52 protein-coding genes and 1 pseudogene (1 of these 53 running past the window's edge) are annotated in these 57,671 nt (G+C 41.7%); 18 read left to right on the forward strand and 35 right to left on the reverse strand.

From position 1 onward, the window contains the following. Nucleotides 1–290 (reverse strand): annotated as a pseudogene (locus ACM0OW_RS14525) (hypothetical protein); the annotation flags it as partial. A 328-nt stretch (nucleotides 291–618) separates the two neighbouring features. Here ACM0OW_RS14525 and ACM0OW_RS14530 point away from each other — a divergent pair. Further along, nucleotides 619–2,568 (forward strand): AAA family ATPase, encoded by a 1,950-nt coding sequence (locus ACM0OW_RS14530; protein ID WP_414550810.1) that lies wholly within the window; start codon nucleotides 619–621, stop codon nucleotides 2,566–2,568. Nucleotides 2,569–2,714: 146 nt separating this feature from the next. Here ACM0OW_RS14530 and ureG read toward each other — a convergent pair whose 3' ends face one another. From ureG to ACM0OW_RS14570, 8 genes are all read right to left on the reverse strand, one after another. Then, nucleotides 2,715–3,308, reverse strand: a complete 594-nt coding sequence (gene ureG / locus ACM0OW_RS14535) for an urease accessory protein UreG (protein WP_414550811.1) — start codon at nucleotides 3,306–3,308, stop codon at nucleotides 2,715–2,717. A 10-nt stretch (nucleotides 3,309–3,318) separates the two neighbouring features. After that, on the reverse strand, nucleotides 3,319–4,008 hold the full coding sequence (locus ACM0OW_RS14540; protein WP_414550812.1) for an urease accessory protein UreF: 690 nt from the start codon (nucleotides 4,006–4,008) through the stop codon (nucleotides 3,319–3,321). Further along, entirely contained in the window at nucleotides 3,986–4,429 is a 444-nt protein-coding gene (gene ureE, locus ACM0OW_RS14545) for an urease accessory protein UreE (protein WP_414550813.1), read from the reverse strand. The genes ACM0OW_RS14540 and ureE overlap by 23 nt, the downstream gene beginning before the upstream one ends. 179 nt (nucleotides 4,430–4,608) lie before the next feature. Continuing rightward, on the reverse strand, nucleotides 4,609–5,133 hold the full coding sequence (locus ACM0OW_RS14550; RefSeq protein ID WP_414550814.1) for a tetratricopeptide repeat protein: 525 nt from the start codon (nucleotides 5,131–5,133) through the stop codon (nucleotides 4,609–4,611). A gap of 106 nt (nucleotides 5,134–5,239) precedes the next feature. After that, the gene (locus ACM0OW_RS14555; protein ID WP_414550815.1) at nucleotides 5,240–6,091 is read right to left on the reverse strand and encodes a transporter substrate-binding domain-containing protein; all 852 of its coding nucleotides are present in this window, start codon (nucleotides 6,089–6,091) and stop codon (nucleotides 5,240–5,242) included. 12 nt (nucleotides 6,092–6,103) lie between these two features. Next, nucleotides 6,104–6,460, reverse strand: coding sequence for a 50S ribosomal protein L20 (rplT, locus tag ACM0OW_RS14560; protein WP_006197431.1), 357 nt, complete (start codon nucleotides 6,458–6,460; stop codon nucleotides 6,104–6,106). Between the two features lie 19 nt (nucleotides 6,461–6,479). After that, nucleotides 6,480–6,677 carry a 50S ribosomal protein L35 gene (gene rpmI, locus ACM0OW_RS14565; RefSeq protein WP_006197432.1) on the reverse strand — a complete coding sequence of 66 codons (198 nt, stop codon included), beginning with the start codon at nucleotides 6,675–6,677 and terminating at the stop codon, nucleotides 6,480–6,482. 70 nt (nucleotides 6,678–6,747) lie between these two features. Next, complete coding sequence (locus ACM0OW_RS14570; protein ID WP_414550816.1) at nucleotides 6,748–9,180, reverse strand: ATP-dependent helicase; 2,433 nt, start codon at nucleotides 9,178–9,180, stop codon at nucleotides 6,748–6,750. 65 nt (nucleotides 9,181–9,245) lie between these two features. On the opposite strand from ACM0OW_RS14570, the gene ACM0OW_RS14575 reads away from it, so the two are divergent. After that, the gene (locus ACM0OW_RS14575; RefSeq protein WP_414550817.1) at nucleotides 9,246–10,925 is read left to right on the forward strand and encodes a hypothetical protein; all 1,680 of its coding nucleotides are present in this window, start codon (nucleotides 9,246–9,248) and stop codon (nucleotides 10,923–10,925) included. A gap of 63 nt (nucleotides 10,926–10,988) precedes the next feature. On the opposite strand, the gene ACM0OW_RS14580 is transcribed toward ACM0OW_RS14575, so the two are convergent. Continuing rightward, nucleotides 10,989–12,077, reverse strand: a complete 1,089-nt coding sequence (locus tag ACM0OW_RS14580) for a RuBisCO accumulation factor 1 (protein ID WP_414550818.1) — start codon at nucleotides 12,075–12,077, stop codon at nucleotides 10,989–10,991. A 416-nt stretch (nucleotides 12,078–12,493) separates the two neighbouring features. On the opposite strand from ACM0OW_RS14580, the gene ACM0OW_RS14585 reads away from it, so the two are divergent. Then, complete coding sequence (locus ACM0OW_RS14585) at nucleotides 12,494–13,450, forward strand: response regulator (RefSeq protein WP_414550926.1); 957 nt, start codon at nucleotides 12,494–12,496, stop codon at nucleotides 13,448–13,450. A 109-nt stretch (nucleotides 13,451–13,559) separates the two neighbouring features. Here ACM0OW_RS14585 and ACM0OW_RS14590 read toward each other — a convergent pair whose 3' ends face one another. Continuing rightward, nucleotides 13,560–15,482, reverse strand: a complete 1,923-nt coding sequence (locus ACM0OW_RS14590) for a PAS domain S-box protein (protein WP_414550819.1) — start codon at nucleotides 15,480–15,482, stop codon at nucleotides 13,560–13,562. Between the two features lie 189 nt (nucleotides 15,483–15,671). Here ACM0OW_RS14590 and ubiE point away from each other — a divergent pair, with 189 nt between their 5' ends. Next, entirely contained in the window at nucleotides 15,672–16,361 is a 690-nt protein-coding gene (ubiE, locus tag ACM0OW_RS14595; protein WP_414550820.1) for a bifunctional demethylmenaquinone methyltransferase/2-methoxy-6-polyprenyl-1,4-benzoquinol methylase UbiE, read from the forward strand. Between the two features lie 72 nt (nucleotides 16,362–16,433). After that, the gene (locus ACM0OW_RS14600; protein ID WP_414550821.1) at nucleotides 16,434–17,669 is read left to right on the forward strand and encodes a DUF445 domain-containing protein; all 1,236 of its coding nucleotides are present in this window, start codon (nucleotides 16,434–16,436) and stop codon (nucleotides 17,667–17,669) included. 263 nt (nucleotides 17,670–17,932) lie between these two features. Here ACM0OW_RS14600 and ACM0OW_RS14605 read toward each other — a convergent pair whose 3' ends face one another. Both ACM0OW_RS14605 and ACM0OW_RS14610 read right to left on the reverse strand, forming a co-directional pair. Then, a complete protein-coding gene (locus tag ACM0OW_RS14605; protein ID WP_414550822.1) occupies nucleotides 17,933–18,508 on the reverse strand; it encodes a Uma2 family endonuclease in 576 nt (191 codons plus the stop codon). A 36-nt stretch (nucleotides 18,509–18,544) separates the two neighbouring features. Continuing rightward, on the reverse strand, nucleotides 18,545–19,498 hold the full coding sequence (locus tag ACM0OW_RS14610) for a Rieske 2Fe-2S domain-containing protein (RefSeq protein ID WP_414550823.1): 954 nt from the start codon (nucleotides 19,496–19,498) through the stop codon (nucleotides 18,545–18,547). 144 nt (nucleotides 19,499–19,642) lie between these two features. On the opposite strand from ACM0OW_RS14610, the gene ACM0OW_RS14615 reads away from it, so the two are divergent. After that, nucleotides 19,643–20,299 carry a TetR family transcriptional regulator gene (locus ACM0OW_RS14615; protein ID WP_414550824.1) on the forward strand — a complete coding sequence of 219 codons (657 nt, stop codon included), beginning with the start codon at nucleotides 19,643–19,645 and terminating at the stop codon, nucleotides 20,297–20,299. Between the two features lie 117 nt (nucleotides 20,300–20,416). Here ACM0OW_RS14615 and ACM0OW_RS14620 read toward each other — a convergent pair whose 3' ends face one another. The 7 genes from ACM0OW_RS14620 to topA form a co-directional block, all read right to left on the reverse strand. Beyond that, on the reverse strand, nucleotides 20,417–20,980 hold the full coding sequence (locus ACM0OW_RS14620; RefSeq protein WP_414550825.1) for a DUF4276 family protein: 564 nt from the start codon (nucleotides 20,978–20,980) through the stop codon (nucleotides 20,417–20,419). Beyond that, a complete protein-coding gene (locus tag ACM0OW_RS14625; RefSeq protein ID WP_414550826.1) occupies nucleotides 20,980–22,164 on the reverse strand; it encodes an AAA family ATPase in 1,185 nt (394 codons plus the stop codon). The genes ACM0OW_RS14620 and ACM0OW_RS14625 overlap by 1 nt, the downstream gene beginning before the upstream one ends. A 38-nt stretch (nucleotides 22,165–22,202) precedes the next feature. After that, nucleotides 22,203–24,731 carry an HD family phosphohydrolase gene (locus ACM0OW_RS14630; protein WP_414550827.1) on the reverse strand — a complete coding sequence of 843 codons (2,529 nt, stop codon included), beginning with the start codon at nucleotides 24,729–24,731 and terminating at the stop codon, nucleotides 22,203–22,205. Between the two features lie 297 nt (nucleotides 24,732–25,028). Further along, complete coding sequence (locus tag ACM0OW_RS14635) at nucleotides 25,029–25,985, reverse strand: ADP-ribosylglycohydrolase family protein (RefSeq protein ID WP_414550828.1); 957 nt, start codon at nucleotides 25,983–25,985, stop codon at nucleotides 25,029–25,031. 24 nt (nucleotides 25,986–26,009) lie between these two features. Further along, nucleotides 26,010–26,468, reverse strand: a complete 459-nt coding sequence (gene aroQ, locus ACM0OW_RS14640) for a type II 3-dehydroquinate dehydratase (protein ID WP_414550829.1) — start codon at nucleotides 26,466–26,468, stop codon at nucleotides 26,010–26,012. Between the two features lie 14 nt (nucleotides 26,469–26,482). Further along, the gene (locus ACM0OW_RS14645; protein WP_414550830.1) at nucleotides 26,483–26,620 is read right to left on the reverse strand and encodes a hypothetical protein; all 138 of its coding nucleotides are present in this window, start codon (nucleotides 26,618–26,620) and stop codon (nucleotides 26,483–26,485) included. Between the two features lie 359 nt (nucleotides 26,621–26,979). Further along, nucleotides 26,980–29,631, reverse strand: coding sequence for a type I DNA topoisomerase (gene topA / locus ACM0OW_RS14650; RefSeq protein ID WP_414550831.1), 2,652 nt, complete (start codon nucleotides 29,629–29,631; stop codon nucleotides 26,980–26,982). Nucleotides 29,632–30,228: 597 nt separating this feature from the next. Between topA and ACM0OW_RS14655 the strand changes: the two genes are divergently transcribed. Beyond that, a complete protein-coding gene (locus ACM0OW_RS14655; protein WP_414550832.1) occupies nucleotides 30,229–31,791 on the forward strand; it encodes an NAD(P)H-quinone oxidoreductase subunit N in 1,563 nt (520 codons plus the stop codon). Between the two features lie 302 nt (nucleotides 31,792–32,093). Here the strand turns inward: ACM0OW_RS14655 and ACM0OW_RS14660 are convergent, their stop codons facing one another. Beyond that, complete coding sequence (locus ACM0OW_RS14660; protein WP_414550833.1) at nucleotides 32,094–33,401, reverse strand: response regulator; 1,308 nt, start codon at nucleotides 33,399–33,401, stop codon at nucleotides 32,094–32,096. A 1,622-nt stretch (nucleotides 33,402–35,023) separates the two neighbouring features. Next, a complete protein-coding gene (locus tag ACM0OW_RS14665) occupies nucleotides 35,024–35,626 on the reverse strand; it encodes a response regulator (RefSeq protein WP_414550834.1) in 603 nt (200 codons plus the stop codon). A 409-nt stretch (nucleotides 35,627–36,035) separates the two neighbouring features. Here ACM0OW_RS14665 and lipA point away from each other — a divergent pair, with 409 nt between their 5' ends. Next, a complete protein-coding gene (gene lipA / locus ACM0OW_RS14670) occupies nucleotides 36,036–36,941 on the forward strand; it encodes a lipoyl synthase (RefSeq protein ID WP_414550927.1) in 906 nt (301 codons plus the stop codon). Between the two features lie 230 nt (nucleotides 36,942–37,171). Further along, complete coding sequence (locus ACM0OW_RS14675) at nucleotides 37,172–37,306, forward strand: photosystem I protein PsaX (RefSeq protein ID WP_414550835.1); 135 nt, start codon at nucleotides 37,172–37,174, stop codon at nucleotides 37,304–37,306. A gap of 21 nt (nucleotides 37,307–37,327) precedes the next feature. Here the strand turns inward: ACM0OW_RS14675 and ACM0OW_RS14680 are convergent, their stop codons facing one another. Next, nucleotides 37,328–38,194: a branched-chain amino acid ABC transporter permease gene (locus ACM0OW_RS14680; RefSeq protein WP_414550836.1), complete on the reverse strand. Its 867-nt coding sequence runs from the start codon at nucleotides 38,192–38,194 to the stop codon at nucleotides 37,328–37,330. Between the two features lie 191 nt (nucleotides 38,195–38,385). Here ACM0OW_RS14680 and hrmK point away from each other — a divergent pair, with 191 nt between their 5' ends. Together hrmK and larE are read left to right on the forward strand one after the other, a co-directional pair. Then, nucleotides 38,386–40,221 carry a hybrid histidine kinase/response regulator HrmK gene (gene hrmK / locus ACM0OW_RS14685; RefSeq protein WP_414550837.1) on the forward strand — a complete coding sequence of 612 codons (1,836 nt, stop codon included), beginning with the start codon at nucleotides 38,386–38,388 and terminating at the stop codon, nucleotides 40,219–40,221. A 53-nt stretch (nucleotides 40,222–40,274) separates the two neighbouring features. Then, nucleotides 40,275–41,102: an ATP-dependent sacrificial sulfur transferase LarE gene (gene larE, locus ACM0OW_RS14690; RefSeq protein WP_414550838.1), complete on the forward strand. Its 828-nt coding sequence runs from the start codon at nucleotides 40,275–40,277 to the stop codon at nucleotides 41,100–41,102. Here larE and ACM0OW_RS14695 read toward each other — a convergent pair. Further along, nucleotides 41,099–42,061, reverse strand: a complete 963-nt coding sequence (locus tag ACM0OW_RS14695) for an SGNH/GDSL hydrolase family protein (protein ID WP_414550928.1) — start codon at nucleotides 42,059–42,061, stop codon at nucleotides 41,099–41,101. The genes larE and ACM0OW_RS14695 overlap by 4 nt on opposite strands. Nucleotides 42,062–42,329: 268 nt before the next feature. Between ACM0OW_RS14695 and ACM0OW_RS14700 the strand changes: the two genes are divergently transcribed. Then, on the forward strand, nucleotides 42,330–42,542 hold the full coding sequence (locus ACM0OW_RS14700; protein ID WP_414550839.1) for a hypothetical protein: 213 nt from the start codon (nucleotides 42,330–42,332) through the stop codon (nucleotides 42,540–42,542). 33 nt (nucleotides 42,543–42,575) lie between these two features. Here the strand turns inward: ACM0OW_RS14700 and ACM0OW_RS14705 are convergent, their stop codons facing one another. Continuing rightward, nucleotides 42,576–43,481, reverse strand: a complete 906-nt coding sequence (locus tag ACM0OW_RS14705) for a DNA-methyltransferase (RefSeq protein ID WP_414550840.1) — start codon at nucleotides 43,479–43,481, stop codon at nucleotides 42,576–42,578. A gap of 103 nt (nucleotides 43,482–43,584) precedes the next feature. Continuing rightward, on the reverse strand, nucleotides 43,585–44,025 hold the full coding sequence (gene cynS, locus ACM0OW_RS14710; protein WP_414550841.1) for a cyanase: 441 nt from the start codon (nucleotides 44,023–44,025) through the stop codon (nucleotides 43,585–43,587). A gap of 377 nt (nucleotides 44,026–44,402) precedes the next feature. Here cynS and ACM0OW_RS14715 point away from each other — a divergent pair, with 377 nt between their 5' ends. Together ACM0OW_RS14715 and ACM0OW_RS14720 are read left to right on the forward strand one after the other, a co-directional pair. Next, nucleotides 44,403–44,951 (forward strand): CAP domain-containing protein, encoded by a 549-nt coding sequence (locus tag ACM0OW_RS14715; RefSeq protein WP_414550842.1) that lies wholly within the window; start codon nucleotides 44,403–44,405, stop codon nucleotides 44,949–44,951. An 88-nt stretch (nucleotides 44,952–45,039) separates the two neighbouring features. Then, nucleotides 45,040–45,669, forward strand: coding sequence for a ribonuclease H-like domain-containing protein (locus ACM0OW_RS14720; protein ID WP_414550843.1), 630 nt, complete (start codon nucleotides 45,040–45,042; stop codon nucleotides 45,667–45,669). Between the two features lie 116 nt (nucleotides 45,670–45,785). On the opposite strand, the gene ACM0OW_RS14725 is transcribed toward ACM0OW_RS14720, so the two are convergent. Further along, nucleotides 45,786–46,241 carry a rhodanese-like domain-containing protein gene (locus ACM0OW_RS14725; protein ID WP_414550844.1) on the reverse strand — a complete coding sequence of 152 codons (456 nt, stop codon included), beginning with the start codon at nucleotides 46,239–46,241 and terminating at the stop codon, nucleotides 45,786–45,788. A 642-nt stretch (nucleotides 46,242–46,883) separates the two neighbouring features. Here ACM0OW_RS14725 and ACM0OW_RS14730 point away from each other — a divergent pair. Together ACM0OW_RS14730 and ACM0OW_RS14735 are read left to right on the forward strand one after the other, a co-directional pair. Continuing rightward, nucleotides 46,884–47,603 carry a response regulator transcription factor gene (locus ACM0OW_RS14730; RefSeq protein WP_414550845.1) on the forward strand — a complete coding sequence of 240 codons (720 nt, stop codon included), beginning with the start codon at nucleotides 46,884–46,886 and terminating at the stop codon, nucleotides 47,601–47,603. A 55-nt stretch (nucleotides 47,604–47,658) separates the two neighbouring features. After that, the gene (locus tag ACM0OW_RS14735) at nucleotides 47,659–48,624 is read left to right on the forward strand and encodes a protein rep (RefSeq protein ID WP_414550846.1); all 966 of its coding nucleotides are present in this window, start codon (nucleotides 47,659–47,661) and stop codon (nucleotides 48,622–48,624) included. Here the strand turns inward: ACM0OW_RS14735 and ACM0OW_RS14740 are convergent. From ACM0OW_RS14740 to ACM0OW_RS14770, 7 genes are all read right to left on the reverse strand, one after another. Beyond that, a complete protein-coding gene (locus ACM0OW_RS14740) occupies nucleotides 48,610–49,743 on the reverse strand; it encodes a sensor protein KdpD (protein ID WP_414550847.1) in 1,134 nt (377 codons plus the stop codon). The genes ACM0OW_RS14735 and ACM0OW_RS14740 overlap by 15 nt on opposite strands. A gap of 126 nt (nucleotides 49,744–49,869) precedes the next feature. After that, nucleotides 49,870–50,193 (reverse strand): hypothetical protein, encoded by a 324-nt coding sequence (locus ACM0OW_RS14745; RefSeq protein ID WP_414550848.1) that lies wholly within the window; start codon nucleotides 50,191–50,193, stop codon nucleotides 49,870–49,872. A gap of 23 nt (nucleotides 50,194–50,216) precedes the next feature. Then, complete coding sequence (gene kdpC / locus ACM0OW_RS14750) at nucleotides 50,217–50,798, reverse strand: K(+)-transporting ATPase subunit C (protein WP_414550849.1); 582 nt, start codon at nucleotides 50,796–50,798, stop codon at nucleotides 50,217–50,219. Then, the gene (locus tag ACM0OW_RS14755; RefSeq protein ID WP_414550850.1) at nucleotides 50,798–50,986 is read right to left on the reverse strand and encodes a potassium-transporting ATPase subunit F; all 189 of its coding nucleotides are present in this window, start codon (nucleotides 50,984–50,986) and stop codon (nucleotides 50,798–50,800) included. The genes kdpC and ACM0OW_RS14755 overlap by 1 nt, the downstream gene beginning before the upstream one ends. Nucleotides 50,987–51,040: 54 nt before the next feature. Then, nucleotides 51,041–53,107 carry a potassium-transporting ATPase subunit KdpB gene (gene kdpB / locus ACM0OW_RS14760; protein ID WP_414550851.1) on the reverse strand — a complete coding sequence of 689 codons (2,067 nt, stop codon included), beginning with the start codon at nucleotides 53,105–53,107 and terminating at the stop codon, nucleotides 51,041–51,043. A 66-nt stretch (nucleotides 53,108–53,173) separates the two neighbouring features. Beyond that, nucleotides 53,174–54,859 (reverse strand): potassium-transporting ATPase subunit KdpA, encoded by a 1,686-nt coding sequence (gene kdpA / locus ACM0OW_RS14765; RefSeq protein WP_414550852.1) that lies wholly within the window; start codon nucleotides 54,857–54,859, stop codon nucleotides 53,174–53,176. Between the two features lie 3 nt (nucleotides 54,860–54,862). Continuing rightward, entirely contained in the window at nucleotides 54,863–55,192 is a 330-nt protein-coding gene (locus tag ACM0OW_RS14770; protein ID WP_414550853.1) for a hypothetical protein, read from the reverse strand. Nucleotides 55,193–55,492: 300 nt separating this feature from the next. On the opposite strand from ACM0OW_RS14770, the gene ACM0OW_RS14775 reads away from it, so the two are divergent. Next, nucleotides 55,493–56,617 (forward strand): sensor histidine kinase, encoded by a 1,125-nt coding sequence (locus ACM0OW_RS14775; protein ID WP_414550854.1) that lies wholly within the window; start codon nucleotides 55,493–55,495, stop codon nucleotides 56,615–56,617. Nucleotide 56,618: 1 nt separating this feature from the next. Further along, complete coding sequence (locus tag ACM0OW_RS14780; protein ID WP_414550855.1) at nucleotides 56,619–57,296, forward strand: response regulator transcription factor; 678 nt, start codon at nucleotides 56,619–56,621, stop codon at nucleotides 57,294–57,296. Between the two features lie 55 nt (nucleotides 57,297–57,351). Here the strand turns inward: ACM0OW_RS14780 and ACM0OW_RS14785 are convergent, their stop codons facing one another. Beyond that, nucleotides 57,352–57,671: the 3' portion of a CO2 hydration protein gene (locus ACM0OW_RS14785; RefSeq protein WP_414550856.1), read on the reverse strand. 994 nt of this gene lie beyond the right edge of the window; the window shows 320 of its 1,314 coding nt (coding positions 995–1,314); its start codon lies off the right edge, out of view — the gene reads right to left on this strand; the stop codon is at nucleotides 57,352–57,354.

Genomic DNA, 57,671 nt, shown 5'->3' on the forward strand with positions numbered 1-57,671 from the left:
GGCGACGATAGTCTAGGGGTAGCCCTACGCAAAAATAGCTCGATGCCAGGTTTATTTATTGGAGAAAACCCCTTAGCTCTCATCATTGCTAGGGGGTTTTTGTTTATGTTGTTTCTGACCTTGAGCTTTTTGTTTGTTAATACCAATTCTTTCGCTACTGCCCAGCCGTAAAATCCGCTTGAGTGGAATGCACCAACCAGAATAAATGTAGAGCCAAATGTGAGTGACAATAAGCCTGCCCAGGTTGGAAATCCCATCAGCATACAGCCACGAACAGCAGCAACTGACAAACTGAACAAAACAATCCCAGTATGTATGAATGAGCTGTTAAACCAAAGAGAACATCCCAAGCCGATATACACCAGCGCGATTGCAATGAGGCAAACTGGACTACAGCGAAAATGGCGATGACTCTGTAGAAACTTTCTCGATAATACCCAATACTAGAGATATCACGAGAACAATTACTTCAATAATATTTGCATTCGGATATTACCGAAATAATATTTGCATTCGGATATTACCGAGAGAAAATGTTATAAAATAATTTGTTATACAAAAGATAGACAAGTCAGGATTTAGCTTGTTCTCGGCAATATTTAGAGTGGAACCTTTGAAATGAAGCTTGTTAGTGCATATGTCACAAATTTTAGGTCTATTGAGGATAGTAATAAATTTGAAATCGGGGATCTGACTTGCCTAGTTGGGAAGAACGAAGCAGGTAAAACTGCTATCCTTCAGGCCTTTTACGGCATTAATCCGTTTGCATCTTTTATTTACGATAGAACTCGTGACTATCCCCGTCGTCACCTTAGTCGTTTTGATGATCGACATCCAGATGGGAAATCAAAGGTTATCGAAACTCGTTGGAGTCTATCACCTGTCGATATAAAACTCGTAAGTGACATTTATGGGACGGATGCACTGAAAAACAATGAAATTATTATTTCTAAATATATTGGAGACAATACTCAATACTGGACTGTCTCTTGTGACGAAAGAGTATGTATAGATCACTTAATTAGTGAATTAGATTTGGATGAAGCAGAAAAAAATGCCTTAAAGAATGCCAAAAATGGAAAAGAAGCCCTTTCGATATTGAATGGGCTTTCTCAGCATTCAGATAAGCTCGAAGAGTTACTCGAAACTTTAAGCGAATTAAAGGATGGTAGCTTTCATTCGGACATGATAGAAATTCTTGCTCCGAATATGCCAAAATTCTTTTATACATCGCATTTTGATCGAATGTCTGGAGAGATTTCAATTAATCAGATTGAGACTGATATTCAAGGAAATACGGTCAGTCCATCAGATCAAATATTTCTGGATTTTCTTGAGTACGCTGGCACTTCTATTGATGAGTTAAAGGGAGTGTCAAAGCACGAAGATTTGAAGGCGAAGTGTGAAGGAGCTTCAAACGAAATAACGGATGAGATATTTCAATTCTGGAGCCAGAACGACGCGCTAAAGGTGGTAATTGATATAGCCGAAGGCAAAGCTGGAGACAAGCCTCCATTCAACTCTGGAACTATTGTCAAAATTCGTATTGAAAACAGCAATCATCGCGTGACTGTACCACTTTCTGAGCGAAGTGCTGGCTTTGTATGGTTCTTTTCCTTTCTATCCCAGTTCAAACAACTTAAAAAGAGTACGGGTAATGCCATTATACTACTGGATGAACCAGGATTAACTCTACACGGAAAAGCTCAATCTGATTTGCTACGTTACATTGAGGAAAGGCTTCTTCCTGAGCATCAGGTAATTTTTACAACACATTCCCCGTTTATGGTACCTGCCGAGCGTATGGCAGATGTTCGGATTGTTGAAGATGTAATCAAATATGAAGGCAGAAAGCCGACCGTACTAGGTACCAAAGTTTCTTCCGACGCATTACTTGTTGATAAAGATACGCTATTCCCGCTACAGGCTGCACTTGGATACGAAATCACCCAGTCACTTTTTATCGGTAAAGATACGCTGCTTGTAGAAGGACCTTCAGACATTCTTTATCTTCAAGCATTCTCTACAGCTTTAAAGAATCGCAAACGTGAAGGCTTAGATTCACGCTGGACAATATGCCCTTCTGGTGGGATAGATAAAATATCACCATTCGCCTCTTTATTTGGTGGGAACAAGTTGAATATTGCAGTATTATGTGATCTTGCCTCTGGAGATAAAAGCAAGATAGAGAAACTAAGGAAAAGCCAAGTTCTGAAGGCAAGTCAACTATTTACAGCAGCAGATTTTACGCGTAAATCAGAGAGTGATATTGAAGACCTTCTACATCCAGAACTCTTTGTCAGACTACTAAACAGTGCCTATAGTCTTTCTGAGAAAAACATTCTTAGTGTTGCGAAGTTGGATGAGGCGTTAAATACAGAGCGCATTGTCAAAAAAGCTGAGGCTGTTTTTAGATCGATGACTCAGGATGTGCCAGAGTTTGATCATTTCTATCCCTCCGATTGGTTAATACGCAACCCAGCATTCTTGGTTGATAGCCCTGAACTTGATGAGACACTGAATTCTTTTGAAGAAGCGTTTCAAGTGATCAACAAAGTGTTGCAATAAGAAAGTCATATAAAAGCAAATTAAATTAACTAAGTTTGTCAGTTTTAAAAATGGATCGGCTAGCACAAAGATAAAATAAGATAGGCATAGCATTTCAGTAATACCTGTAGTTAAAAATTGTGCTTAATCACCAAGTATAACTAACTCTATATATGTAAAGCTACAAATTTAATGACATCTGCTAACCCTGTTTGAGTCTTTAAATTGGTGAAAATAAAAGGTTTATCACCGCGCATTTTTTGCGTGTCTCGTTTCATGACCTCTAAATCTGCTCCTACATAGGGTGCAAGGTCAATTTTATTAATCACTAATAAATCAGATTTAGTAATACCGGGGCCACCTTTGCGGGGAATTTTATCACCTGCTGCAACATCGATGACGTAAATTGTTAAATCTACTAATTCGGGACTAAAAGTAGCTGCTAAATTATCACCGCCACTTTCCAAAAATACTAAGTCTAAATCAATAAATTGGGTTTCTAATTGTTCAATAGCAGCCAAATTCATGGAAGCATCTTCGCGAATTGCTGTGTGGGGACAACCACCAGTTTCTACTCCCAAAATTCTATCGCTTGTCAAGGCTTGAGAACGTACCAAAAATTTAGCGTCCTCTTGGGTATAAATATCATTGGTAACAACAGCAATTTGATACTTTTCACGTAAGGCTTTACACAAAGCATCAACTAAAGCCGTCTTTCCCGAACCCACCGGGCCAGCTACCCCAACACGCAATGCACTCATTGTCCTCTATCTAACTCCTAAATAACCTTGTATACTGGGTTTCATGCTGCATACTTGCTAACGACAAACCCCAACTACAACAACTGAGTTCGTCATCCTTCAAAGCTAGTATTTCCGCTACAGCAGTGCTAATTAATGGTTGTAACTCTAGTAATAATTTTTGTCCCGCAGTTTGACCAAGGGGAATGAGTTTCACTCCAGCCGTAATCAAATTACTTGCCCAATTATGCAGATATGCTAGTAAAGCAGCTTTAATATCAATTTGCCAATGAGTAACTGCAATCCCAAAAGCGATCGCATAATTGCAAGGATTACCCACAGCATTCACTAAAGGTATAATATCTGGTTGTAGTTTACCAAGTAATTGGGTAAGCGATCGCCCCATCTGCCAACTAGATGCCCGTAATTCTTGGGTTTCCCTAGCAGCAGATAACCACATATTCCACCGACATAGACCTGAAATATCGCCTATAGTTGCCGATTTTACGGATCTTACCATCACCGCCGCATCTAACCGAACTGCCCCATAATGTAATTCAGCTTCTAGCCAATGTTTGAGGCTGACTTGATCGGAAATAATGCCCTTTTCCACCAACATTTCTAAGCCTTCAGAATAGCTATATGCTCCCACAGGTAAACTAGGACTAGCTAACTGCAATATGTATAAAAAATTGGGATCAGTGAGGGTGATGGTGTCCATAAGCGCCTAATTCTGGCTGAAATGGTAAGGTTTCCTCTGTAATTTCTAGTCCCAGTTGTTCTAGCATTGTGCGTAAAACTGAATCTGGTAATAAGCGTAAATAGCTAGAGGTAATTTCTACCGGTACATGGCGATTTCCCAAATGGTATGCTGCGCGCATTAATAAAAGCGGTGTTTGAGCAAACACCGTTAAAACTATTTCTGGTTTGGCAGTAATTCTAATTAAACTGCTATTGGTTTCGTCTTGTAAAATATCACCATCTCGCAGTAATGTTCCTCTTGGTAAGCGTAAAAATACAACTTTGCCATCTTCGGTTTCAAAGCGATGACGACTGCGGGTGCGTTCTTCTGCTGTGAGTGCGAGGGTAAAATTGACAGTAACATCAGGATTAGGCGGTTGACGTTGGGTTAAAGTCAGCATAAATCAAGTTTAAATGTCATATCAAGTACAGTGAATTAGTTGCTATTACCAAAATCATTTCACCCCACCCCCAGCCCCTCCCCCTTCGGGTTCACCAGTCGCCTACGGTGGGAAACCCGCCTACAGCAATGGTTCACCGCAAGCGAGGAGGGGAGATAACAGATTTACAAGCAAAATTTTTACACAGACACTAAGCGTCGTAATGATTCAGCCCGGCGCTTGGCAATAGTGTTATTGGGGGCAATTTTTAGGGCTTCTTCATACATTTGTAGCGCCTGAGTAGTTAATTTCTTCTTTTCGTAGGCGTGTCCCAGGTTGTTCAGTGCTGTTACGTAGTCTGGTTTACGTTTTAAAGCTTCTTTATACTGGCGAATTGCTAAGTCATATTGCTCTTGGCTAAAGTAAACATACCCTAGTCCGTTGTAAATAGGGGCGCTATCTTCTTCCTCTTCTTCTTCAGCAGCTTTGATGGCTTTTTGAAATAGCACTATCGCTTGGGAAAATACTTGTTTCTCTGAAAAAATACTGGCTAACTCGTAATATTCTTGTGCCGTACCTTTTTCTGTCTCCAATTTCTTGCGTAACCTTGCTAAGGCACTTTCACGCCTGCGAGTTTTGAAAATTTGGCGGAAAACATTCACAACTGCGAATGAAAGCAGACCTACAAAAATTGAAAGATAAATAATGACTAAATTTTTATCCATTGTCTGCAAACACAAATATTAAAAGCTACTTCTGTCTCTATTATCGGACACTTGGGAGATGCTGGAAATCAGGGAGATATTTCTTCACTTTATTATTGAGAATTTTTTAAGGTAAGCCCCAATATTGCACACGTTCTTTTAGCCAACCCTCTGCTGTATATTTAGCGATCGCTTCATTCACTTGTCGTCTCAACTGATCGTACTGCAAACCCTTGGGCATGACTACAGACAAAGGTTCAGTTGATAGCTTGGTGGGTAAAAGTCGGTATTGGGGATATTGTTGCACCCAACCAGTCAAAATACTGGCATCGGCAGCAAATGCTACTACTGTATTATTTTCTGTGAGCGATCGCCCTTCTTGATATGAATCAACTCCAACTAACTCTGCTTTTGGCACATAGTAACGCACTTGGGCAATTGTGCTGGAGTTCCTGATTACGGCAATTTTCTTGTTGGCTAAATCACTCATCTGGCGCACAGAGACATCTTTTGTGACAATGAAAGCACCATCAAAGTAGTAAGGAACACTGAAACTTACTAACCGGGCGCGAGACTCGGTTGCTGTGACTCTGGCGATCGCCAAATCCACTTTATTATTTAAGATTACAGACAAGCGATCGCGGTTAGCTACGGGTTTGAATCTGACAGCATCCGCTTTCCCTAACAAATCCAACGCCAGACGCTTCGCCAAGTCAATTTCTAAGCCTTGTAAATTACCGTCAATATCTCTAAATCCCAAGGGACGTAAGTTATCTTTAACGGCAATAGTTAAATAACCTCTTCGCTGAATTTCGGGCATTTCGGCGGCAGATGCCATAAATACCCACGAAAAGCAGACAATACAAAAGATAGTAGCGGATAATACCAGATGTAACGGATTAATTTTTAGCCCTTCTCTGCGAGACGCTACGCGAACGACTACGCTCAGGGCGAGCCATCTGTTACATCGGTACTTCATCCGTTACCATCCTTATCCTTTAGCTTGCAGCGCTAATTCCGCAACCTTGCCGAAACTAGCGGGATCAAGAACTGCCAATTGTGCCAACATTTTGCGATTTAGTTGGATATCAGCTTTTTTCAGATTGCCGATTAATTGACTGTAGCTCAAACCATGTTGCCTTGCAGCCGCATTGATCCGAGCAATCCACAGACGACGAAAATCGCGCTTTTTCTTTTTGCGATCGCGGTAGGAACTCCGTAGTGCCTTCATCACCTGTTGGTTAGCAGTTCTAAACAAAGTTGAGTGGGAACCGCGAAAACCTTTCGCTAATTTGAGAATTTTATTGCGGCGTTTACGAGCTACATTACCGCGCTTTACTCTGGTCATAGTCTATTTCCTGAAAAACTTACAAATAAGGAAGCATCAAACGCACGTTGTCTTCATCACGTTCATGTACAAGTGTGGACTTGGACAAGCTACGCTTTTTGTTAGAAGACTTGTGTTCTAAAAGGTGATTTTTGAAAGCTTTGCGACGCACAATCTTACCTGTACCAGTGGCACGGAAACGTTTTGCCGCAGCTTTACGAGTCTTGAGTTTAGGCATGGTCTGACTTTAATTCGACACAATCCATAATTATATACTATTTGCTCAAATGTTCATTGAAATTAAAGATTTAAGCCAGCGTAACTACACATTCAGGAAACTGACGTTTTAATGCCGGAAAAACCGGACAAGGCGCTTGTTCTTGTAAATTTTCTGGTTTACTCCAGGTAAAAGGCGCTTGCTGTGATGCAGACATCCACAATAGCCGCTTGGCTCGTGTCATCGCCACGTAGAGTAAACGATATTCCTCAGAGGTTTTTAAATGTTTTGCCTGTTCCCAGGCTTGAGAGACATGAGGTAGATCAGATTCGCCGTGGATTGCAGTCCGTATTTGGGCGCGCGCTACTTCTGATAAAGTAAAGTCGCCTAAGAACTGGCTTTTGGGAGGAACCCAAAATTTACCAGGAATTAAGTTTTCATGTAAAAAGGGCATAAATACATAGTCCCAATCCAACCCCTTAGCTTTGTGCATGGTGATAATTGTCAGTTGACCGCCACGGGTATAACGCGCGTCTGCGTCTAAACCATCTGTTTCCACTGCTTCAAACCGTTCCGAAGTGACGATTTCACTTAAAGCTAAGAGCATTGCTTCCATTGAATTGTTCTCAGTTATTTGCTGGTTTACCCGTTCGGCGAGTTTGTCAGCAGTTGCCAATTCGGCTTGCTCGTACCTTAAAGTTAAAGCCAGAAAGGCAATTAGCTGAGATAGAGGCAGTTCTAACCGAGCGCGGAGTAAACTACGACACAAGTGTGCGGCTTTTTTGACTGTATCTGACTGGAGTTCTGCTAAAGGACTAGGATACAAAAATTCTTCTGGTAGACTAGCAAGGGCGTTGAGGTCTTGGGTAGGAATTAATTGACGCTGTACCAGTATTTCTAAAGCAGCTTTGAGGAAGTCAGGAGAATGGGGGCGATCGCAAAATTGTAATAATCCCAACATTTCTTGGGGGATATGAGAACGGCGATCGCTTTCGCCTACATCATAAAGTGTAATTTTATGCTCCTTACACATAGGAGTTAACATCTCTGTTAGCCAGCGACCTTGACGATTTTCTCGCACCAAAATTGCTGCACTACTTTCTGTGGGGTCTTGAATAAACAACTCAACTATTCTTTGAAACAGCAATTCAACTGTGTGATAAATATCACGGGGTGTATAAAGTTCTAGTCCTCGTCCCACTGGTGCTGGGTTGGCATTTATTTGAGGATCACTGGTATTAACGGGGCGGATGTTTTGAGAACGAAATGGGGGTGGAGAGGATGGTTGATTTTTGAGTTGATAAAAGCTGTTTACCCATTCTAGGGCGAAGTTAGCGGCGGCGATGATAATTCGGGTACTGCGTCCAGCTTGATCCATTGTGGCTAATTTGCCAAGGCGATCGCAGACTCCGCAAAACTCCCGAAAATAAATCGGATCAGCTGGCGTAAAAGTCGAGTTAATCGCTTGATTAGGATCACCAACGCGCACCAATTGGAGTGCTGTTAGCGGTAGCGGGGCGTTTAGCCCGTGCTGAGTGGGTAGGGGCGGGTTAAAGCAGTCAATCTGTGGTTCGTCAATATCCTTAGTAAACCCGCCCATGCAGGAGTTTTGAGTGCTTGCCAAAATCTCTAACAGCTTTGTCTGCAAGGGGCTAGAATCTTGGGCTTCATCTTCAAATACGGCAAAAACTTGATTTTGCTCAATGTGACGGGCGCTGTCATTTTCGAGGACACGCAGGGCGGCTAAAATCATATCGTCGTAGTCGATAAAATCACGCGATCGCATTAAGTTTTGATATTGTTCATACAATCCCGCCGCTACCCGCAAAATTCCATATTCATCGGTAGTTTTTTGACTCCACTCCCGCAGTTTTTCAGGCAATATCCCCGAACTTTTAGCTTCATGAATCACTGTAGTTGCCAAATCTGGTAAAACTTCAGTTCGTAACACTGACTGACGGCGTAATCTTTCTGTCTCTTCACCGTCAAATTGATGCCCTTCTAGCAACCGAGAATAAGGTTCTGGATTGTGATTAATCCATTGTTCTACGGCTGTGCGAATAAAACGATGGCTTTGATTGGGTGTAATTAATGTGACATTTTCTAATTCTAAGCCTGAGAAATTAGGGTGACGACTGGCAATATTCAAGGCTAGACCATGTAGGGTATAGACAGCAAAGCCTGTTGGAGGTAAAGATAATTGTTTTAAATATCCGCGAATTTTTAATTTAATATTGGCAGCTGCCGAACGCGTAAATGTCACAACTACAATGTGACGACGGGAAGATGGGCGTGATTCAGCAGAGATTTGGTATTGACGGGCGATCGCGATCGCTACAGCTGCGGCCATCCCTGTGGATTTACCAGCCCCAGGAACGGCGGAAACAGCCAATGGACCAAATTGCCAATCAGCCATATTTTGTTGTCCTGGGCGTAGTTGATTGCGGATGTCTAAAATCTTCTCTTGTAACTTTAACTGGAGAGATTCTTGAGGCACAGTAGCCGTAAAATAAGTGTCTGACATAAAGTTTTAGATTTTAATTGAAATTATCAAACCGCAGATTCAGCATCTTTGAGTATGAATAAATAATGACTAATCGCAAACCATATCTACATTATCTAGGTTTAGCTGGAGCAATTGCACTTGGTGCTGTCTTGCGCTTTTGGCATTTAGGCTTAAAACCTCTGTGGATGGATGAGGTGATTACTGCTATTTTCAGTTTGGGGAAAAATTACCATGATTTGCCCTTAAATGTCTTATTTCCTCTGCAACGCGTCCAGGAAATTTTTACTTTCCAATCTGGGGTTAGTTGCGATCAAATTGCCGAAAATCTAGCTACTCAATCTACCCATCCGCCGTTGTTTTTTTGTGTCATGTACAAGTGGTTAGGGTGGATGACTCCTTTGGGTTCAGAGTGGGTGGCAAAATTGCGATCGCTATCAGCTTTATTTGGCGTGGGTGCGATCGCGGCAATTTATGCTGTCAACCGCATTGCTTTTTATCCAGCATCCGGAATTATTGCCGCATTAATTATGGCTATTTCTCCCTTTGCTGTTTACCTTTCTCAAGAAGCACGCCACTATACTATGCCCATGTTCCTGATAACTTTAGCCTTATTGGGAGTAATACAAATTCAGCAGGATATTGTTGAGAAGAAAGGTATCAGACTTTGGGTAGTAATTTTATGGGCAATTGTTAATAGTATTGGTCTTTATGTTCACTACTTTTTTATTTTGGCTTTCATTGCCGAAGTTATTACATTATTAATATTAATATATTTAAGTAAAAGCCAAATTCTAAAGAAACACCAAATTTACCTAAGCTTAATTTTATCCATTACTGGAGTTGTAATTAGTTTTATTCCCTGGTTGCGGGTGATGTTAAATCATGCTCAAAGTGCTGAAACCAATTGGTTGCCTGCTACCATGCACATTGCACCAATATATCAAACTTTAATTAGTTGGATATTAATGGTGATTGCTTTACCTGTGGAAAACCAACCTCTGCTAATTACAGTTATCTGTGGCTTTTTTATGGTAAGTTTTGCTATTTGGTTAGGGTGGCAGGTATGCAAAGGCTTAAAACTACTGTTGTTAGATAATACAACTTATTTAGCAACATTAACACTTTTAACTTTTACTATTGTTGTATTAATTCAATTCTTTGCCATAGCCTATTTATTAGGTAAAGATATCACTATAGTTCCCCGCTATAGCTTTGTTTATTATCCCAGTTTTTGCGCTTTATTAGCAGCTAGTATTAGCAAAAGTAATAAGTCAAAACTGATCATTTTGCTGGTTGGTATGCTCAGTTGTGTTTTTGTAGTTTCTAACTTAGTGTTTCAAAAGCCTTTCCAGCCTGAACAAGTTGCTCAAAACATGAATTTAGAACCTTCTGTTCCTCTGATGCTGGTGGTAGGATACAACAATTATCAGGATGTGGCTTTGGGATTAAGCTTTGCTTTGGCGTTAGAAAAAGTTAGAAGTAAAACAGACGCTGCTCTTCGAGTTAGTGTGAATAACTCCGATAGTGTTGCTTTTTTAGACAAATCTCTTCATTCCCCTGCTTTCTGGAACCAGCTGGATGAAATGCCAAAACTAGCAACATCTCAGATGAATTTGTGGATAGTTGGGCCAGGAATGAGAAAAATGGATTATCCCCAAGAGGTGGGGTTGTCTGGGGATAGTATTTGTACCATAGACACGACACAACACTATCGCATAGGCGTTCCCTATCAACTTTATCGATGTAAATCAAATAAAGATTAGCCTTGAGTTTTTTGACTCCCCACGTTATTGTACAGACGCGATTAATCGCGTCTTTGCACTATATTATTCGTCAATTTGCCAGGAATCTTTGCTCAGAACATCATCGAAAATTTTCTTAGGACGCACAATGACAATCAGTCGCCCCAATAGAGGAATTTCTGGCTCAGTTTCAAACCACTGAAAGTCTAATTTACCGTTGTGTTCCACAACAAAGTAGCTGGAGTCATCCCATTGTCGCCCGGCGCGATCTACAGCCACTAACACTGGTTTTGGCAGATTTTTTTCTTGGTTGGGGAGGCGATCGCTACTACAGAAAATCGCTACGGGGTCTTCTGCGCTCAATAATACTTGCCAACCTGGTAAAGGTACCCAAGCCTGTTCGCCAGCAAACTTGACTAAGCCAAATGGCTCAATGGTTTCTACCATAGGCACACTTTGCAAGTCTTGTGGTGTTAATGGGAACTCACCTACTACTGGTACAATGCGAGGTAGTTCTTCTTCCGACTCAAATCGATAAAAAGGCAGAATCGGGGCTGAACGCTGGGAAACTACGGTAAAATCAACCAGCAACTGTTCGATTTGCTTTCTAGCTGTGGGGGTGTGAGCAAAACGTAAACCTTTAGCAATGAAGCGCGATCGCTCTTGCAAATCTGTATATTGTCGTGCTAGTTTCCACGCTTGATAAGCAACTGCATCTCCTGGATGGGCAGTAAAACCTTCTGGTAAACGTGGGAAGCGGGAAAAATCTTTAATTGCTTTTGCTACTTCTCGCGCTTCCTCAAGATCGAGTTTGTGGATAAAGGTAAGTTCAGCCGCCGCAGCTCGTTCTTCGTGGGTCAGCAAGCGTAGTTCATATAAAACATCACTACCCCGTGTCGTATAGTGCGCTTGTGTGGCTTCGGAAGCGCCACCTTGTGCTAAAGAATTATAAACCTGGGAGCCAACAATTACCTGATTTTGTTGAATTTGCTCAAATCCAGTTTCCTCAAAAATCTTTTGCGGATCATAACCAGCTTTTTGCAAGGAGGCGATCGCTACTCCCCACTCTACCCAGTTACCTTGTTTTTGCCTCAGCTTTCGTAGTAATTCTTTTACTACATCGTCATTAATAGCATTTTCAGTATTTTGAGCATTGGAAGGTAGATTAGTCATAATTCTGACGCGGAAGCTTCAACTTGAGAGGGTGATTAATTTTTGTTCAGGAAATCTTATTGTAATCTTTAACAGTTGGAGACGTGATTAATCGCGGTTTCTACAATCTTCCCTTGGGTGGAAAGGATAGGAGGTGAGGTATTTTCCCGGTAGCTCAAAACAAAGTGAGTATAAAAAAGGGCGTATACTATCTAAAGTTCAGTATAAAACAGGCTTGGAACTTTTGACGGCTAATGAGTAACATTTATTTGTACTAACCTAACTTTATCTAATAATAAATTAGACTTACTCACAATAAGTTTGAACCATGCCGAATTACAGTCGCAAATTCACGCAAGGCTTAAACGCTATCTTCAATTAATTTCTGTAGGGAATATAACATAATGACTACTACTAATACTGATAGTAATTCTCTCATGGATCATCCCATTGTTGAAACTTCTACAAGTCGCCGTCAATTATCAACTTTGGAAAGAAACAAAAAACTCAAAATCCTTGTAGTTGATGATGAACCCGATAATCTTGATTTGCTTTATCGCACATTTCGGCGGGATTTTAACGTTCTCAAAGCTGATAGTGGTGTCAATGCCCTCAAAGTATTGGCAACAGAAGGGGAAGTAGCGGTCATTATCTCCGATCAGCGAATGCCAGAAATGAAAGGAACTGAGTTTCTCAGCAAGACTTTGCCTCAGTTTCCAGATACTGTCAGAATTATCCTCACGGGATTTACGGATATCGAAGATTTGGTGGAGGCGATTAACGCTGGGCAAGTCTATAAATATATTACCAAGCCTTGGGACCCAGGAGAACTGAAAGCAGTAGTACAAAGAGCCGCAGAAACTTACGGATTACTCAAGCAACGTACAGAAGAATTACGCCGTGCTAACGCCCAAATGGCATTGCTAACTGTTTTAGTCCAGGTAACTCAAGCAGCCCAAACTTTAGAGGAAACGTTAACACCAATTGCTACGGTGTTTAGTGAAAGTTTCACTGCGGATAGCTGTACTTTGCAACTAATTCAGGACAATCAGCTAGTAGCAACTCAAGGTTTTTATTCTCGTGGGGGTAGTCTAGAAAACTGGCTAGATCAAGATCCACTGACAAGTGAAGCGATCGCTACAGGGGAAATGCAAGTTTCGTTAGATGTACCCAAAGATGCCAAACTAGCTGATGTCAGGCACTACCAAGACACTGGGGTACAAGCACACTTAGTGATTCCGATTACGTACCGCAATCATCAGTTAGGGATTTTGTCACTCCAGTGGCTACAACCCTGCTCTTTGCGCGAAGATGAATTGAGCATTATTCGTTTATCAGCAGAACTAGTAGCGATCGCACTTACTAGTAGTGGCTACAAACTAGCCAAAATTTAGACAAGACTTATGTAACCCTAACGTATTTTCGTCATTGCGACCGTAGGGAAGCAATCTCAAAGCTTTGATTTTCGTAGCAAGTGCGTAAGTCCTATTAGAGTTGGACTTCCTACCCCTGGAGTATCAGTTTTGTAAGATTAGACACAACAGTAATCAGTTCCGATGGTTCAATTGGCTTGGCAATATGTATTTGGTAACCTGACAACAAGGCGCGTTGACGGTCTTCTGGTCTGGCGTATGCGGTCAGCGCTGCTGCTGGGATATTTTTACTCGTTTCTGAGCCAAGCCTCCTGACCTTCTGTATAAACTGATAACCATCTTCCTCTGGCATTCCAATATCACTGATCAGGATATCTATCTGATCATGCTCAAGTACTTCTAGTGCTTGCTGTGAAGATGCAGCCGTAATTACTTCCGCATGGCATTCCTCAAGTACAACCTTGATTAACTCACGGGTATCTGGCTCATCATCCACAACCAGAATTTTGACATTCTCAAATGTTGAATCAACCACTGCGTTCATAAATATATCCGCGTCACAGTCTTCTGGCTTCAGCACCATCAATGGCAGCTCGATAATAAACGTAGCTCCCTGACCATTGCTCGGACTTTTCAATCTTACAGAGCCGCCGTGAAGTTCAGTCAGGTGTTTTACAATAGCCAGTCCTAACCCTAAACCTCCGTGATTTCGGGTTGTGGAGGAATCAGCTTGTCTAAACCTGTCAAATATATAGGGTACAAACTCTGGCGGAATCCCTGGGCCGGTATCACTTACACTAATTTCCACGTGGGATTCTACACGCTGCAAAACTACTTCAACTCTGCCACCCTTCGGGGTAAATTTAATCGCATTAGACAACAGATTCCAAATTATCTGCTGTAAGCGTGCCGAATCACCTGACACATTACTAGCAAAAGGATCAAGAACCGCATCAAGGCTAATTTTCTTAGCTTGTGCCGACAAATAAACAGTCTCAAGAGCAGATTCAATCACCGATATCAGATCAACACACTGTCTATTCAGATTGAGTTTGCCAGAAATCATCCGGCTCATGTCTAAAAGATCATCAATGAGTTGCACCTGAGAGCGGACATTACGCTCAATCACCTTGAGTCCATGTTCTATCTTGTCCTGATCCATCTTGCCTGGACGCAGCAGATGCGACCAACCGAGAATGGCATTGAGTGGTGTTCGCAACTCGTGAGAGAGTGTCAGCAGAAATTCATCTTTAAGATGACTAGCGCGTTCGGCTTCTCTACGCGCCAAGCTTTCACTTTCCAAAACGTGAGAACGCTCTTCCTCAATCTGTTTCCGCTCAGTCATATCGCGGGCTACTTTTGTAAAGCCACGCAGCGCCCCTGTCTTTTCGTATATCGGTGCCAGTACACCATCGGCAAAAAATCTGCTGCCATCTTTACGTAAATGCCAGCGCACATCTTCAGCTCGCCCAGTTTCGGCTGCTTTGCTCATCTCTTTTACCGCAGCGCCAATTGCTCTATCTTCGGGTGTGTAAATAATGCCGAAACTTTGCCCCAAAATCTCATTTTCTGTATAGCCAAATAATCTCTCGGCTCCAGTATTCCAAGTACTAATATATCCATCTGTGTTGAGGGAGAAAATGGCATATTCCTGGACACTCTCCACCATCATCCGTAGACGTTCCTCTGCATCCCGTTGCGTCTCTTCCATGTGCTTGCGCGAAGTCACATCGCGCCCAATCCCATATATTCTAGCTTCTGCCAAAGCCGGATAAATCGTCCAATCTAACCACCGATATGAACCGTCTTGACATTGGAAACGGTTCTCTAACGAGTTTATGGGGATGCCTTTTTTACATTCCTCTACGGCGTTCAGGGTTAATAATCGATCATCGGGGTGCATGAACTCTATAAAGGGTTTTGATAGAATTTCTGCGGCGGAACGCCCAACTAATTTTTCAAAGGCGGGATTAATTAGTTGGAAATAGTTATCGAACCCTAAAATATACAGTGCATCAAGAGAAAGATGGAAAAATTGTGCCTCAGGTATCATACGAAAATGAAGACGGACTTACTGATTTATATAGTCCTGAATATGTGAGGATAAATAATCACCTGTTACGGCGATAGTACCAATTGTGATAGTAGCCGCCATTGTGGCGTTTCCACATATCCCAATAGAATGATATAAAAGCTACATTCAGATGAATTTGGATATATTTTTAGTCGGAAGTTTTAACCAATGAATCCCGAAATTCGCGATATTTTTGACCGTATTGCTCCAGTTTATGACGAGTTAAACAATTGGTTGAGTTTAGGACAACATCGTGTATGGAAGGAAATGACAGTCAAATGGAGTGCAGCTCAACCAGGAGATACTTGCCTCGATTTATGTTGTGGAAGTGGTGATTTAGCCTTTCGTTTGGCTAAATGTGTGGGAACTACTGGAAAGGTGTATGGTGTGGATTTCTCGCCAAACCTCTTAGCAGCTGCGAAAGAACGCTCCCAAAGTCAATACCCCCAACCTACTATTTCTTGGATAGAAGCTGATGCCCTAAATTTACCCTTCGATGATCACCAATTCGATGCCGCAACAATGGGCTATGGTTTAAGAAATGTTACAGATATTCCCCGCAGTCTGCAAGAATTACACCGCGTTCTCAAGCCTGGTGCTAAAGCGGCCATTTTAGACTTTCATCGTCCCCAAAATCAGCAGCTTCGGGCTTTTCAGCAATGGTATTTAAGTCATATAGTTGTCCCAATTGCCCAACAGATGGGTTTAAAAGAAGAATATGCTTATATCAGTCCCAGCTTAGATCGTTTCCCCACTGGACAAGAGCAAATAGAGTTAGCTCGTCAAGTTGGTTTTACATTGGTTACACACTACCCCATCGCTAACGATATGATGGGAGTGCTGGTAGTCGGTAAATGAGTTATGAGTTAGAAGTTTTGAATTCAACTCATCACTGATTGCCCCTCAATTCTAATTTTCTTAATTTTTATTTTGGATTGGTCTCACCTCTGGTTTTATTTATTACCCCCGGTGCTGGGTGGCATTATTGGCTATTTCACCAACGATATAGCCATCAAAATGTTGTTTCGTCCCTACCGAGCAATTTATATAGCTGGGCGAAAAGTACCATTTACTCCTGGATTGATTCCCCGCAACCAGGAACGTCTGGCTAAGAACATTTCTAATACAATTATGGGGTCGTTGCTGACTCCTGGCGAATTGCAAAATCTGGCGCGACGTTTGTTACAGACAGAACGCGTACAGTCGGCAATTTTGTGGTTATTGCAATTAGCAATTGAACAAATTAGGGTTGAAAAAAACGAAAAAAGCGCCAAAATTGTGGCGGGAATTTTGCGTGATTTACTAGGAGAATCGTTACCTCGTTTGCTGAAAGTTTTGGCCAGGCGAGAAGATTTTTTAGAGGCGCAAATCAATCAAATTTTTGACCAGGTATTGCTGGAATTGCAACTGAGTGAAGAACAATCTAAAAGGCTAGCTGATTGGTTATTACAGGTAGTTTTACCTCCAGATGTGTTGCGGCAAGCAATTATTGATTTTTTGACTGATCGCACGATTCAAACAATTGATGAAAGTTTTCGAGAAAAGACTAGTGGTACTTATTGGGTAGTCGCAAATTTATTTGGTTTACGGAATACTCTGACCAGGTTAAGAACTTTTTGCTTAGATGAAAAGGATGCAACTAATGCTCGTTTAGAGGAATTAATTCAAGTTTTGCAGATTAGCGATCGCTTGAAAAGAGTCCTGGTAGATTTATCATTACAAAACTTGCCTATTGGCACAGTACGCCAATTGCGAAAGACTACGCGGGAAAGTGTACGTCATTATATCCAGTCCAGTGGTGGCGATTTACTCCAGGGATTAACTGATTCTGTTAACTGGGAAAATATCGCCACATTACTACTTAATCGTCTGAGCGCTTCACCTGTTCTGAGTTCTTCCTTAGAAGTTGTCAGTCAAGAGTTAGCTAAAATTTTAGAGAGATATTTAGAAAAAGATTTAGAAAAAATTGTCGCCCAGGTAATTCCTATATTATCGATAGATCAAGTGATTGTTGACCGGGTGAAATCAACTTCCCCGGCTGATTTAGAAGCTGCAATTGAAGGAATCGTCAAGAATGAATTGCAGGCAATTGTCACTTTAGGTGGTGTTTTAGGTTTTATTATTGGGTTATTGCAAGTAGGATTTTTAATGTTTACCCAAGCTTAGGTTATCTGATTATTCTACCAGCGATCGCCTATAGCGGTTCTCGGCTGAGTGAGATACAAGAACCCCACCCCCAATCCCCTCCGGTGCAAGCAAGAAGGTAACTATGATGTACTTCATTCAAGTGCGTATCGCTATAGTACAGCACAACGTAAATAAAGAACCCATTCCAAATCAATGAAACGCTGATAGTATCGGAACTACGAACTACGAATTACGAATTACGTTAGCGAAGCTCCTCTGAAAGAGGCATTACGAACTACAGATTAACTTAAAATCTCTGCTAAATCCAGCACAAACCCAGGTAGCACATCCTCTCCAGACAAGCTAGTAGGCGATTTTAGAACCTCAACATCCCTTCCAGTGCGGTAAACTTCGACTCGTTGGTTCTGGGGGTCAATTAACCAACCCAAGCGCACGCCGTTTTCAATATACTCCTGCATTTTTTGTTGCAACGTTTGTAAGCTATCTGAAGCAGAGCGTAATTCCACGGCAAAATCAGGAGCTATTGGTAAAAATTTTGCAGGATCTGGATTTAGGGCTTCTAATCGTGCCAAAGTTACCCAGGATGCATCAGGAGAACGGTTTGCAGCATTGGAAAGCTTGTAACCTGTTGAGGAGTCAAAAGCTAGCCCTGTACCATCAGCATCCGCCCAATTACCTAAACGCTGAGTCAGTCTACTATTACGATTTCCGCTTTTCCATCCCGTGGGGGGCATAATAATTAGTTCTCCCTCTGCTGTGCGCTCAAGTCGCAAATCTCGATTATTCTGACAGAGTTGGAAGAACTGCTCATCTGTTAAATCAATAGCGGGGCTGAGGTTAAGAATTAGGGCATTCATAATTGCCTATTAATCTTGATAATTGTAGCCTAGCATTTACCAATTACGGTAGAGCTTTTCGGCATAAAACATAATCTCTTCATTTGGTAATCTAATTTTGGGTTTTTGTCTTGGGTACAGACTTTCAATAGCACTGGTATCTTGTTCAACAACTGTGGACACTGCTCTTAATAATGAGTTTTTTAGCAGTAACTTTGACCAGGGATTTATCCCCTGAGCATATACCAACACAAATGTTTTGGTGATTGTTTCTGTTTCCGGGTAAAGAATATGTACTTGAGCCATATTACTAATGGGTGTTTTAGCGAAGAAAACCGTAGTCGAAGGAAAAGCATATTCAAGTGTATTATTCAGCGTCTTGGGTAAGATGGACAGAACTGGGTTTTTAATAATTTCTCCAAGGGTATTGTTAGCTCTATTAATTTGTTGTTTTACTTTAGCGTAGTAACCATTTTTCTCGAAAGAAATAACATTGCAGTCTGTAATTCTAAATAATTCTTTATGAGTACCATTTTGATGATTATAGTCATAGTTAACCATCAAGCTACTCAAAAAGTTCCCCTGAATATTTGTTTCTCCAGCCACTCCCATAAATTCGTATGTATCGGCAATTTTTTGATGCAAGTCGGGAATAGGTAATTTTGGCTCAAATCCGCCATAAGTCCAGATACCGTCATTGCTAAGAATTAGTTCTAACGGCTTGGTAATTGGCTGAGGATCTTTTTTGCTTCCTTGATATAGTCTGCCTTTATCATCAAATTCTAAAGCATGAAACGGACAAGTGATAGTATTTCTTTTTTCACAAATCCAGCCATCTGATAAAGGTGCTTGCATATGTGGGCAAATATTTTCTAGGGCATATACTTCACCTTTTCGGTTTTGCCAAAGAACATAATCATTGCTATTTAAAGTAATTTTATGCGGTTGATTTATTCCCAACATTGATTTATGGGCAATCAACCAAGGTGCGCCCGGTAAAATTGGTTTCATTAAACCTCACAAATCATTACCAATATTTTGCAATTGACTAACTAATTTTTTAGTTAGTAATTAATTTAATACATTTCCTGACTTCTGTCAATTATTAACCAAATTTTTAGTTAAGATATCAGTCGTGAGTATGATGGTAAGCACGTGAGTCGTTCAACGCAATCAAAACTTTCGTCTAAAAAACCGCGTCAGGTACGTGATGCAGAGGCGACAAAAAAGCAGATTCTTGATGCAGCAGAAGCAGAGTTCGCCAGAAATGGGCTGAGTGGGGCGCGTACAGAGGCGATCGCAAAAGGTGCAGGAGTCACCACAGCGATGATTTACTACTACTTCCAGAACAAGGAAGGGTTATATAAGGAGGTTTTGCAACGTCCGATGGTGGAAATCTCTGAAGGAGTTCAACAGCTAAATTTGGCTCAGTTTCCAGCAGATACAGCCTTGGAAATGTTAATTAAACAGGTGATTGCTTATGAAGCGGTACATCCACAACGAGGGATGCTGTGGTTTCAAGAAGCGAACCAAAATCAAGGCAAATATTTTAAATTGGGGAATTGGCAAGAAAATTTCGGGTACGTAATCAAAATTTTAGAACGGGGAATGGCTGAGGGTTGTTTCCGTCAGCTTGATACTTTTCTTGTCACTCTCCAAATTGCGGGAATTTGTAATTTTTATTTCAACGCCCACGAAAACCTCAAACACATTAGACCAGATTTGCAACTACTGACTCCAGAAATGATTGCGCGGTACTCTGAAGAAGCGGTTAATTTGATTTTGGCTGGTGTGCGAAAGGGTGGGGAGTAGAAGAAGCAGGGAGCAGGGGAGCAAGGGGGAGTTAAAAATTACTTTAAACTTCCGGTTACTTAACAACCGTTCCTCTTCTCCCCCAGTCCCCAGCTATAACAGTGCCTGCTTTTTACTCTAGTTGATAACTTTCTTGATACCATCGAGAAAAACTTGAAAACTACGAGATTTGTTTTCAGTCAAGGATAAATAGGGCGCGATCATCCTAGAATGAGTGCCGGGATAATATTCTGAAACTAACTTTCTGAGTTCTTCTTTCGCGGAGTTGAGTCTATCGGGGTTACGAAACTTGGTTTGATTTTGTTTTTGACTCAAACTTTCGGGTTTTAGTCCATAGGCTGTTTCGACTGCGACTAAATCACCCAAAAACCAAGATTCTAGTTCATGACATACTATTCGGATCAGTATGTTTTTGTTTCCTGCATTTTGACAAATTTCTAAAAGTTCTGATTTGAGTTTTGTACAGTCATGGGAGTCTTGATCGTGAACAATAACAAATTTTGTGGCAGGGTTAAATTGAAAGGCTCTAATTTTCTTTGGTATAGATTTAGCTAAGTCCTGTTTACCTTGGTGAGGAATCAATCGATCAGAAATTTCATCAGGAATTATTTTGGGTAAGATTTCTTTTAAAACATTTTCTATAGAAGGTTCTTCTAATAAAAAGATAATATCGTAACTCATTAGGGAGCAACTCCTTCAAACCAGCCTTGATTCCAGAGATATCCGGGTAAATCTCCTGCTTTCACTAAGTTTTGCAGGGTTTCATTATCGCTGGCTCGGAAAATTTTTGTAGTCCCTTGTTCTTTTGTCAGCCAGAAAATACTGTCTAGGGGAACAGCATTCAAAAAGTCGGGGGAGTGAGTAGAAACAAAGACTTGTCCGCCTCTATGGGCATAACTGGCAAATTCTTCAGCAAGTTCGTGAAGCAAACTAGGATAAAGTTGGTTTTCGGGTTCTTCGACGCATAGTAAAGGATGGGGTTTAGGATCGAAGAGCAGAATTAAATAGGCAAACATTTTCATTGTGCCATCAGAAACATAGCGATCTATAAAGGGGTCTTTAAAAGCTTGGTCTTGAAACTTGAGGATTAATCTGCCGTCTTCTGTTTCTTTTGCTTCTACTTTGGAAATACCGGGGACTCTTTCCTGCATTTTTGTGAGGATGGTTCGGAATATATCGGGATGGTTTTGATAAATATATTGGGCAACGACTGCCATATTATCGCCTGTGGGGGAGAGATGTTCGGCATAGAGTGCGTCTTTGCTGCCTCTGGCATCGCTGATATGGAAGTCGGAAACGTGCCAATTTTCAATTAGTGAACGGAAGGCGCTGGCGGCTTTGAAACGTTGAAACTGCCCCAGTCCTTTAATTGCTAAAATATCATTGGATTCGAGTTGTTGTTCTTCCCGTTCTAGTTCTTCGTCGGTCTGTTCAAAGTTTTCTTCATTGGTGATGGCATATCCTTTACCGTTCTGGAACTTGAGAAATTGATAGGGAGAACCGTATTCGCCGCGTTTGTACCGGAGAATTTCTCTTTTAACTAAGGGTCGTCTTTCTTCTTGTCCAACATTTAAAATATAGGTAACGAGGCGCTCTGTTTCCAGAATATTCATGCGGAATTTTAGTTCTATTTCAATATCTTCTTGTTCTTTGCCTCTAGTGACGACTTCATTAAATCCACCTCGGATCTGAAGGGCTTGACGAATGTTATTTTTTAGGGCATCGCGGAGAAAACCAAAAATATCGAATAGTGTAGATTTACCTGTACCATTGGCTCCGATGATCACGCAAAAGGTGGGAATTTCTGTGATTTCTACAGATTCAAAGGCTCGATAATTTTTAATTTTTATAGAAACAATTTTCATAACTAAATCTACCTTAAAAAGAACAGTATTGATGATTATTACCCATTTTTACCTGCTTTTAATTTGGGATAAGCAATGCGCTTGTGGTGAAATTGCTGCCAAACATCGACAAAGATTTGACTGATTTCTGACATTTCTTGCCGTGTCAGTCCTGAATCTACCATTTGATTGTCTTGCCATTTGGCACGAAGAATATTATTGAGCATGGCTAAGGCTTGCTCTGGAGTGGCATCTTTGAGCGATCGCAATGCCGCTTCACAGGAGTCTGCTAACATGACTATGCCTGTTTCTCTTGATTGGGGAATTGGTCCGTCATAGCGAAAATCAGCATCATCTAGGACTAAGGTGGGATCTTCCTGGCACATTTGTTGTGCTTGGTGATAGAAATAGGCAATCAACATCGTTCCTTGATGCTCAGGAATAAAAGCTTGGATCGCTGTGGGTAAAAGGTGTTTTTGCGCCATTACTAACCCTTCCGTGACGTGCTTTTTGATAATGGCTGCACTTTTCCAAGGATCTTGAATCTCGGTTTCGTGTTTATTTGGTCCCCCCATTTGATTTTCAATAAAACCCAGAGGGTCGTGCATTTTGCCGATATCATGATACAGAGTTCCCGCCCTGACCAGTTCTACATTACATCCCAGTTTTTTAGCAGCAGCTTCAGCTAAAGTAGCGACTAACAAAGTATGTTGAAAGGTTCCAGGGGTTTCAGTGGCTAGTCGTTTTAATAAGGGGCGATTCGGATTGGCTAGTTCAGCTAATCGAATCGGAGTAACTAAATCAAATACCTTTTCTAAGTAAGGACTTAAGCCCAAGGCGACAATACTCCAGGCTAAACCAGATAAAGCAAATAATCCTGATTTTTGAAGTACGAAATACCAACCGCCGCCAAATGCTGCACCGATGAGGAGCTTCATAATTAGGTATACACCACCCTGAGTCACAGCGATCGCCACACCTAATAATGCTAACTCTTCGCGCGATCGCAATTTTTGCGCCATGCTACTACCCAATATTCCCGCCGCCCCACCAGCCAACAGCGAAATCATGCTGATTTCTAAGGTCATTGGTAAAATTAGCAACAGTAGTCCCACAACAGTCACACCCAAAGCAGGTGCATAGAAGCTACCCAACAATAAACCAACGGCGCTCCAAGTTGTATAAGGTACACCCAAGGCTAGCACGCCTGGGGTACTTAGGGTCAGCAGCAGTACTAATACGTAATCGCGTTGCCGCAATTTGCACTTCATTCGTTTTCCAACTAGAACAAAAATGCCAATTGCTGCGGTGACAGTGGCTGCTAATTTTGTCAGTTCTAGCCAGTTATTCTCCCGGCGAATTAATTGATAATGTTCCAGAACATCAAAGTGCCATTTAGTAATGTCCTCTCCTTTGGTGACAATCAGTTCTCCTTGCTGCACCTCCACCATCACAGGTAATACACCATCTGATGCTTGCTGTATTTGTTGTTTGGTTTGTTCCTCATCATTCTTGAGATTTGGTTGCAGCACAGACAACAACAATTTGCTGACCAAGGGTTCGGAATTTTTGGGTACAAAGTCCTGTACGTTGAGTTTCACCGCATTCTGGAGAATACTTGAGGGTAATCCTGGGGGAATTCCTTGAGCTAGAATCCTATCTGCACTCTGGCGAATTCCTGTTTGTGCTTGAACCCATTCGTTGTCTGATAATTTCAGGAGGGCAGTTTCGCTGTAAATTTTCTGGGAATTAGCTTTTTCTGGTTGTAAAAGTTGGATTTTGGCTTGAGTATATGATTGACGTACTTGGGAGGTTTGGACAATGAGTGAATCTAAATTTCGCTCTGAAGTTGAGGCGCGATAAGCTTTTAGTTCCGCTACCGCTTGAGTAAAGTCAGTGTTTTGGGAAATATTAACGGGTTTTTCTGCTATAGGAGACAGAAACAGAGGTAGACTACCGGAATTGAGGAGACTAGACAGTGATTGGTGTTCTGTAACTGGTGAACCCGTAGATGATGGAAATAAAGGCAGATATTGGGAAGTTGGAAGTTTTTGAGCTATACCACCTGGTTGTCTATTTCCGGAGATACTGCTGTTTTTGCCAACTAACAAGTCTGATTTTTGTTGGCTAGTATTTTTTAAAGTAATCAGTAACGTTTTCCATTCCGAGGCAGAACAAGAGCGAAGATAATGCTGTGTAGGAATAGATAACACTGATGTATCAAAAAAAGGAAAAACTCCGGCAGTAGTCCGAATTTTATTGCCTTCATCCAGAAGTTGCTGTAAATTTTTGTTGATTCTTTCAGTCCTTTGGACATCGACCATCAACACGGGAATGGAACTTCTACTAGCGGCTTGGCGTTGGGCTTCTGTTTCTTCTTTATCCTCAATGCTAGCAGTATAGGGTGCTTTCATCGTTTCGGGTGCAGGAGTACCTACTGCCAACTGGGGTTGATTATATAATTTATTCCCTATAACCCCTGTAAGAGATACTACAGCGATCGCTAAAACAACAGAAGAACGCTTAGAATGCACCCAGCCTAGACATACTGCATCAATTCCCCGTCGAATCCTGAGCGTTTTTGCCATTGTTCTGTGTGCTATTTCTGGTTTTGGGTGTTCGCTGTTGTCAAAAGACTGAAAAAATCGCTGCTTTTTCATATTCTCTGGAGCCGCCTTACTTTGATCTCTCAAAACAAGACAATCCTCAAAAAAGCCCAAGCTGTGGTGGACGCGATGAGAACATCGGTGATGGTATCTGGTTGAAGCCGATTGCACACAATAGCTACCTACAGATAATGGTGATATTTGGTGAGTAGAAAATTACTAAATTTTCTATTCATGATCTGGTATTTTGCGCCTACATCTGGAACGGTGACTATAACATTAACGCGACTGGATAATGCGAGGAGATGCAAAGACGCAAAGTTGAGCTTGTTCTTCATATCTGACACATCCCTCCTCTGGGTAATCTTTTAAATGTAAGGCGGGATCATACACTCCTGACCATACAGCAACAAGCGCATCAGCTAATTCTAGCACCTGGGAAAAATTTGTTAGTTCCCCAGAGGCTAAATTAGTTGGACATAATAAAACCCGCCATTTTACGGGAATACCCGCAGTACTGTTGTAAGCTCCTGATAATGCCCCAGTAATTGTAGTGATGATTTGGGAATCTAAATTTTCAGTTTCTCTTCGCCAGATGTTATCCTGGTGATTAGCCCGCAGAACGGCTACAGGTAAGTCTTCCAAGGTGCTGAGAAAGCAATAAAACGCCATAGCAATTAGATTACTCGGCTCGTCTTGTCTACTGAATTCTGCTTGTGCCGATTCTAACCCAACTCCTTTATCTAAGATATTATTAAGTTTTAGTAACTTTTGTGGTAAAAGTGTGGATGTTTCCCCAATAAAGGCGATGATTTCCGGTATGAGGGTTTGAGGATGAAGTTTTTCTGTAAAACATTGCGCGATCGCATATCCTACTGCTAGTGTGCCATCTCTCACAATTGGATCATTTTTCCATATTTGCAACATATCCAGCAAGTTTTGTCGCAGGTTAGCCGGATTCTCATGAAAAAAAAGTGCCACTGGTAATGTGGCAATAATCGCTTTTGGTAAAACACCATCAATGATATCTAAATGAGGATATTTTGTTTGATGAGCTTCTAGCCAATTATTGATATCTAATTTGCCTAACTCGATGAGGCTTTGGGCGCTCAGAACTGCTATTTTGCTGACATCAGAACCAAAATAATCGTGCTGATTAGCATCCTTCGCTAAAACTGCACCCAGTAATGCCCCTAATAAAGTACCTTTATACCGATTAACCAGTGGGTAGCGCATATTCACAAACAAATAAATCTTAACTTATTTATTTCTGAGATGATGCACTAAAGCCTGTAAGCCCAGCAAATAACTCTGCACCCCAAAACCACTTATTTGTCCTATAGCTACGGGAGCGATGAAAGAATGGTGGCGGAAGTCTTCCCGGCGATAAATATTGCTCAGATGTACTTCTACTGTAGGTAGGTTAACACCAGCGATCGCATCCCGCAAAGCTACACTAGTATGCGTATAAGCCCCGGCATTAATTAAAATTCCCTGATGCTTTCCTAAAGCCCCATGAATAGTATCTACCAAAACCCCTTCATGATTTGACTGCACAGGAATTACTTTCGCCTGAAACTTCAAAGCTTCTTCTTCTAACAAGCGATTAATTTCAGCCAGCCCCAAGGAACCATAAATTCCTGGTTCTCGCTGCCCTAGTAAATTTAAATTTGGCCCGTGCAGCACTAAAATGCTGATAAGTGGCGAAGATGAGTTCAATTTCTTTTGGCTACTTAACGACGACGTGTTCGCTCGTGTACAGGAATCGGAATTAATTCCGGTTCTGGCTCGCATTGTGGCCCCAATAAGCCTTCAATCAGCTTGCGTGCCAACGCCTTCAGCTTTTCTAGCACTTTATCTATATAGTCCATTGAACTGATTGCTCCTGAGATACTACCTCAATATTTTGACTCATAGCTACGCAGAACTCGCGTACTTTATGCACCTGCTATATAAATACTAGACAAAACTAGACTTTATTTCTTACTTCATCGGGAGCATGGGAGCAGCTATCCCTCAGTAAGCTTTCACGCTGTAGCCCAACGCGATTAATTCATTCTGGAAGTGAGCTACTTCTTAAATTTGGAGTTGTTATCCCCCCTACTTTTTAGAGTATCACATTACAAAGCTACATAATGGCATTTCACTAATCATGAGTCTCATGAGCAAAAGCCAAAAGTCCAGAGTTAGCAGGTTTTAACAACTATGGACTTTTGATTCTTGACCTTAACTAACCTTCGGCATCATTTTTTTTAGCGCTGGTCTTAGATGATTTAGCCGTTGACTTGGCTCGTGAAGTTGTGGCTTTACTCGTTTTGCGAGTAGTTTTTTTGGTAGATGCTTTGGTTGCCAATAATTCTAGCGCTGTAGATAGGGTGACATCTTCTACCGATTCACCTTCTGGGATGCTCACATTAACTTTGCCGTGCTTAATATAAGGACCATAGGGGCCATCATAAATATTCACAGGCGTACCTTCATCCGGGTGCATACCCAATTCGCGTAAAGCGGCCTTAGACTTGCTACTGCTAGAGCCACGTCCCTTTTTCGGTTCAGCTAATAACTCTAATGCCCGTTCTAGGGAAACTGTCAGCACATTATCAGCCGCTTTGAGAGAGCGATAGTCTTTACCTTCCTTACCCTGGTCGTGAACGACATAAGGGCCAAAACGCCCCAAACTGGCTTGAACCTTCTTACCTGTGTCAGGATGTACTCCCAAGGTTCGAGGTAGAGCCAAAAGACCCACAGCCATGTCTAAGGTGACATTTTCGGGAGTGACACCTTTAGGTAGAGAAGTTTGTTTGGGTTTGGGATTTTCTTCAGTTTTATCACCTAACTGTACATAGGGGCCGTAAGTACCAATTTTCAGATAAATTGGTTCACCCGTTTCAGGATGCCGACCTACTTGGTCAGGCCCCACGGTTTTTTGCCGCAGCAGCACTTCTACCTGTTTCGGGTCGAGGTCAGATGGTGTCAGGTCTTTGGGAATTGAGGCAGTAATTACAGTGCCATCATTGTCAACTTCGATGTAAGGGCCATATTTGCCAATGCGGACTTTGGCATCTAAATTTTCCAGTAATACCGTTCTGGCTTGACTGGCATCGATTTGACTTTCCTGTTCTCTAACTAAAGTTTCTAAACCTTTGTCTCCCAGATAAAACTCCCGCAAATAAGGCAACCACTTAGCTTCGCCTGTGGCAATATCATCCAGGGTTTGTTCCATCTTGGAGGTGAAACTGGGGTCTACAACATCCGGGAAATGTTTTTCTAGAAGGTTGGTGACGGCAAAAGCAGTGAAAGTCGGAATCAGGGCATTACTGATCAATTGGGCGTAACCCTTATCGATGATTGTGCCGATGATACTGGCGTAGGTACTAGGGCGACCAATGCCTTCACTTTCTAAGGTTTTTACTAGAGTAGCTTCGGTATATCTGGCTGGTGGTTGGGTTTCGTGACCTACGGCTTCTAAATCAGTACATTTTGGATGATCACCCACTTTCAAACTAGGCAAAATCACTTCCTGATCTTCTAAAGCCGCATCTGGATCATCTGACCCCTCCACATAAGCCCGCAAGAATCCTGGAAAATCAATGCGCTTACCAGAAGAACGAAAGCCAGCATCTTCAACTTGCAACTGGACGCTAATTTGGGTTTGCCGACAGTCAGCCATTTGACTGGCAACAGTGCGCTTCCAAATCAAGTCATAAACCGCAAGTTCCCGACCACCTAAACCAGTTTCTTGGGGAGTACGGAAAGTACTACCCGCCGGACGAATGGCTTCGTGGGCTTCTTGTGCGCCTTTCGATTTGGTGGTGTATTGCCGAGGTTCGGGACTGAGGTAGTTTTTACCATAAAGTTGTTCTACACAGCTACGAGCAGCCGTCAGCGCCTGATCAGATAAATGCACGGAATCTGTACGCATATAGGTGATATAACCTTGCTCATACAAATTCTGGGCAGTTCGCATTGTGTCTCTGGCGGAAAGACGCAGTTTGCGGTTGGATTCTTGTTGCAGTGTGGAAGTAGTAAACGGTGGCGCAGGTTTACGCGTTACGGGGCGTTCGTCGATGCTGTTAACATTCCAGGTTTTCCCGGTCAAGCGTTCCTGGAGAGCTAAAGCTTCCTCTTCGTTGAGCAACAAGACATTGCGACCAGCAGTGATTTGTCCAGTGGCTGCGTCAAAATCACTACCAGTAGCGACTTTGGTTCCTCCCAGTGTGGTTAATTGGGCAGCAAAGGCAGTTTTTTCCTGCACCAAGCTAGCTTTTAAATCCCAATATGTCCCTTCATGGAAGGCGCGGCGTTGGCGTTCCTTTTTGACTAAAAGTCGTACAGCTACAGATTGGACTCGCCCAGCAGATAATCCCCAGGCAATTTTTTTCCACAGCAAGGGAGACAGGGTATAGCCAACCAATCGATCCAAAATGCGCCGTGTTTCTTGGGCGCGAACTAACTGCTCATCAATATCACGGCAGTTATTCAAAGCTTTTTTAATAGCTTCTTGGGTAATTTCGTGAAACACCATTCGCTTAGTCGGAACTTTGGGCTTCAGCAATTGGTATAAATGCCAACTGATGCTTTCACCTTCCCGGTCTTCGTCAGTTGCCAGAATCAGTTCATCCACACCTTTGAGGGCATCTTTGAGCTGGGTAACAACTTTCTTTTTGTCTTTGGGGACAACATACACCGGTTCAAAGTCTGCGTCTACATTTACCCCCAGCTGCGCCCACCGTTCCGCTTTCACGGCGGCGGGAATTTCACTAGCCGATTGGGGTAGGTCACGGACGTGACCCATAGACGCTTCCACCCGATAGTCTTTTGGCAGGTAGTTGCGAATGGTACGAGCTTTGGTCGGAGATTCGACGATGACGAGAGTTGACATGGAAATTTCAAGAAAAATAATAGCTGTCTAGCTAAACAGTCAAATTGATGTAATTTCGGTGAAATTTCAAGATAAAACGTCACGCTTAGGTCTGTGATTTTATCCTTACACAAGCTGCCCGCTAGGGCGAAAATATGCTAAATAAACGGCACAGTTTTTCCTGGAGGATAGGTTAGAGGAATGCTGGATGTGAATTGCCAGCTATTTCAATCTTTAACTTATCTAGGGCATAATTGGCGAATATAGTTTTCAAAATACCCCTGTAGTTTAATCACGCTAATACCTTACATTAACTCCTTTAATTCAAATGGAGTCAGTGGAGGCAGGATAGAGATGGGAGAAAATTCATCCATTAAAATTTAGATAATCAGCGATAAAAATATTAAATACATAAAAATTTGCATAATAATACCATAGTCATTGGTCACTGGGAAGTTACCGTCTTCTCCTCCTTGCACCCTGCACCCTGCACCCTGCCCTCTTCTCCCCTGCGTCTTCCCCCAGTTCCTAAAAATATAAATGCAACTTTGGTGAATAACAATAGATAGAATAAACTCAGCTAGCCTTAATGTCTAATCGTCAAAACCTATATATCTCATGGATTTTGCTAATCTTACATCCCAGTTGAATGCTGGAACGATTTTGCCAGAGGGGATTGTAATTGTCACCCTCTTAGGGGTTTTGATTGTTGATTTGATTTTGGGACGGACATCTTCACGCTGGATTGGATATCTGGCGATCGCCGGTTTAGTCGCTGCGGTGGGCGCACTCTATCTTCAATGGGATGCAACTAATCCCATCTCCTTTACCGGTAGCTTTATTGGTGATGACCTCAGTATCGTCTTTCGCGGTATTATCGCGTTGTCTGCTGCTGTCACTATATTGATGTCAATTCGCTACATTGAGCAGAGTGGTACTGCTTTAGCCGAATTCATCGCCATTTTGCTGACGGCAACTTTGGGAGGAATGTTTTTATCCGGTGCTAGTGAGTTGGTGATGATTTTTATCTCACTAGAAACTCTCAGTATCTCCTCTTACTTGCTCACAGGTTATACCAAGCGTGACCCCCGCTCTAACGAAGCTGCGCTAAAATACCTGTTGATTGGAGCTTCCAGTACGGCAATATTTTTATACGGCGTTTCGCTGCTGTACGGTCTATCCGGTGGACAAACCGAATTGAATGCGATCGCTAACGGTATAGCCGCCGCTAATGTTGGTCAATCTTTAGGTTTGGTAATTGCGCTCATTTTCGTGATTGCAGGTATCGGCTTTAAAATTTCGGCTGCACCCTTTCACCAGTGGACACCAGACGTTTACGAAGGCGCTCCCACCCCAGTGATTGCCTTTTTATCTGTCGGTTCTAAAGCAGCTGGGTTTGCCCTAGCCATTCGCTTATTGACAACAGTCTTCCCTCTCGTTGCTGACGAATGGAGATTTATTTTTACTGCCCTTGCAGTTCTGAGTATGGTGTTGGGTAACGTCGTCGCCCTCGCCCAAACCAGCATGAAACGGATGTTAGCTTATTCATCCATTGCTCAAGCTGGATTTGTGATGATTGGCATGATTGCCGGCACTGAAGCAGGATATGCCAGTATGGTATTTTACCTGATGGTCTACCTGTTCATGAACTTGTGCGGGTTTACCTGCATCATTCTGTTCTCCCTACGGACAGGAACCGACCAAATTGCCGAATACTCTGGCTTGTATCAAAAAGACCCACTCCTAACACTAGGATTGAGTATCTCCCTACTTTCATTAGGTGGTATTCCGCCATTAGCTGGGTTCTTTGGGAAAATTTACTTGTTCTGGGCTGGTTGGCAAGCTGGACTTTACTGGTTAGTTTTACTAGGCTTAGTTACCAGCGTTGTCTCCATCTACTACTACATTCGCGTAGTCAAAATGATGGTAGTCAAAGAACCCCAAGAAATGTCTGAGGTAGTCAAGAATTACCCAGAAATCCGGTGGAATTTACCTGGATTTAGACCTTTGCAAGTGGGACTGATTGTAACTTTAATTGCCACTACCATTGCCGGGGTTTTGTCCAATCCCCTATTTACATTGGCTAACAATTCTATCTCTAACACTGCAATGCTACAAGCCACACTTCTTGAGAGAACTCAGGTAAGTGCAATTGTCACACAGCAACCAGAAGAGTTGTAAGTTGTAGTCTGATTAACTCATGGCTAAAACTGTAGGGGTGCAAAGATTTGCACCCCTATAGCAAACAAAGTGCTGAGTGCTGAGTAGAAACCAAGTATGGGCGGGTTTCTTAAAATTATTATTAGTAATTGAGCATATCTGTCATAGCTTGGGTGGCGTAGCCATACCCGCCCCTACATCAAAGCTTTCAGTAATCAATAATGTATGTCCTAACCTTCCTGGCGGTTGCTATAAAAGGAATTTTAATAAATAATTTTTAAAATAAATATTTTGCTCTAGAATAACATATTGTTTATGAATTTTTATGGGTTGTCACAAATGGGAATGGTGATGATAAACTCTGAACCTTTACCCGGTGTTGAGTACACTTCCAGACTTCCCTTATGCTTTTCTACAATAATTTGATGGGCAATCGATAATCCTAATCCAGTACCCTGACCGACGGGTTTAGTTGTAAATAAATATTCAAATAATTTATGCTGGATATCGACTGACATTCCCACTCCATTATCCTTGATCCGAATTAACACATGATTGGCATCTTTAATCAGCCTTGTCTGAATTGTAATTTGATTAGGATTAGCTTCAATTTCATCATAGCTCCGCCCTATATTAGATTCTTCTAAAGCTTCAATGGCATTAGCTATTAAATTCATAAATACTTGATTCATTTGACCGCTAAAGCATTTAACTTTCGGTAAATTATCGTAATCTCTAATTATTTCAATATCAGGACGACTTTGAGATACTTTCAAGCGGTGTTTGAGAATCATGATTGTACTGTCAATACCATCATGAATATTACAATACACTTTGCGATCGCTATCTTCACGAGAAAAGGTGCGTAAACTGGTGCTGATATTGCGAATGCGTTGCACACTCTCTTTCATTGAAGCAATTAAGTTAGGTAAATCAGCACGCATATAATCTAAGTCTATGGCTGCGATTTCCTCTTGAATTTCTTTAACTGGGTCAGGATAGTGCTGCTGATATAGATTAATCAGGTTGATCATATCTTGGAAATATGCTGAAGTATGACCAAGATTGCCATAAATGCAACCAACTGGATTATTGATTTCGTGAGCAATCCCTGCAACTAATTGACCAAGAGCCGACATTTTTTCTTTTTGGACAAGTTGAAGTTGAGATTTTTGTAATTCTTCTAAGGCTTGAGAAAGTGCTGCTGTTCTTTCTGCTACTCTTTGTTCTAAGGTTTTGGTGAGATGCCGTAATTGCAGATGAGTATGAATTCTCGCTAAGATTTCTTCTTTTTGAAAAGGTTTGATTATATAGTCTACTGCACCCAAAGCAAAACATTTAACTTTAGTATGTGTATCAGAAATTGCCGTCATGAAAATTACAGGGATATCACGAGTTTTTAAATTTTCTTTCAGCTTTTTACAGGTTTCCAGCCCGTCTATTTTAGGCATCATCACATCTAATAAAATCAAATCAGGTAGTCTATCTTGCACCTGTTTCAAAGCTACTTCTCCATCAATAGCGGTAATAACTTCAAAGCCTGAATGCGTCAGTGCCTGAGAAACTATTTCTAGATTGGTAGTTGTATCATCTACGATTAAAATTAAGTCTTTCTCTGGCATATTAGACATATATATTGGTGAATCGTAATCAGCTTTGCAATTATTTTTTCTGTTTAATTATGCTGAAATCCTATTGTATTATTTGGTCGTGGGTTGGAAGCAAGTCCGTATTCTTGGATGCAGGCTCATTACCTGAATGTGAGACATGAGTCAACATTGTTTCTCTACTGTTCTTCAAAGATAGTAACCGGGACGGAATCGCTACCCTTTATTCACTAGTTTTCCCAAAAACGTATTGATTATTACTATTTCTATGAAATCACAATACGCCACACATAGATTCCGCCGGATATCTTTGTTCAATGTCCCATTTCTATATAGCGGTATGCACTTCAATGAAGTACATCATAGCCCCCTCCTCGCACCCCCCTCGCACCCCCCTCAACGGGCTACGGTGTACACACAAGTGATCTGATCCCCCTAAATCCCCCTTAAAAAGGGGGACTTTGATTCTAGTTCCCCCCTTATCAAGCAGGGCTGTTTCATTCGCTTGTGTTGGAGATTTGTCAAGAGGATAATCTCACGCAAAGGCGCAAAGACGCAAAGAAAAATTAGGTATTTCGGGCTGAAGACACCAAAATTTTTTGTCCTAATTGTGGATTTGCCCTCAATTTTTATCTGTTTGACCCTTGCAATTTTAACCCTTTTAGGGAACGAAACAGCCCTGCCTTATCAAGGGGGGTTAGGGGGGATCGAAACGCTCTTAGGCAACTTGATAAGACTTGTGTGTACACGGTAGCCTCAACGGGGGGAAGAAAAGGATAAACCTTTGATATGGGAGGGGGTTGGGGTGTGGTTCTTGTATGTCACTTAACTGATAACCGCTATATCAGGAACCACACAATCCATCAATAGGGTGACTAAACGGTTACGAGATATAGCAAAGTGCTGTAAAGCCCAGGGAGCATAGCTTCCTCCGAGACGATCCGCGAACACTTAAAGCGGTAGCGGGGCGTTGAGCAGCGTGCTGAGTATAAAGCCAGTAGGGGCAAGTTTATTAAAATTATTGTTGGTAATTGAGCATATCTGTAAACCCGCCCCTACATCAAGACTTTGAGCTATCAGCACTGTTCTCACTTTTAGGAAAACCGCTATGCTATATGGAATTTTTGCTTTTAAGTGCAACTGATTTAATTATGATAAAAATTTATATTCATATCTGGGAACATTCTCAATTATACCTAAATAACTGAGTTTATTAACCAAATTCAACTATTTTAGCTTGAGAAATTCTTAAAAAAATGATTTTTGCCCTGAGTGCAATATGTCAACTTCTTGATACCTTTGTACAGCAGTTAAATTTCTATTTTTAAGAACAAATAGTACATCGGTGTTACTTGTTCTTTTTAGTTTGTAATTAGCTGTTTTTACTTATATTTTATCAATTAATTGTTTTAGAGACTACAGATGAAGTATGGCAGGGATGAGTTTAATGCCAAATATAGCAAAGTCCTGTAAAGCCCTGCGGGCATAGCTGCGCTTCAAGCAGTAGCGGGGCGTTAGCCCGTAGAAACCAAGTAGGGGCGGGTTGATGAAAATTATTATTGGTAATTGAGCATATCTGTACACCCGCCCCTACTTCAAGGTTTTCAGGAATCAACAATGTATTAACCTCCCTGGAGGTTGCTATACTACTTGATTTTTTGTTTAATAAAAGTCACCACCTGAGTGAGCTGTTTCTTTAGTCCATCGATTTCTGCTTGCATTTTGATGATTTTTTCATTCAGTGCATTTATGTCTGCTGAGTTAATTGATTGGTGATTCGAAGGCACTACTATGGTATCTTGCACGGGAGGAGCAGCTACCGGAACATTCGGAGTGACTACAGCAGCAACTGGAATTGTTTCTGAGCGAGGCTTTTTAGCTTTAACCATCGCTGCTTTAATCGCAGTAATGAGTTGCTTCTGGTCAAAAGGTTTTCCCAAAAATTCAAAGTATTCAAAAGGCTCTGTGAGCTTTTCCGTCACCTCTTCCTTACGACCAGACATGATCACCAAGGGAATCTTTCTCAACTCAGGCTGCGCTTGAACTTGCTGAAAAACTTCCCAACCACTCATTTTAGGTAGCAGAAAGTCCAGCATGATCAAGCTGAGTTTTTCCTGACGGATGAAATTGAATCCTTCCAAACCGTCTTTTGCTTCTAATACCTCGAAATTGCCTGGAGGCAACATTTGTCGTACTTTTAACCTGACTACTGTAGTGTCATCGATAACTAAAATTTTGTTGCTTGCCACGGCTTATTGCTCTAACAGAAATTTTAAATGTAAATAGCGATTTTGCTGATTGATATTACTCAGTGCTGAGTTTTGAATGAATTAAAAAGGAAAAAAGGACTGAAGTAGTTAAATACAAGCCCTAACCCTTGTGGGCAGTCTTTGAAATCAGAACTCTGCTCACGCCTTGCTCCGCACTCTAGCACTTTCAACTCAGCACTCTTCATTATGAGAGTGTTCCCACTATATACAAATTTTTTGTCCACTGGGGGATAGTATATCTCGCTATAAATAGCAAAAACACAAGTAGTGAAAAAAACTAGTGCAATTTTTTTTTAAATTTGTGTCATGGTGATACTTAGGGTTTGAACCTTGCTTCAGTGCAGAGGAAATTCCCTCTACAGTACTTTTGGATATTGCTTGGATGTCTATGACTTCGCCACAACCAGCCCAACTCAAGTCGGAAATTACGGCCATGCCTAGCTGGTTACGTCGCCCCATTGGCAAAGCTAGTGAACTTTCTACTGTACAACGCATTATTAAGCAACGTCAGATTCACACCATTTGTGAAGAAGGACGATGCCCGAACAGAGGGGAGTGCTATGCTCAAAAAACGGCAACTTTCTTATTATTAGGTCCAGTTTGCACACGCTCTTGTGCTTTTTGTCAAGTAGATAAAGGTCATACACCAATGCCTATTGACTTAGAGGAACCGCGAAAAGTAGCAGAAGCTGTGCAGCTGTTGGGATTGCGTTATGTGGTGCTAACTTCTGTCGCCCGTGATGATTTACCAGACCAGGGATCGGGGCAGTTTGTGAAGACAATTGATACTATTCGGCTGTTAAATCCAGAGACTCAAATCGAAGTGCTAACACCAGATTTTTGGGGTGGTAGCGGTGCTGGGGAATCAGGTCAACGCCAAAGGATAGCTACGGTGGTGGCAGCCAAGCCAGCTTGTTTTAATCACAATGTGGAGACAGTGCGGCGGTTAACAGGCCCTGTGCGTCGAGGAGCTAAGTACGATCGCTCGCTGCGAGTGCTGGCTGTCGTTAAAGAAATTGATACGACTATTCCGACCAAATCAGGTTTGATGCTGGGACACGGCGAAACCAGGGAGGAAGTCATGGAAACTATGGCGGATTTAAGGGCGGTGGGGTGCGATCGCCTGACTATCGGCCAGTATATGCGTCCTTCCTTAGAACATTTACCAGTTCAAAAATACTGGACACCAGAAGAATTTGATGAACTAGGCAGCGTAGCATGGAAGATGGGATTTAACCATGTCCGTTCTGGTCCCCTGGTTCGTAGTTCCTTTCATGCAGGTGAGGAGGGGTAAGAGGCAGGGGAGAAGAGGCAGGGGGGAAGGGTGCAGGGTGAAGGGGGGAGAAGACGGTAACTTCCCAATGACCAATGACCAATGACCAATGACCAATGACCAATGACCAATGACTAATGACCAATGACCAATGACCAATGACCGAAGACACAAATATTTCTAAAGAATTTAGGTTTTTGGTACAGCTGTTTGGTATTTCTTAGAAAGTCAACAAAGAAGGAGAACGACTGATGGCTAAAGTTCAAAATTCCCCGGTTCCATCCACAGGAGCTAAACCACCTTACGCTTTTCGCGCTGGTTGGGCATTGCTGTTATTAGCTGTTAACTTCCTGGTTGCAGCTTACTATTTCCACATCATTGAATAACTAGAAGTGGATTGGTGCTGCTCAAATCGTGCCTTTGAATAAACCTTTGGGGCGAATGAGCAGCACCAAAATCATCATTAACAGCGCTATACCTTGTTTATACTGTGAACCTATCCACAGGGTGCTGAGTTCTTGGGCAACACCGATAATTAAGGCGGCGGCGATCGCACCGTAGGGATTACCAATACCCCCTAAAATGACGGAAGCGAATAAGGGCAAAATCAAAAACCACCCCATATTCGGACGTACAGCTGTAATCAATCCATACATACTGCCACCCAAAGAGGTGAATGTGCCAGCAATGATCCAAGTCCAGAGGATGACTTGTTCGACATTGATGCCAGAAACTCTCGCTAAATCTAAATCATCAGCCACGGCTCGCATCGCTTTGCCAATTTTGGTGTTTTGCAGGAGATAGTGCAGTGCCAAAATGGCGAATACTGCTAAACCCAAGACCAACAGTTGATTTTGCGGTACGCGGATGCCAAAAATATCTAAAGCCGTGGTTACGGGTAAATCGTAATTTTGGTTCTGACCACCCCAAAAAAAGATAATTCCGTTGCGTAGGAATAATGCCAGTCCAATAGAGATAATAATCAGCGTGGTGGAAGTGGCACGAATAGAGCGCATTCTTGACCACAGTAATTTTTCTGCCAGCAGCATTGCGGCTACTGTTCCCACTGCTGCCAGAATCATCGATAGCCAAATATTTATGCCACCGGCATTAATTAACAGGGTCAAATAGGCTCCCAATGTGAGAAAATCACCGTGAGCAAAATTAGATAACCGTAAAATACCGTAGGTAAGCGTTAGTCCCACTGCGGCGAGAGCAATGATGCTGCCAACTGCAATGCCATTGACGATTAGTTGAATAATTTGTGTATCCATGAATTTTGGCGAAATAGTTGCCCCTAAGAAAATATTAGGGTGTCGATTTTATACAATAATTTTGGTTTAATAGTGATTATCGACACTATAAGTTATCGATTATAAAAAAAAAGGCAATTGTGAGTTAATATACATAAGGTATTATTTCCTTTTGTATGCCAATTTCAACTTGTTCAACGGTCTAGCTGACCATGCAGCAATATTCAAGCTTACCAGAACAAAACTCATCAGTAGATAAAACGCCCACACTTTTGACAACAATGCAACAACTTCGTGCCGAGTTGTGGCTGGAACGCAGCTTGAACCAGTTGCAAAGTCGCCTTAATGATTGCCTACTTTCTGTTTGTAGTCCCGCCTCACAGCCCAAAACCACAGAAGCGGAAATTTTCCAAACTGTGGTAGATGAGTTAGGCATTGCTTTGCATAGTATGACGGTAGCGATCGCTCTGTTTCAACCGCGAGCCAAAATTGCTCAGGTCTGTTATGTTTCCTCTTCTGACTCGCCATACCCACCACTGATATATATAGAGCAGAAAGAGCAAAAACTGGAATTGAAATTGCAAGCAGTCATCGCCATCGAAGACTTACAGCAGCTTGAGAGTCAACAACCAGATGAGGTTTGGCGCTTAACTGATGATGCTGGGGCTGTTATTGGTTGGTTAATGCTCTCTCAAACGTCTCCACAGTCTGATCAGAAAGCACTCACAGCATCCCAATCTCAACTCAGATCGCAATTGTTAGCACGGTCTACTAAGCAGTGTGTGGCGGCCCTGGCACAACTGCAAAAAATTCAATCTTTACAGCAACAATCGCAACAGCTAGGCAGTTCTAATGAAAAACTAGAGCGCACTAATGAACTGAAAAATCAGTTTTTGGCTAATACCAGTCACGAAATCCGCACACCGTTAAGCTCGATTATTGGTTTTAGCCAGCTACTCTTAGCCCAAGGCTATGATCCTACTAGAGAACACCACCAAGAGTATTTAAGGATTATTCAGTCTAGTGGTAAGCATTTACTAACGCTGATCAATGATATTTTAGACCTCTCCAAAATTGAAGCCAACCAGTTAGAAGTGGAATGGGAAAATATTAATCTGCCGGAAATATGTCGTAATGTTTTGGCATTAGTCAAAGAGAAAGCTGCTAATAAGGGTTTGCAACTACGACTCAAACTAGATCCCAAGGTGACAACTCTAGTGGCTGATCCTCTACGACTGAAGCAAATGCTGTTGAATTTGCTGTTTAATGCCCTCAAGTTTACCAAAACAGGTGCTGTGGGTTTAGACGTTTTACACAAAGATGGATTTATACATTTTATAGTTTGGGATACTGGTATTGGCATCTCCCCAGAAAACCAAGCGCGACTATTTCAACCCTATTTTCAAATTGCTAATACTCTAGTAAATCGCCATGAAGGGACTGGTTTAGGGTTAACTGTGACCCGGAAGCTGGTGGAAATTCATGGTGGTTGGTTAGAGGTGGAATCGGAAGTTGATCACGGCTCGCGTTTTACGATTATTCTCCCTGTGAAGCCTGTGGGAGAAGCAGAGGGTGATGAGGTAGATGAGGTAGAGGAGGGAGCAAAATGTCCCATGATTACCCCTGACTCTGCGCTAAAAATTTTGTTAGTGGAAAATGATTTAGCTAATGCCAAGTTAATCCAAATTTATCTGGGTACATTGGGGTATCAGGTGATTTGGGTAAAGAATGCTACCGAAATGTGGTCGGCGCTGACAGATTTCAGCCCCATAGTGATTTTAATGGATATTTACTTGCCAGATGGCAATGGTTTAAAGCTAGTGGAGCAGCTACGCTCAGAAGCTAAGTATCAGAAGATTCCAGTAATTGTCCAAACAGCAATGGCGATGAAAGGCGATCGCGAAACTTGTTTAGCAGCTGGAGTCGATGATTATATTTCTAAACCGCTTGATTTAGCGCTTTTAGGGAATTTAGTAGCCAAGCATGGGAAAGTGCTGAGTGCTGAGACGCGATTTATCGCGTCTGTACAAGAAAGCGGGGAGTGTTAAGTCTAAGATAGAATTAGTTGGGTGCTATAGGGTCTTGCCCAGATTGGGAAATCATGTTGACAGAAAAACTTGAGCAATTAAAAGTTTTATTTGGTGAAATGGAGCAGGCTTTGATCGCCTACTCTGGAGGAATTGATAGCACTTTAGTTGCCAAGATTGCTTATGATGTATTGGGCGATCGCGCTTTGGCTGTGACGGCTGTTTCGCCTTCGCTATTGCCAGAAGAATTGGAAGATGCGAAAATCCAAGCCGCAACAATGGGAATTTCGCATAAAATTGTCCACACTCACGAAATGGACAATCCTAATTACACTTCTAATCCTGTCAACCGTTGTTATTTTTGCAAAAGTGAATTGCATGATACCCTTAAACCCTTAGCTTTGCAGCTAGGTTATCCCTATGTAGTGGATGGGGTGAATGCTGATGATTTACAAGATTATCGCCCAGGAATTCAAGCAGCTAAAGAACGAGGCGCGCGATCGCCTTTAGCAGAAGTTGGGGTGACTAAAGCTGAAGTCCGTCAACTTTCACAACAACTCGGTTTACCTTGGTGGGATAAACCCGCCCAACCTTGTCTGAGTTCTCGCTTTCCCTACGGTGAAGAAATTACTGTCGCCAAGTTGCAAAGGGTGGGTAGGGCAGAAATTTATCTGCGAAAGCTGGGTTGGCAGAATTTGCGTGTACGTTCTGAAGCAGATACAGCGCGGATTGAATTATTACCAGCACAGATCAAGGATTTTGTCTTGACTACGGATTTAGAAGCAGTAGTCTCTGCATTTCAGGATTTGGGATTTATCTATGTCACACTGGATTTAGAAGGTTATCGCAGTGGGAAGTTGAATCAAGTTCTCAAGTTCTCACCCATGATTCCCAGTACCTAATTTCCTGAGTGGGTGAATTCTATTTGTTGTAGTGCTGAACGCCAAATATCATAGCCATCTTGAGACAGGTGTAAACCATCTGTTGTCAATTCTAGGCGCAAATTGCCTTGAATGTCTGTAAACCAATGATAAATATGCAGATAATCAGCTTTTTCTTGTTCAGCAATCACAGCCAACTGTGTATTAATCTGAATAATCCGGCTATTAGGAATGCTGGGTAGACGAGTTGGCAAAATTGATTGTACGATAATTTTACTTTTGGGGTGAGACTGCCGCAAGCTACGGATAATTCGCCGATGATGACGCAAAATTTCTGCGTTACTATCGCCTCTGCGTAAGTCGTTAATCCCAGCCATAATGTAAATTACATTCGGTCGCGTAGCCGAAAATGCCCGCAATCTTCTGAAAATGCCGGCAGCAGTATCTCCAGAGATGCCCTGATTTAGCCACAATTTACCAGTAGGCAGTTTTTCTTTAGGAAACCACATACTCAAGGAATCACCAACTAAAATCCCTAAATAACTTGCACCTTGTCCTTGGCTGATAGCTTTAGCTTCTAAAGCTAATAAATTTTTCCAGTCTTCATAAGTGAGTTGACGCTTCTTACTTGACCCTTGTAATCCTGGCGAAGTATTGCCATCTATACGTGTATAAATCTGACCTGTTTTGAGTGCCGCCAATCGTTGGTAGTAAAGTTGATTACCAGATATTAATTGCACGTGAGATGGTTGGGATCTGGGATTAAACAATGAATCTGATAATTTTTGATGGCTGAACTCTGGCAAGGATATATCAAGATTAGTGATGTTTTGTTCCTTGACTGTGATCTCAGAATCCTGGGGCAAATTCCGCAGTAATTTAGAATTTTCTGGCAGAAAGCTCGACATCTGTGGAACAGCCGATGCTGGTATTACCAATCCTGTTAACAAGCCTGCTGCCAACAGATAAGGTTCTTTCATCCCTTGATCTTTCCTCATTTTTGCTGCTTTTTTCTATGACAGTATTAATCACCTGTATTCAGGAAAATTTTACTTAGATTTAGTGATTATTGTTATTTACACCGTATTGTATAGTTCTGTAAAGTAGGTTTACAAGATTATGTTTGAGAATTCACCATTTCTTTAAGACATAATTTGGCAGCGTGAAGCCAGTCTTATTTAAGAATAGTTTTTCTTGAATATATAGAAGAAGTATCGAGGAAGTGCTAAGATTTAGGCGAAGTAATTAATGTTTCTTTCTTATTCTGTGGCTAGAGCTAGTACAGCAATTGGTGTCAGTCCAATTATTAAGGAGATTGTGCAAAAACAGGCACATTCGACACGTTTAACCCTAAAAGAGGTTATTTATATGGGAATGTTAGCTATTGACAAGCTAGATGATCAAAGCCGTCAAGAGTTAGCAGATCAAGTTCATCAAATGCAAGTGAATGGCGAGATTTAAGGAGAAGTGATGAATTTTCAATTTTTCAATTAACTATTCACCGAATCGATAACGACTTCCTTTAACATAGTCCTCATTAATTTCAAAAGAAATCCATTGGCGTTGCCAAGTTTGGGCTACAAACCCGGTTGTATTAGAACCTGCAAATGGGTCTAACACCAAATCACCTTCATCAGTTAAAAATTTGATGAAAAATTCGGCAAAACCGGCTGGAAACCTTGCTGGGTGGGGTTTCATCCCCTCTGTTTTACAGCGCCGTAAATAAGCGCTATTGGATTCAGTATTGGCAATTTCTAGCAAATTTGGTGGAATCGCTCCCTGGTTATCTTTTTGGAATTTGTCAGAAATATCATGTCCACTGGGACGAATTTTAGCTTTATAGCCATTTTTCAGTAGTTGTTTCATACTCTGGCTATATGGCTTTAAAACTTTTCTGTTGTCGGCTTTAGGATTTGGTGTTTTCGACAACCACCAAACTACATTTACAGAATCTTTCACCCGAATGCGTCTAATTGTCACCCACTCGGCCGGGGTAGGTAATCGGGCTGGATTATAGTGATAGAATTCTTGAGCGAGAAAAAAGCCGACTTCTTTACACAATCTAACTAAGAGTTCATATTGGTAGATACTTCTTACAGGATTACCACGCAGGTAAGCGCCACCTAAATCTAAAATAAATGAGCCATTATCGGTGAGAACTCTTTTAAATTCTGTGGCGAAAGGTAGAAACCATTCAATATATTTTTCTGCGCTTTCATTACCATATTCTTTTTGACGTGTGAGGGCAAATGGTGGTGAAGTAAGGATGAGATTAATACTATTTTCATCAATGGATTTAATCAGTTTTAGACTATCACCCAAATACGCTTTTCCTAACGTTTGGGTGTAATAAGGATTGAAAACTATATCTTCTGATGATTTGATTGTTTCTTTTGGCAAGACTTTTAAGTTGTTAAATAATATTAGAATTTTATAATTTATCTGACACAAATATTAGTAAAGAAAGGATGAGTAATAGCCCATCCTACGTATAACTGAAAGTTTACCACTTTTTGTATGGGAGGAATTTACCAGACATAATAACTTTAACGCGATCGCCTTTGGGGTCCGATTCTTTCTCCACATCTAAAGTAAAGTCAATGGCGCTCATAATACCATCGCCAAATTTATCATGAATTACGGCTTTAATGGGCATTCCATATACCTGCATAATTTCGTAGAAACGATAAATCAGTGGATCAGTGGGGACAACTGGCCCTAGTCCTTTGAGAGGACATTCGGTCAATTCTTGAATAGAGATAGTACTTAATCCCAATGCTTCCACCAATAATTTAGCCTCTTCTGGGGAGGCGCTAGCTTGACGGTAGAATACAGCCGCAATCCATACTTCGTCACGACCGAGAATTTTTTCTAAATCGGCAAAACTCAATCCTTTCTCCTGTTTTGCGGCTAAAAGCTGTTGCGTAATTTCGGGAATCGACATATTAAAACTTCTCTAAGACTGTAAAGTTAATTTTAGGCGAAAAAGGGCTGGCTATAATAAGTTTTAAATTATACTAAGTTTCTAGTAAAAATAGAGTAAGCTCATTAGCTGTGACCTAAGCGTGATGATATTTTTGTCATCACCGCTTTGGCGGTTGCTATATTAGCTGAATTTCCCAACCCACCCTCTCAGAATCACATCCCACTTGAGGCTGACTTATTTCCATATTTCAAACAACATTAGTTCACTTATTTTTTCTGTAAACTATTTGCCAAAATGCCGGAATTTGATGAATTTCTCATAGTATCCTGTTCTGTATTCTAAGAACAAGAAGTTAGAGTATAGGTCTAACAATTACACATATCACGCGACTGTCCATGTTCCGACAACCTGCTTTTGGCATCGCTTTAAGTACGCTTGTCTTGGCGAGTGGATTAATGAATGCTCCCATAACAGGTCAACCCTTTACAGAAGAAACCACTCGAAATCAACCGTTATTCATTCCTTCCAGTCAGGCGGCAACATTAACTACTAACTTTGACACAAATGCCCTAGAAAAATCAGTTTTTGACGACATTAATCGATATCGAGTTACTCATAATCTGCCAAAGTTGACCCTAAATGCAAATATCACTCAACAGGCAAGGATACACAGCCAAAACATGGCTAATGGTAAAGTCCCTTTTAGCCATAATGGATTTCAACAGCGAGTCACAGCTATTCCCCTGCGCTACAACAATGCGTCAGAGAATGTCGCAGTCAATCGGGGATATAGCAATCCGGCTAGTCAAGCTGTTATTGGTTGGCTGGAAAGTCCCGGACATTTGAAGAATATTCAAGGTAATTTCAACCTGACGGGGATTGGTGTAGCGGCCAATAAAAAAGGCGAAGTTTACCTTACCCAAATTTTCATTAGTAGTAGATAGATTTATTTACTGAGTTTTTGGACAATAATAATGTAGTGTCTGATAGTATTTTTATCTAAAAGGCACTGCATTTATTATTGAGTGATTCATGACATTACTAGATTTTCAAGTAGGCGATCGCGATTTAAGTGACGCTGTTTTAGCTGAGTATTTAAAATCCGATGCGATCGCCATCGACACCGAGACGATGGGATTATTACCCCACCGCGATCGCTTATGTCTGATTCAGCTATGCAATCAGGAAGGCAAAGTCACAGCCATTCGCATAGCCAAAGGACAAACCACAGCCCCAAATTTAAAAACACTCTTTGAAGCAGTGAATGTCCTGAAAGTTTTTCACTTCGCTCGTTTCGATGTTGCGACTTTGCGCCATAACTTAGGAATTCAGGTTCAGCCTGTGTTTTGTACCAAAATTGCTAGTAAGCTGGCGCGCACCTACACCAATCGGCACGGACTCAAAGAAGTAGTACTCGAGTTAGAACACATAGAACTAGATAAAAGCGCTCAAAGTTCCGATTGGGGTAACGCCGATAATTTATCTGAGATTCAACTCAATTATGCCGCCAATGATGTCCGCTACTTACTCGGCGTACAGCAAAAGCTCACAGAAATGCTCAAACGAGAAGAACGTTGGGAAATCGCTCAGGAATGCTTTCAAGTTTTGCCCACTTTAGTTACCTTAGATTTGCTGCAATTTAAGGATATATTTGAACACTAAGTAAACAGTCAATAGTTGCTAGTACCGCAGGGCGGAAGTCAAAACACAGCTACGCGCACACAAGTCAAGACGAAGACAGCATCAGCTTTGCAAAAATGTAACTATTGACTGGAAAACTAGACATCTTTGTTAAGATTTTCTAAGTGATCTTGCATTCGAGACACCACATTCAGATCATCCGCACCTGCGGGAGTTTTAGATTCAATAATGCCTTCGGTGGGACCGCCGATTTCCTTCCAAGCAGCTAAACCACCTTTGAGTTGAGATACATGATCAAATTTAGCGCTACGCAGCATCCTAGCAGCTTGGGCAGCTTCTTGATCATTCGCACCGTAGACATAAATATCACGATGTTTATCTAAAGATGACGTAGCTCTATCGAGTAACTCATCTAGAGGCATTGGCATTGCGCCCATAATATGACCGTCATTGTAGGATGAGCGATCGCGCACATCTATAATTGTAAAAGCTGGTTCGCCCCATTCCAAACGAGACTTAACTGCATAAACATCAGATTGAGCTTGTACTGGTGGCTGAGAGGGAATTATAGCCTCTAGGGGATTAGTATCCATAACCTTTTTTGACTAACTTTACTAACAGTAAACTAGCAAAATATATACATAATTATTCTCTTTCGCAGGTATGAAGATCGACAACTTCTATCTATAGCCAGATTAGCTGATTTATTTTTTATTATTTAATAATATGCCAGCTTAATTACTGATTCAATCTAGAATCATTTTTTGGGCTAACTTAAGTAAAATTGCGGTATATGTTAATTTTGTGAAATACATTTCAGACAATCACCACTTTGCCCTTAGTTAGTATATTTACCATTAATCCTGCCTCCATACCTGGACTCAGAAATTCTTGGCTAATGTATTTTAATAAATCGCTTCAGTAAATAATTTAGTCGAAAATAATCCTAACTATTGACAAATTTGATAGCTGAACTTTTAATAAAATGAATAGAAAATTAAATGAAGCGAAGCAATACAGTGGAACAGTTTTGCGAGAAACTGCTATATACGTAAGTAATCAAATAAAATAGGCGCAAATCAGAACACTAAAACTGGGGGACAACTTTCCTGATTGGGCGTAGCCCTGACTCCAGGTGAGGTGTAATCACAGCGTATCCCGCAAAAGAATGGTTTACCGTAAAGTAGCTACCACAACAAAAATAAATCGCCAGATCAAAAATAGGCTAAAACGTTATGGTGACGCTTCCTGTTACAAATCCTAAGATTCTTGTTGTAGATGACGATTTAGGCATCCGCAATCTTATCCAGCGCTTTTTAAGTCGAAAATATCAAATAGAGTCAGCCGCCAATGGTCAAACAGCTTTGTCATTATTTGATAAATTCAATCCTACTTTAGTAATTCTGGATTGGAATTTACCAGATATTAATGGCTATCAACTGTGTCAAGAAATGCAGAGTCGCACTAATGTCTTAGTGATGATACTGACTGGAAGAACTGCTGAGTCTGATAAAATTAAGATTCTTTCAGCAGGTGCTGATGATTTCATGACTAAACCGTTTAGTCTAGCAGAAATTGAAGTCAGAGTACAAGCGCTTTTGAGACGCATTCGCTGTATTGATCACTATCCCACACAGCGCCTTGTTTTTAAGCAGCTGGCAATTAACCCCGATGATCGGGTGGTAACACTTAACGATCAGCCTCTGTCTTTAACAGCCCTGGAATTCAATATCTTACACTTTTTAGCAAGTCATCCTGGTAAAGCTTGGAGTCGTCCCCAGCTAATTCAAAAAATCTGGCATTGCGAATATGTGGGCGATGGTAGGGTGGTTGATGTGCATATAGGACAACTGCGTAAAAAGTTGGAAATTGATACTACTGTTCCTGAGTTTATTAAAACTGTTCGCGGCTACGGTTACAAGTTTGAATTACCAGAATCTACTACGATTAGTTGAGTGTATAATTTAGTGTTAAGCTTGGTTTTTACTACCAAATACACTAGGGTATTTTGTGTCTCATCAAACCTCAGAAGAAAACTTCATTGCTGCTGATTTATCGTGGCAAAAGTTTTCCAAAGGTGAAGATATACCGAGTTTAGCTGATATTTCTCCCATAGGTGAAATTTGGGACAAACACCGAGCCAATGCAGAGAAAATTGCCTATTATTACGCTACATCTGGGGAAAATTCCTTTTTAGAGTATGCTTGGCGGATGAGAATGTGTGCCGATTTGCTGGAGTTTCAATTATTACCAGAAGCAACAGCAGGTATTTTTAAGTTAAAACTGTCAAATGCGCGATTTTGTAGAGTGCGCCACTGTCCGGTTTGTCAGTGGAGGCGATCGCTTATGTGGGAGGCTAAAGCCTATAAAATTCTCCCACAGGTTGTGGCAGATTATCCCAAATATCGTTGGCTATTTATCACCCTCACAGTCAAGAACTGTCAAATTCAGCAACTCAGGGAAACTTTGCATGAAATCAACAAAGCTTTTAAGCGATTATCTGAATTAAAAGCCTGGACTGCAAAGGGTTGGATTAAATCTATAGAAGTGACGAAGGGTAAAGACGGTATATCAGCGCACCCACATTTACATATTTTGGCTATGGTACAGCCTTCGTATTTCAGTCATGGTTATATTTCTCATGGGAAGTGGGTGGCTTTGTGGCAAAAGTGCTTACGGATAGATTATCAGCCCATTCTTCATATTAGCGCGATCGCCAAGCATCACGACCCCAAGCGGCTGATTCCAGAAATCCTCAAGTATCAGGTGAAAGAGTCCGATTTGATAGGGGATAGAGAATGGTTTTTAGAGTTAACCCGTCAGTTGCATCAAAGCAGAGCGATCGCTGTAGGGGGTATACTCAGACACTATATGCGAGAATTAGAAGAGGAAAATCAAGACCTCATTGGCGCGAGTGAAGAGATGGATGAGGTTGATGAGGGAAATAGCTTCGACATGAGTTTATATATTCACTGATTTTTCGGTAGATATAATATGTAAGCCTATATTTTTATCTCTAATCAAATCTATGAGTTGTTGAGTAAAGGACTTTTTCAAAAATCTTTTCCATTGTGGCTGCTGGCTTTCACCAATAATAATTTGTGTAACGTGATGACCTGCGGCCACTTGAGCAATTTCTTTAGCAACACTTTGGCTTTTAACATATAAAAATTCACCGCCAAACTCTCGGCATAATCTCTCACAAGTATCGATATGTAAACTTTCTTCTTTAGTGAGGAATTGTTCGGGATTGGCTACAAATACAGCATACAATCGCCCATTCATATAATTAGCAATGCGTGCGCCTCGGCGTAACAACTGCACTGAGTCGGGATAAGTAGATACACATACTAGAACTCTTTCGTGAATATTACAATTTTGTCCGACTAAGTTAGAAGTGTTTGCTGTTTCCTCAACTGTATCTGCAACTTCTCTTAATGCTAGTTCTCTTAAAGCGATGAGATTACGACGCTGAAAAAAGTTTTTTAGGGATTGTTCGATTTTATCAGGGGCGTAAATTTTGCCTTCTTGTAGGCGTTCTTCTAAAGTTTCTGGGGTGACATCAATCACAACAACAGCATCAGCTTCGTCAAGTAGGGAATCAGGAATGCGCTCTCGCACCACGACACCTGTAATTCTTGCTACTAGGTCGTTTAAACTTTCCAAATGTTGAATATTCACAGTGGAATAAACATCAATTCCGGCTCCTAAAATTACTTCTACGTCCTGATAGCGTTTTTTTCTTGGGGAACCAGGAACGTTAGTATGTGCAAGTTCATCCACTAAAACCAGTTGGGGGAAACGTTGCACAATTGCGTCTGTGTCCATTTCCTCTAGGGCGATATTCTGGTGAATAAAAGCTTTGCGTTTAATCGTCTCTAGTCCGGTAGCTTTCATGGCAGTTTCTTTGCGCCCATGAGTTTCTAACATCCCGATAACTACATCAATGCCATCTTGTTTGAGTTGATGTGCTTCTTCCAGCATTTTATAAGTTTTGCCGACACCTGGAGCCATACCAATAAAAATTTTATGCTTCCCACGTCGGTGAGTACGAATATAGGAACTGTCGGGGGAAGGGGTATGAGAATAAATCATGATCAAGATGTGGGTAAATTGTCAATAATATTGATAATTGAGAAAGCTGGGATAAAATGATGACATTAATTTTTTGAGTTAATGGTTTTTGGGGACTGTGATGAAGACAGGTGGTCAGGTTTGATGTTAAGACTTATTCCAGATACTTTCTAAAGTTTCAATTTGGCTTTGGGTTTCAGGCGTTATCTTTTCAATAGTTTCTAAAGTTTTGGTTTCCCGGAAAATATGAATTACTCGCTTTTTTTTATCCCTTTTATGCTGAAGTAGGCATCCCAAGATGAAGCCAATGAACAAGAAGGTTAAGAAAATGCTGGTGACAGATTTGATGCTATGGTTAGGTGATGCCAACTGAGGCGGTTGGTCTGCCTGGAGAGCGATGGCAGAACGCCCGCCGCAGGCAATCGCCACTCTTAAAGATGGTATATTTCTAGAGTTAATGGAGTTAAACATGATTTATTGACTCCCTCCAAAAGTTAAGTTGCAGGCTGTAAAGCATCCAAAGCCAAATTAAGCTTCAAAACATTAACTCCAGGTTCACCAAATATACCCAAGAATCTGCCTTCGGTGTTTCGAGATATCAGGTTTTGAATTTGTTGGGTATCCACATTGCGGACAGCAGCAATCCGCGATAATTGAGCTTGGGCGGACTCAGGGCTGATGTGTGGATCTAAACCAGAGCCAGAGCTATAAACTAGGTCAGGAGTGGGTTGAATATCAGCTTGTTTCAACCGTGTGACTTCTTCTTGAATGCGTTCGAGAAGTTCGGGGTTACTGGGTGCTAGGTTACTGGCTCCTGATACACCTGTGGTAGCAACTTCGGGGCTGGTGCTGTAGTCAATAACACTAGGGCGACTCCAAAAATAGCGATCGCCTGCAAAAGGTTGACCAATTAAGGCTGAACCGATTACTGTGCCTTGATTGTTGGTGATTAAGCTACCGTTGGCATGGAAGGGAAAGGCTATCTGTCCACAAATCAGCATGAATAAGGGATAAAGGCAGGCTGTTAATATCCACAACGCTAAGGTGGAACGAATGGCTTTAGTAATTTGGCTCATTAGAATTTCTCCGGTTGAAAAATGACAACGAATAAATAAGTGCTGACGGCTAAAGTGGCTATTCCTAAAAGTCCAATCGCGTAAGATGCACCTCGTGATATTTCGTTAGGGGTGGCTGCGTAGACAACTTGTGCTAGGAATATGTTGAGGGAAAGGATGAGGAAGAGGGTGAGGGATAAGTTTTTCATGATTTAAACGCAAAGGGGCGCTAAGGTAAACGCAGAGGGGCGCGGAGATGTCTATTAGGCTAGTCCTATGGTTGTGATTAAAAGGTCGATGATTTTGATGGCTATGAAGGGTGCTATTACGCCTCCAAATCCGTAGATGAATATGTTGCGTTGTAAAAGTTGGTCGGCGGTTAATGGTCGAAATTTTACGCCAGTTAGTGCTAGGGGAATGAGTGCGGGAATGATTAAGGCGTTATAAATTAGGGCTGATAAAACTGCTGATTGGGTACTTGCTAAACCCATAATATTGAGAGCGCTAACGCCAATTCCTGAGAAGATGGCGGGGAGGATGGCGAAGTATTTGGCGATATCGTTGGCAATAGAAAATGTGGTGAGTGCGCCACGAGTAATGAGTAGTTGTTTACCAATGGTGACGATATCAATTAACTTGGTGGGGTCAGAATCTAGGTCTACCATGTTAGCAGCTTCTTTGGCGGCTTGAGTACCTGTATTCATTGCCACGCCTACATTTGCTTGGGCTAAAGCTGGGGCATCGTTGGTCCCATCTCCAGTCATGGCGACGAGTTTTCCTTGGGCTTGTTCAGCTTTAATGACTTCGATTTTGTCTTCAGGTGTGGCTTCGGCAATAAAGTCATCAACTCCGGCTTCTGCGGCAATTACAGATGCAGTAATTCGGTTATCTCCGGTGAGCATGATGGTTTTAATTCCCATGCGGCGCATTTGGTCAAAGCGTTCCCGAATCCCCGGTTTAATGATGTCTTTGAGATAAATTACGCCGTAGATATCATCATTTTTGCACAGTGCTAAGGGAGTACCACCTAAGCGAGAAATTCGCTCAAAAGCGGTATCAAGTTCCGGTGTTAATTTTCCCTGGCGAGAACGAACAAAGCCTTTAATGGCATCTACTGCACCTTTACGAATTTCTACCCCATTGGATAAGTCAGTACCACTCATGCGGGTTTTGGCAGAAAATTCAATCCCTTCTGCTTGCTTGGGATCAAAATCTAATTTTGCGCCTAATTTCTCTGCGAGTTTGACGATTGATTTGCCTTCTGGGGTTTCATCAAATACACTCGATGCCAGGGCAACTTGCGCTACATCTACCATTGCGTGACCGTTGATGGGAATAAATTCTTCTGCCAAGCGGTTTCCCAAGGTAATTGTACCTGTTTTGTCTAAAATCAGGGTGTTGATATCTCCGCAGGCTTCTACCGCCCTTCCAGAGGTGGCTATGACATTAAATTGGGCGACTCTATCCATGCCGGCAATGCCAATGGCGCTTAATAAGCCGCCGATGGTGGTGGGAATGAGGGCTACTAATAAGGCAATGAGGACGGCAATACTTATGGGTGAGTTGACGTAGACTGACACTGTAGGTAGTGTGGCAATCACAACCAAGAATACCTGCGTGAGAACTGCCAGCAATACTGTTAAAGCAATTTCATTAGGTGTTTTGCTGCGGGAAGCACCTTCTACTAAACCAATCATTCGGTCAAGAAAGCCTTCTCCTGGGTCATTTGTCACCCGAATTATGAGTTCGTCGGAGGTGATACGGGTTCCTCCGGTGACGGAACTGGCAATGTCTGAACCCGGTTCTTTTAATACTGGTGCTGATTCTCCTGTAATTGCTGATTCATCAACGGAGGCCACACCTTTAATTACTTCCCCATCGGCGGGGATGATATCACTAGCAGTTACTTTGATTGTGTCACCGCGACGTAAGGCTGTGGAACTTACTTCTTGGAGGGAACCATCGGGGAGAATTTTTTTGGCTTTGGCATCGGATTTTGCCGATCGCAAGGCATCTGCTTGAGCTTTCCCTCTTCCTTCGGCTACGGCTTCGGCAAAGTTGGCAAAGACAATGGTTGAGAATAAGATTAGGGTGATCAGTCCGTTGAATAATCGCGGATTTTCTCCTGGTGTGGGGCCAAATATGTTCGGTGCAATTGTCATCAATGCTGTGATGATAGTACCTAGCCAGACTACGAACATGACTGGATTTTTGATCATGTTACGTGGGGATAGTTTGGCAAATGCTTGTTGAAATGCTCTTGTGTAGAGTCCGGTTGGTTTGGTTTGGGGTTTTTGTTTGCGTTGTTTTCGGGGTTTTGTTGTTTCCATTTTGGGGTTGATGAGTTGGATTTTTTCACGCAAAGGCGCAAAGGCGCAAAGAAAGAAGAAAAATTTTTATCTTCCTGTGGCTAGTTGGAATGCTTCTGCTATGGGGCCAAGGACTAGGGCGGGGAGGAAGGTGAGTGCGCCCAGGATTAAAATTACTCCGCTTGTCACTCCTGTGAAGAGTCTGGTGTCTGTTCTCAAAGTACCTGTGGTCATAGGAACAGGTTGTTTACGAGACATACTATCTGCCAAAAGTAGCAGTGCAATAATTGGTATATAACGCCCCGCCAAAATACTGGCTGCGGCGCTGAGGTTCCACCAAAGTGTGTCATCACCTAATCCTTCAAATCCTGAACCGTTGTTGGCGGCGGCGGATGCGTATTCGTAAACTACTTGGGAAACTCCATGAAATCCTGGGTTGCTAATACCTGAGAGGGTGTCAGGAAAGGCGAAGACTATGGCCCAGGGAATCAGGATGGCGAAAGGGTGGACTAATAGGACGACGCTGGCTAAAACAATTTCTTTTTTCTCGATTTTGCGTCCTAAAAATTCCGGTGTTCTCCCTACCATTAAGCCGGTGAGGAATACTGCCAAAATTAAGTAGATGTATAGGAAAGCTGTGCCGGTTCCCTGTCCTCCCCAAATGATTTGCAAGAACATATTAAAGAGTGTGGCAAATCCGCCGGGAGGCATTAATGAGTCGTGCATTCCGTTGACAGCACCGCACATTGTGGCTGTGGTCATGACTGCCCAAAGTGCTGTTTGCGCCCAACCAAATCTCACTTCTTTTCCTTCTAAGTTGGGTTGCTGTTCTCCTAAGAGGGGATTAACTAGGGGATTTCCTTGAAATTCGCCTACTGCTGTAATTCCTACTAAGAAAACAAAAATGATAAATACCATCCAAAATACTAACCATGCTTGCTTACGGTTATTAGTAAAGACACCGTAGGTATAAATTAGGGATGCGGGGATGGCAATCATCGCCCAAGTTTCTAATAGGTTAGAGAAGCCATTGGGATTTTCAAAGGGATGTGCTGAGTTAATTCCAAAGAAACCACCTCCGTTTTCTCCCAGTTGTTTGATAATTTCAAAATGGGCGACTGGGCCACGGGCAATTACTTGAGTTACGCCTTCTAAGGTGGTGACTGTCGCTGGTGCTGCTAGGGTTTCTGGTACACCTGCTAATAGTAAAAGCAAGCCGCCAACTATTGATATTGGTAATAATATCCGGGTGATTGATTGGGTTAGGTCGGTGTAAAAGTTACCTAATGGTCTGCCAGTTAAACCCCGAATAAAGGCGATCGCCACTGCTAAACCTGTTGCAGCTGAAGTAAACATTAAAAAACCGAGGGCAAAGACTTGGCTACTATATGTATAAGTCGTTTCACCTGAGTAATGCTGTTGATTGGTGTTGGTGAGAAAGGAAATGGCTGTGTGCAGTCCTAAATCCCAACTTGGTGCATCTAATCCTGTGGGATTGAGTGGCAACCATCCTTGAAACATCAGGATGAAGTACACAAAAATCCCCATAATGAGATTGCTACACAGCAATTCTTTGGCATATTGCCGACCTGTTAAATTTTCTTGGGGACGTACTCCACTAATGGCAAATATTACTCTTTCCAAGGGATTAATTATGGGGTCAAGTAGTGTTTTTTCTCCCATGAACACCCGCGCCATGTACCTTCCCAGTAAGGGAGTTGTGGCTATGACTATTAGTAAGGTTAAAGTAATTTGTATCCATCCTTGTAACATGAATTAAGAAAGCTCCCGATAAGTTGTTTTTAGATTTTTAATTGGACATTCTTGGGATGAGTAGTGAACCGGATGTGTTTTATTTAGGGTAAATTTTAGCTCTGGAACTGAGGCTGCATTTAGAGCAACAGCCAGGATGTAATCTTCACACCAAATAGTTGCTTCGGCACTTGCTAGAATGATTTGGTTATCTCTGATAATCCCCAAAGCAAAGCATTTTTTTGGTAATTTCAAGCTGGTTAAGGCAATGCCACAATGACAGCTATTATTCGTGATTTTTGTACTTATTAAACCTAATGCCATGTCAGCATTTATCTGATTTATAGAGAACATGATCTTGGTTCTCTTGATTTGCAACAATTTTTATCATCAATTAATTTCTCTATTAAAGCAAGTATTAGAAGGGTATAAAATGGAGTTTATTTTTCTATATTTAGTGTTTATTTAAAATATATGTCAGCGTTTATAATGTTTAGGGAAGTGTTTATTTTTAGCTAAACGCCCTAAAAAAATCCATTAATAGGTCAAATATAATAAAATAAATAGAATAGGGATGCCATATCATTTTCAGCATCATCGCACTCACGGAAAACTAAAAATTGGACATTTAATTAGTAATACTTAATTTATTGGATGAGACATCTTATAACTAAACGTTTTAATCAAGAATCGCGTTTGGGCAAATATTTATTCATTGCTGGTTTATATATATTTGTGATGGTTCTGGAGTTCTCTACGCCCATTCCTTACGTTTTCGGGTATCTCTACACAGGCCCGATTTTATTGACAAATGCCTGGTTGGGAAGGCGTGCAACTTTTCAAGCTACTCTTGCGGCTGTGTTTTTAACTATGTTAAATCTTGTATTGCCAGGAGGCGAAGTGATGAAGGCTTCGACAATTGCTAGTAGAGCGATCGCTTCGCTGGCGTTGATTGTCACAGGTATTCTCAGTGATGCCTATGGTGGGTTGCGTCAGCGTGTCCGGCGTTCTGAAGAAGCGATCGCCTTAACTCGTGCCAAACTAGAAGCACAAGAGGAATTAGTCAGAGTCCGAGAAGATTTTGCTTCTACACTCACCCACGACCTGAAAACGCCCTTATTAGGAGCAATTGAAACTCTCAAAGCCTTTGAAGCGGAAAAATTTGGCCCCGTATTGCCGGCACAGCAAAAAGTTTTAGCGACAATGGCGCGTAGTCATCAAACTTCACTGCAATTGTTACAAACTTTATTAGATATCTATCGTAATGATACTGAAGGTTTAGAACTTAATTTAGCACCTGTAGATTTAGCTATGCTGACAGAAGAAGCAGCTAGCACTCTGACTGAGTTAGCAGCAAATCGGCGTGTATATCTCTGTGTTAATTATGGTGCATCTGATTGGCGACAATCTTTGTGGGCGAAAGGTGATGCTTTACAACTCCAACGAGTCATCATCAATCTCTTAGTCAATGCCATCAACCATACGCCCCGCAATGGCCGTGTGGAAGTCGTGTTAGAATCACAATCTGCTTATCAAGTTGTAAAAGTTTTGGATACAGGTGCGGGTATGCAGCCCGAAGAGTTTTCCCATTTATTTGAACGATTTTATCAAGGACATAGCCAACGCCAAACCAAAGGTTCAGGATTAGGACTTTATCTATCTCGCCAAATTATTACAGCTCACGGCGGTATAATCTGGGCAGAGAACATATTACCAGTTGGAGCTATGTTTGCTTTTAAGCTCCCTGTATACCCGTTCCAGTCCTCTCTAACTGCGTGAGATGCTGTCTACCCCCATCAAAATTCTTTTAGTTGAGGATGATGAACTATTTCGCTTAGGCTTGCGCGTGCGATTGCAGGAAGAAATTGGGTTAGAGATTGTGGCTGAAGCTGAGGATGGTGAAACCGCGATTGAGTTAGTTAGTCAACACACTCTGGATGTGGTGTTGCTAGATGTGGGATTACCAGGTATTGGCGGGATTGAGGCTTGTAAACAAATCAAGCAGCAAAATCCTCTTTTACCAATCTTAGTTTTAACTTCTCATTCTCAAAAAACCCTGATTTCGCGGTTGATTGCAGCTGGCGCTCAAGGTTATTGCCTCAAAGGAATTGCTGCGGAAAAATTAGTATTAGCACTGCGTTCTGTGGCTGTGGGTGCATCCTGGTGGGATGAAACAGCAACAAATGAAATTCGTTCTACTTTTACCTCTGAGTCGTACTCGGAGAATATATCTAAAACTGCCAATCCTTTGACTCAGCGTGAACAAGAAATTTTGTCTTTTTTGGCAGCCGGAAAAACTAATCAACAAATTGCCTTAGAATTATATATTACTCCTGGAACTGTGAGAGTTCATGTTCATGCTATTTTACATAAACTAGAAGTAAGCGATCGCACTCAGGCTGTGGTTGTAGCCACGCAAAAAAACTTAATTAAAAGGAACTTTATCATCCAAGAATAAATGTTGTGGGGCGGTCAGGATGAACGCCCTTATTACATGAATCAGAACCACAATTTTAGCGATAATCCTGGCTTTGAATATCACCGAGACGCGCCGCATCACACATACCGTAATCAGTCCGAGTAAAGCGATTTAACTGCGCCTCATAAAAGTCTCTATTGGCTTGTAAATGCTCAGGGTCAGGGTCATCTAAAGGATGATGTAATGCTGTGCGTAATGCTTGAATTACCGCAGATGTAACATTGTACATTGACCGTTGGAAAGTAATTCCCAACTGAATCAAAATATCATCTTCACCTCGGCAATGTTTTTTGTAATCTTCAATCAGATAATCTGGCAAGAAATGCAGCATATCTTGCATTAATAATGTTGGGG

The organism is Anabaena sp. CCY 0017 (assembly GCF_963920885.1).
Classification (GTDB): Bacteria; Cyanobacteriota; Cyanobacteriia; order Cyanobacteriales; family Nostocaceae; genus Nodularia.

What these genes read in the sequence shown, in the direction of transcription:
- ACM0OW_RS14700 (WP_414550839.1), top strand. Translation starts at nt 42,330, where the DNA reads ATGTTTCTTTCTTATTCTGTGGCTAGAGCTAGTACAGCAATTGGTGTC.
- ACM0OW_RS14555 (WP_414550815.1), bottom strand. Translation starts at nt 6,091, where the DNA reads ATGAAGTACCGATGTAACAGATGGCTCGCCCTGAGCGTAGTCGTTCGC.
- hrmK (WP_414550837.1), top strand. Translation starts at nt 38,386, where the DNA reads ATGCAGCAATATTCAAGCTTACCAGAACAAAACTCATCAGTAGATAAA.
- ACM0OW_RS14680 (WP_414550836.1), bottom strand. Translation starts at nt 38,194, where the DNA reads ATGGATACACAAATTATTCAACTAATCGTCAATGGCATTGCAGTTGGC.
- ACM0OW_RS14745 (WP_414550848.1), bottom strand. Translation starts at nt 50,193, where the DNA reads ATGTTTAACTCCATTAACTCTAGAAATATACCATCTTTAAGAGTGGCG.
- ACM0OW_RS14645 (WP_414550830.1), bottom strand. Translation starts at nt 26,620, where the DNA reads ATGGACTATATAGATAAAGTGCTAGAAAAGCTGAAGGCGTTGGCACGC.
- cynS (WP_414550841.1), bottom strand. Translation starts at nt 44,025, where the DNA reads ATGTCGATTCCCGAAATTACGCAACAGCTTTTAGCCGCAAAACAGGAG.
- ubiE (WP_414550820.1), top strand. Translation starts at nt 15,672, where the DNA reads ATGAATCCCGAAATTCGCGATATTTTTGACCGTATTGCTCCAGTTTAT.
- ACM0OW_RS14575 (WP_414550817.1), top strand. Translation starts at nt 9,246, where the DNA reads ATGACTAATCGCAAACCATATCTACATTATCTAGGTTTAGCTGGAGCA.
- ACM0OW_RS14580 (WP_414550818.1), bottom strand. Translation starts at nt 12,077, where the DNA reads ATGACTAATCTACCTTCCAATGCTCAAAATACTGAAAATGCTATTAAT.
- lipA (WP_414550927.1), top strand. Translation starts at nt 36,036, where the DNA reads ATGACTTCGCCACAACCAGCCCAACTCAAGTCGGAAATTACGGCCATG.
- ACM0OW_RS14775 (WP_414550854.1), top strand. Translation starts at nt 55,493, where the DNA reads ATGAGACATCTTATAACTAAACGTTTTAATCAAGAATCGCGTTTGGGC.
- ACM0OW_RS14660 (WP_414550833.1), bottom strand. Translation starts at nt 33,401, where the DNA reads ATGTCTAATATGCCAGAGAAAGACTTAATTTTAATCGTAGATGATACA.
- ACM0OW_RS14695 (WP_414550928.1), bottom strand. Translation starts at nt 42,061, where the DNA reads ATGAAAGAACCTTATCTGTTGGCAGCAGGCTTGTTAACAGGATTGGTA.
- ACM0OW_RS14755 (WP_414550850.1), bottom strand. Translation starts at nt 50,986, where the DNA reads ATGAAAAACTTATCCCTCACCCTCTTCCTCATCCTTTCCCTCAACATA.
- ACM0OW_RS14715 (WP_414550842.1), top strand. Translation starts at nt 44,403, where the DNA reads ATGTTCCGACAACCTGCTTTTGGCATCGCTTTAAGTACGCTTGTCTTG.
- ACM0OW_RS14725 (WP_414550844.1), bottom strand. Translation starts at nt 46,241, where the DNA reads ATGGATACTAATCCCCTAGAGGCTATAATTCCCTCTCAGCCACCAGTA.
- ACM0OW_RS14675 (WP_414550835.1), top strand. Translation starts at nt 37,172, where the DNA reads ATGGCTAAAGTTCAAAATTCCCCGGTTCCATCCACAGGAGCTAAACCA.
- rpmI (WP_006197432.1), bottom strand. Translation starts at nt 6,677, where the DNA reads ATGCCTAAACTCAAGACTCGTAAAGCTGCGGCAAAACGTTTCCGTGCC.
- ACM0OW_RS14550 (WP_414550814.1), bottom strand. Translation starts at nt 5,133, where the DNA reads ATGGATAAAAATTTAGTCATTATTTATCTTTCAATTTTTGTAGGTCTG.
- ACM0OW_RS14590 (WP_414550819.1), bottom strand. Translation starts at nt 15,482, where the DNA reads ATGATACCTGAGGCACAATTTTTCCATCTTTCTCTTGATGCACTGTAT.
- kdpA (WP_414550852.1), bottom strand. Translation starts at nt 54,859, where the DNA reads ATGTTACAAGGATGGATACAAATTACTTTAACCTTACTAATAGTCATA.
- ACM0OW_RS14630 (WP_414550827.1), bottom strand. Translation starts at nt 24,731, where the DNA reads ATGGCAAAAACGCTCAGGATTCGACGGGGAATTGATGCAGTATGTCTA.
- ACM0OW_RS14570 (WP_414550816.1), bottom strand. Translation starts at nt 9,180, where the DNA reads ATGTCAGACACTTATTTTACGGCTACTGTGCCTCAAGAATCTCTCCAG.
- ACM0OW_RS14605 (WP_414550822.1), bottom strand. Translation starts at nt 18,508, where the DNA reads ATGAATGCCCTAATTCTTAACCTCAGCCCCGCTATTGATTTAACAGAT.
- ACM0OW_RS14655 (WP_414550832.1), top strand. Translation starts at nt 30,229, where the DNA reads ATGGATTTTGCTAATCTTACATCCCAGTTGAATGCTGGAACGATTTTG.
- ACM0OW_RS14540 (WP_414550812.1), bottom strand. Translation starts at nt 4,008, where the DNA reads ATGGACACCATCACCCTCACTGATCCCAATTTTTTATACATATTGCAG.
- ACM0OW_RS14730 (WP_414550845.1), top strand. Translation starts at nt 46,884, where the DNA reads ATGGTGACGCTTCCTGTTACAAATCCTAAGATTCTTGTTGTAGATGAC.
- topA (WP_414550831.1), bottom strand. Translation starts at nt 29,631, where the DNA reads ATGTCAACTCTCGTCATCGTCGAATCTCCGACCAAAGCTCGTACCATT.
- ACM0OW_RS14740 (WP_414550847.1), bottom strand. Translation starts at nt 49,743, where the DNA reads ATGATTTATTCTCATACCCCTTCCCCCGACAGTTCCTATATTCGTACT.
- ACM0OW_RS14585 (WP_414550926.1), top strand. Translation starts at nt 12,494, where the DNA reads ATGGATCATCCCATTGTTGAAACTTCTACAAGTCGCCGTCAATTATCA.
- ACM0OW_RS14620 (WP_414550825.1), bottom strand. Translation starts at nt 20,980, where the DNA reads ATGAGTTACGATATTATCTTTTTATTAGAAGAACCTTCTATAGAAAAT.
- ACM0OW_RS14610 (WP_414550823.1), bottom strand. Translation starts at nt 19,498, where the DNA reads ATGAAACCAATTTTACCGGGCGCACCTTGGTTGATTGCCCATAAATCA.
- ACM0OW_RS14625 (WP_414550826.1), bottom strand. Translation starts at nt 22,164, where the DNA reads ATGAAAATTGTTTCTATAAAAATTAAAAATTATCGAGCCTTTGAATCT.
- kdpC (WP_414550849.1), bottom strand. Translation starts at nt 50,798, where the DNA reads ATGAGCCAAATTACTAAAGCCATTCGTTCCACCTTAGCGTTGTGGATA.
- ACM0OW_RS14635 (WP_414550828.1), bottom strand. Translation starts at nt 25,985, where the DNA reads ATGCGCTACCCACTGGTTAATCGGTATAAAGGTACTTTATTAGGGGCA.
- ACM0OW_RS14770 (WP_414550853.1), bottom strand. Translation starts at nt 55,192, where the DNA reads ATGTTCTCTATAAATCAGATAAATGCTGACATGGCATTAGGTTTAATA.
- ureG (WP_414550811.1), bottom strand. Translation starts at nt 3,308, where the DNA reads ATGAGTGCATTGCGTGTTGGGGTAGCTGGCCCGGTGGGTTCGGGAAAG.
- kdpB (WP_414550851.1), bottom strand. Translation starts at nt 53,107, where the DNA reads ATGGAAACAACAAAACCCCGAAAACAACGCAAACAAAAACCCCAAACC.
- ACM0OW_RS14780 (WP_414550855.1), top strand. Translation starts at nt 56,619, where the DNA reads ATGCTGTCTACCCCCATCAAAATTCTTTTAGTTGAGGATGATGAACTA.
- rplT (WP_006197431.1), bottom strand. Translation starts at nt 6,460, where the DNA reads ATGACCAGAGTAAAGCGCGGTAATGTAGCTCGTAAACGCCGCAATAAA.
- ACM0OW_RS14720 (WP_414550843.1), top strand. Translation starts at nt 45,040, where the DNA reads ATGACATTACTAGATTTTCAAGTAGGCGATCGCGATTTAAGTGACGCT.
- ureE (WP_414550813.1), bottom strand. Translation starts at nt 4,429, where the DNA reads ATGCTGACTTTAACCCAACGTCAACCGCCTAATCCTGATGTTACTGTC.
- ACM0OW_RS14530 (WP_414550810.1), top strand. Translation starts at nt 619, where the DNA reads ATGAAGCTTGTTAGTGCATATGTCACAAATTTTAGGTCTATTGAGGAT.
- larE (WP_414550838.1), top strand. Translation starts at nt 40,275, where the DNA reads ATGTTGACAGAAAAACTTGAGCAATTAAAAGTTTTATTTGGTGAAATG.